At 59.1% G+C, this 55,675-nt stretch carries 58 protein-coding genes (2 of these 58 cut by a window edge); 29 read left to right on the top strand and 29 right to left on the bottom strand.

All coding sequences use genetic code 11. The annotated features are described in order from the left end of the window. From RUM8411_RS11005 to RUM8411_RS10980, 6 genes are all read right to left on the bottom strand, one after another. Positions 1-999, bottom strand: the 5' portion of a protein-coding gene (locus RUM8411_RS11005) for a DNA recombination protein RmuC (RefSeq protein ID WP_085822730.1). 231 nt of this gene lie to the left of the window's left edge; 999 of the gene's 1,230 nt are visible here — the first part of the coding sequence; its start codon is at positions 997-999; its stop codon lies beyond the left edge, outside the window. A 52-nt stretch (positions 1,000-1,051) separates the two neighbouring features. Beyond that, entirely contained in the window at positions 1,052-2,917 is a 1,866-nt protein-coding gene (gene mutL, locus RUM8411_RS11000; RefSeq protein WP_085822729.1) for a DNA mismatch repair endonuclease MutL, read from the bottom strand. A 283-nt stretch (positions 2,918-3,200) separates the two neighbouring features. After that, positions 3,201-4,130 carry a metal ABC transporter permease gene (locus RUM8411_RS10995; RefSeq protein WP_085822728.1) on the bottom strand — a complete coding sequence of 310 codons (930 nt, stop codon included), beginning with the start codon at positions 4,128-4,130 and terminating at the stop codon, positions 3,201-3,203. Continuing rightward, positions 4,127-5,332 (bottom strand): metal ABC transporter permease, encoded by a 1,206-nt coding sequence (locus RUM8411_RS10990; RefSeq protein ID WP_085822727.1) that lies wholly within the window; start codon positions 5,330-5,332, stop codon positions 4,127-4,129. The genes RUM8411_RS10995 and RUM8411_RS10990 overlap by 4 nt, the downstream gene beginning before the upstream one ends. Positions 5,333-5,335: 3 nt before the next feature. After that, on the bottom strand, positions 5,336-6,142 hold the full coding sequence (locus tag RUM8411_RS10985) for a metal ABC transporter ATP-binding protein (protein WP_085822726.1): 807 nt from the start codon (positions 6,140-6,142) through the stop codon (positions 5,336-5,338). A 1-nt stretch (position 6,143) separates the two neighbouring features. Next, complete coding sequence (locus tag RUM8411_RS10980; protein ID WP_085822725.1) at positions 6,144-7,097, bottom strand: metal ABC transporter solute-binding protein, Zn/Mn family; 954 nt, start codon at positions 7,095-7,097, stop codon at positions 6,144-6,146. A gap of 199 nt (positions 7,098-7,296) precedes the next feature. On the opposite strand from RUM8411_RS10980, the gene deoC reads away from it, so the two are divergent. From deoC to RUM8411_RS10960, 4 genes are all read left to right on the top strand, one after another. Further along, positions 7,297-8,295, top strand: a complete 999-nt coding sequence (gene deoC, locus RUM8411_RS10975; protein ID WP_085822724.1) for a deoxyribose-phosphate aldolase — start codon at positions 7,297-7,299, stop codon at positions 8,293-8,295. A 4-nt stretch (positions 8,296-8,299) separates the two neighbouring features. Then, complete coding sequence (locus tag RUM8411_RS10970; protein ID WP_143534878.1) at positions 8,300-8,650, top strand: hypothetical protein; 351 nt, start codon at positions 8,300-8,302, stop codon at positions 8,648-8,650. After that, on the top strand, positions 8,647-10,980 hold the full coding sequence (locus RUM8411_RS10965) for an aldehyde dehydrogenase family protein (protein WP_085822722.1): 2,334 nt from the start codon (positions 8,647-8,649) through the stop codon (positions 10,978-10,980). The genes RUM8411_RS10970 and RUM8411_RS10965 overlap by 4 nt, the downstream gene beginning before the upstream one ends. Before the next feature lie 128 nt (positions 10,981-11,108). Further along, on the top strand, positions 11,109-11,840 hold the full coding sequence (locus RUM8411_RS10960; RefSeq protein WP_143534877.1) for a cyclic nucleotide-binding domain-containing protein: 732 nt from the start codon (positions 11,109-11,111) through the stop codon (positions 11,838-11,840). A gap of 3 nt (positions 11,841-11,843) precedes the next feature. Here the strand turns inward: RUM8411_RS10960 and RUM8411_RS10955 are convergent, their stop codons facing one another. From RUM8411_RS10955 to RUM8411_RS10925, 7 genes are all read right to left on the bottom strand, one after another. Continuing rightward, positions 11,844-13,148, bottom strand: coding sequence for a M16 family metallopeptidase (locus tag RUM8411_RS10955; protein ID WP_085822720.1), 1,305 nt, complete (start codon positions 13,146-13,148; stop codon positions 11,844-11,846). Next, entirely contained in the window at positions 13,145-14,485 is a 1,341-nt protein-coding gene (locus RUM8411_RS10950) for a M16 family metallopeptidase (protein WP_085822719.1), read from the bottom strand. Before RUM8411_RS10950 ends, RUM8411_RS10955 begins: the two co-directional genes overlap by 4 nt. 81 nt (positions 14,486-14,566) lie before the next feature. Continuing rightward, positions 14,567-15,085, bottom strand: a complete 519-nt coding sequence (locus tag RUM8411_RS10945) for a DUF3035 domain-containing protein (protein ID WP_085822718.1) — start codon at positions 15,083-15,085, stop codon at positions 14,567-14,569. 50 nt (positions 15,086-15,135) lie between these two features. Then, a complete protein-coding gene (gene lspA / locus RUM8411_RS10940; protein ID WP_085822717.1) occupies positions 15,136-15,606 on the bottom strand; it encodes a signal peptidase II in 471 nt (156 codons plus the stop codon). Then, on the bottom strand, positions 15,606-17,195 hold the full coding sequence (purH, locus tag RUM8411_RS10935; RefSeq protein ID WP_085822716.1) for a bifunctional phosphoribosylaminoimidazolecarboxamide formyltransferase/IMP cyclohydrolase: 1,590 nt from the start codon (positions 17,193-17,195) through the stop codon (positions 15,606-15,608). Before purH ends, lspA begins: the two co-directional genes overlap by 1 nt. A gap of 22 nt (positions 17,196-17,217) precedes the next feature. Further along, positions 17,218-18,957, bottom strand: a complete 1,740-nt coding sequence (locus tag RUM8411_RS10930) for a heparinase II/III family protein (RefSeq protein WP_085822715.1) — start codon at positions 18,955-18,957, stop codon at positions 17,218-17,220. Between the two features lie 88 nt (positions 18,958-19,045). Further along, entirely contained in the window at positions 19,046-20,302 is a 1,257-nt protein-coding gene (locus tag RUM8411_RS10925) for an RsmB/NOP family class I SAM-dependent RNA methyltransferase (protein WP_085822714.1), read from the bottom strand. Between the two features lie 89 nt (positions 20,303-20,391). Between RUM8411_RS10925 and RUM8411_RS10920 the strand changes: the two genes are divergently transcribed. Further along, a complete protein-coding gene (locus RUM8411_RS10920) occupies positions 20,392-20,574 on the top strand; it encodes a DUF1674 domain-containing protein (RefSeq protein WP_085822713.1) in 183 nt (60 codons plus the stop codon). 5 nt (positions 20,575-20,579) lie between these two features. Here RUM8411_RS10920 and RUM8411_RS10915 read toward each other — a convergent pair whose 3' ends face one another. Beyond that, positions 20,580-21,434 (bottom strand): LysR family transcriptional regulator, encoded by an 855-nt coding sequence (locus RUM8411_RS10915; protein WP_085822712.1) that lies wholly within the window; start codon positions 21,432-21,434, stop codon positions 20,580-20,582. A gap of 98 nt (positions 21,435-21,532) precedes the next feature. On the opposite strand from RUM8411_RS10915, the gene tmpA reads away from it, so the two are divergent. The 4 genes from tmpA to RUM8411_RS10895 all read left to right on the top strand — a co-directional run bounded on the left by tmpA (position 21,533) and on the right by RUM8411_RS10895 (position 24,887). Further along, entirely contained in the window at positions 21,533-22,669 is a 1,137-nt protein-coding gene (gene tmpA, locus RUM8411_RS10910; protein ID WP_085822711.1) for a 2-trimethylaminoethylphosphonate dioxygenase, read from the top strand. Further along, positions 22,666-23,256 carry a (R)-1-hydroxy-2-trimethylaminoethylphosphonate oxygenase gene (gene tmpB, locus RUM8411_RS10905; RefSeq protein WP_085822710.1) on the top strand — a complete coding sequence of 197 codons (591 nt, stop codon included), beginning with the start codon at positions 22,666-22,668 and terminating at the stop codon, positions 23,254-23,256. The genes tmpA and tmpB overlap by 4 nt, the downstream gene beginning before the upstream one ends. Next, the gene (locus RUM8411_RS10900; RefSeq protein WP_085822709.1) at positions 23,253-23,921 is read left to right on the top strand and encodes an ureidoglycolate lyase; all 669 of its coding nucleotides are present in this window, start codon (positions 23,253-23,255) and stop codon (positions 23,919-23,921) included. The genes tmpB and RUM8411_RS10900 overlap by 4 nt, the downstream gene beginning before the upstream one ends. 105 nt (positions 23,922-24,026) lie before the next feature. Further along, positions 24,027-24,887: a hypothetical protein gene (locus RUM8411_RS10895; RefSeq protein WP_085822708.1), complete on the top strand. Its 861-nt coding sequence runs from the start codon at positions 24,027-24,029 to the stop codon at positions 24,885-24,887. Between the two features lie 6 nt (positions 24,888-24,893). Here RUM8411_RS10895 and dapB read toward each other — a convergent pair whose 3' ends face one another. After that, positions 24,894-25,703: a 4-hydroxy-tetrahydrodipicolinate reductase gene (gene dapB / locus RUM8411_RS10890; RefSeq protein WP_085822707.1), complete on the bottom strand. Its 810-nt coding sequence runs from the start codon at positions 25,701-25,703 to the stop codon at positions 24,894-24,896. Positions 25,704-25,795: 92 nt separating this feature from the next. On the opposite strand from dapB, the gene rbfA reads away from it, so the two are divergent. The 6 genes from rbfA (at position 25,796) to rpsO (ending at position 29,941) form a co-directional block, all read left to right on the top strand. Next, complete coding sequence (gene rbfA / locus RUM8411_RS10885; RefSeq protein WP_085822706.1) at positions 25,796-26,191, top strand: 30S ribosome-binding factor RbfA; 396 nt, start codon at positions 25,796-25,798, stop codon at positions 26,189-26,191. Beyond that, positions 26,188-26,925: a phosphodiester glycosidase family protein gene (locus RUM8411_RS10880; RefSeq protein ID WP_085822705.1), complete on the top strand. Its 738-nt coding sequence runs from the start codon at positions 26,188-26,190 to the stop codon at positions 26,923-26,925. Before rbfA ends, RUM8411_RS10880 begins: the two co-directional genes overlap by 4 nt. Before the next feature lie 60 nt (positions 26,926-26,985). Then, a complete protein-coding gene (gene truB, locus RUM8411_RS10875; RefSeq protein ID WP_085822704.1) occupies positions 26,986-27,891 on the top strand; it encodes a tRNA pseudouridine(55) synthase TruB in 906 nt (301 codons plus the stop codon). A 21-nt stretch (positions 27,892-27,912) separates the two neighbouring features. Next, on the top strand, positions 27,913-28,416 hold the full coding sequence (locus RUM8411_RS10870) for a DUF1643 domain-containing protein (protein ID WP_085822703.1): 504 nt from the start codon (positions 27,913-27,915) through the stop codon (positions 28,414-28,416). A 94-nt stretch (positions 28,417-28,510) separates the two neighbouring features. Then, complete coding sequence (locus RUM8411_RS10865; RefSeq protein WP_085822702.1) at positions 28,511-29,527, top strand: calcium-binding protein; 1,017 nt, start codon at positions 28,511-28,513, stop codon at positions 29,525-29,527. Between the two features lie 144 nt (positions 29,528-29,671). Then, complete coding sequence (gene rpsO / locus RUM8411_RS10860; protein WP_085822701.1) at positions 29,672-29,941, top strand: 30S ribosomal protein S15; 270 nt, start codon at positions 29,672-29,674, stop codon at positions 29,939-29,941. A 121-nt stretch (positions 29,942-30,062) separates the two neighbouring features. Here rpsO and RUM8411_RS10855 read toward each other — a convergent pair whose 3' ends face one another. From RUM8411_RS10855 to RUM8411_RS10835, 6 genes are all read right to left on the bottom strand, one after another. Continuing rightward, a complete protein-coding gene (locus RUM8411_RS10855; RefSeq protein WP_085822700.1) occupies positions 30,063-30,353 on the bottom strand; it encodes a hypothetical protein in 291 nt (96 codons plus the stop codon). Further along, positions 30,353-30,577: a hypothetical protein gene (locus RUM8411_RS22505; protein ID WP_143534876.1), complete on the bottom strand. Its 225-nt coding sequence runs from the start codon at positions 30,575-30,577 to the stop codon at positions 30,353-30,355. Before RUM8411_RS22505 ends, RUM8411_RS10855 begins: the two co-directional genes overlap by 1 nt. Before the next feature lie 118 nt (positions 30,578-30,695). Beyond that, positions 30,696-31,058, bottom strand: a complete 363-nt coding sequence (locus tag RUM8411_RS10845) for a hypothetical protein (RefSeq protein ID WP_143534875.1) — start codon at positions 31,056-31,058, stop codon at positions 30,696-30,698. A 199-nt stretch (positions 31,059-31,257) separates the two neighbouring features. Then, the gene (locus tag RUM8411_RS23235; RefSeq protein WP_143534874.1) at positions 31,258-31,371 is read right to left on the bottom strand and encodes a BCCT family transporter; all 114 of its coding nucleotides are present in this window, start codon (positions 31,369-31,371) and stop codon (positions 31,258-31,260) included. Between the two features lie 143 nt (positions 31,372-31,514). Further along, positions 31,515-31,931, bottom strand: a complete 417-nt coding sequence (locus RUM8411_RS10840) for a BCCT family transporter (protein ID WP_234995194.1) — start codon at positions 31,929-31,931, stop codon at positions 31,515-31,517. Positions 31,932-32,287: 356 nt separating this feature from the next. Then, positions 32,288-33,856 (bottom strand): arylsulfatase, encoded by a 1,569-nt coding sequence (locus RUM8411_RS10835; protein WP_200818564.1) that lies wholly within the window; start codon positions 33,854-33,856, stop codon positions 32,288-32,290. A gap of 144 nt (positions 33,857-34,000) precedes the next feature. On the opposite strand from RUM8411_RS10835, the gene RUM8411_RS10830 reads away from it, so the two are divergent. From RUM8411_RS10830 to RUM8411_RS10810, 5 genes are all read left to right on the top strand, one after another. Further along, positions 34,001-34,903, top strand: coding sequence for a LysR family transcriptional regulator (locus tag RUM8411_RS10830; RefSeq protein WP_085822696.1), 903 nt, complete (start codon positions 34,001-34,003; stop codon positions 34,901-34,903). A gap of 195 nt (positions 34,904-35,098) precedes the next feature. Further along, a complete protein-coding gene (gene pnp, locus RUM8411_RS10825) occupies positions 35,099-37,249 on the top strand; it encodes a polyribonucleotide nucleotidyltransferase (RefSeq protein WP_085822695.1) in 2,151 nt (716 codons plus the stop codon). Between the two features lie 170 nt (positions 37,250-37,419). After that, on the top strand, positions 37,420-38,406 hold the full coding sequence (locus RUM8411_RS10820; protein ID WP_085822694.1) for a Hint domain-containing protein: 987 nt from the start codon (positions 37,420-37,422) through the stop codon (positions 38,404-38,406). 145 nt (positions 38,407-38,551) lie between these two features. Then, entirely contained in the window at positions 38,552-39,241 is a 690-nt protein-coding gene (locus RUM8411_RS10815) for an outer membrane protein (protein ID WP_159453883.1), read from the top strand. Positions 39,242-39,312: 71 nt separating this feature from the next. Further along, a complete protein-coding gene (locus RUM8411_RS10810; protein WP_085822692.1) occupies positions 39,313-40,044 on the top strand; it encodes a glycosyltransferase family 25 protein in 732 nt (243 codons plus the stop codon). A gap of 69 nt (positions 40,045-40,113) precedes the next feature. On the opposite strand, the gene RUM8411_RS10805 is transcribed toward RUM8411_RS10810, so the two are convergent. After that, positions 40,114-40,764 (bottom strand): peroxiredoxin, encoded by a 651-nt coding sequence (locus RUM8411_RS10805; RefSeq protein WP_085822691.1) that lies wholly within the window; start codon positions 40,762-40,764, stop codon positions 40,114-40,116. Between the two features lie 212 nt (positions 40,765-40,976). Between RUM8411_RS10805 and RUM8411_RS10800 the strand changes: the two genes are divergently transcribed. After that, the gene (locus tag RUM8411_RS10800) at positions 40,977-42,416 is read left to right on the top strand and encodes an aldehyde dehydrogenase family protein (RefSeq protein ID WP_085822690.1); all 1,440 of its coding nucleotides are present in this window, start codon (positions 40,977-40,979) and stop codon (positions 42,414-42,416) included. Between the two features lie 58 nt (positions 42,417-42,474). Here the strand turns inward: RUM8411_RS10800 and RUM8411_RS10795 are convergent, their stop codons facing one another. Both RUM8411_RS10795 and RUM8411_RS10790 read right to left on the bottom strand, forming a co-directional pair. Continuing rightward, the gene (locus RUM8411_RS10795; protein WP_085822689.1) at positions 42,475-42,909 is read right to left on the bottom strand and encodes a glyoxalase superfamily protein; all 435 of its coding nucleotides are present in this window, start codon (positions 42,907-42,909) and stop codon (positions 42,475-42,477) included. A gap of 177 nt (positions 42,910-43,086) precedes the next feature. Further along, the gene (locus tag RUM8411_RS10790) at positions 43,087-43,938 is read right to left on the bottom strand and encodes a bifunctional helix-turn-helix domain-containing protein/methylated-DNA--[protein]-cysteine S-methyltransferase (RefSeq protein WP_085822688.1); all 852 of its coding nucleotides are present in this window, start codon (positions 43,936-43,938) and stop codon (positions 43,087-43,089) included. Between the two features lie 116 nt (positions 43,939-44,054). Between RUM8411_RS10790 and nth the strand changes: the two genes are divergently transcribed. Together nth and RUM8411_RS10780 are read left to right on the top strand one after the other, a co-directional pair. Continuing rightward, positions 44,055-44,699 (top strand): endonuclease III, encoded by a 645-nt coding sequence (nth, locus tag RUM8411_RS10785; protein WP_085822782.1) that lies wholly within the window; start codon positions 44,055-44,057, stop codon positions 44,697-44,699. Further along, positions 44,696-45,685 (top strand): adenosine kinase, encoded by a 990-nt coding sequence (locus RUM8411_RS10780; RefSeq protein WP_085822687.1) that lies wholly within the window; start codon positions 44,696-44,698, stop codon positions 45,683-45,685. Before nth ends, RUM8411_RS10780 begins: the two co-directional genes overlap by 4 nt. A 57-nt stretch (positions 45,686-45,742) precedes the next feature. Here the strand turns inward: RUM8411_RS10780 and trhA are convergent, their stop codons facing one another. Continuing rightward, positions 45,743-46,390 carry a PAQR family membrane homeostasis protein TrhA gene (trhA, locus tag RUM8411_RS10775; protein ID WP_085822686.1) on the bottom strand — a complete coding sequence of 216 codons (648 nt, stop codon included), beginning with the start codon at positions 46,388-46,390 and terminating at the stop codon, positions 45,743-45,745. Between the two features lie 96 nt (positions 46,391-46,486). After that, positions 46,487-46,972, bottom strand: a complete 486-nt coding sequence (locus RUM8411_RS10770; protein WP_085822781.1) for an RNA pyrophosphohydrolase — start codon at positions 46,970-46,972, stop codon at positions 46,487-46,489. Positions 46,973-47,107: 135 nt separating this feature from the next. Here RUM8411_RS10770 and RUM8411_RS10765 point away from each other — a divergent pair, with 135 nt between their 5' ends. From RUM8411_RS10765 to RUM8411_RS10750, 4 genes are all read left to right on the top strand, one after another. Beyond that, positions 47,108-49,135, top strand: coding sequence for an NADPH-dependent 2,4-dienoyl-CoA reductase (locus RUM8411_RS10765; RefSeq protein ID WP_085822685.1), 2,028 nt, complete (start codon positions 47,108-47,110; stop codon positions 49,133-49,135). Positions 49,136-49,237: 102 nt separating this feature from the next. Then, the gene (locus RUM8411_RS10760) at positions 49,238-49,489 is read left to right on the top strand and encodes a hypothetical protein (protein WP_085822684.1); all 252 of its coding nucleotides are present in this window, start codon (positions 49,238-49,240) and stop codon (positions 49,487-49,489) included. Further along, complete coding sequence (locus tag RUM8411_RS10755; protein ID WP_085822683.1) at positions 49,486-49,875, top strand: hypothetical protein; 390 nt, start codon at positions 49,486-49,488, stop codon at positions 49,873-49,875. Before RUM8411_RS10760 ends, RUM8411_RS10755 begins: the two co-directional genes overlap by 4 nt. A gap of 91 nt (positions 49,876-49,966) precedes the next feature. After that, positions 49,967-51,250 carry an MFS transporter gene (locus RUM8411_RS10750; RefSeq protein WP_085822682.1) on the top strand — a complete coding sequence of 428 codons (1,284 nt, stop codon included), beginning with the start codon at positions 49,967-49,969 and terminating at the stop codon, positions 51,248-51,250. An 11-nt stretch (positions 51,251-51,261) separates the two neighbouring features. Here the strand turns inward: RUM8411_RS10750 and RUM8411_RS10745 are convergent, their stop codons facing one another. Then, positions 51,262-51,702: a DUF4399 domain-containing protein gene (locus RUM8411_RS10745; protein WP_085822681.1), complete on the bottom strand. Its 441-nt coding sequence runs from the start codon at positions 51,700-51,702 to the stop codon at positions 51,262-51,264. Positions 51,703-51,930: 228 nt separating this feature from the next. On the opposite strand from RUM8411_RS10745, the gene RUM8411_RS10740 reads away from it, so the two are divergent. Both RUM8411_RS10740 and RUM8411_RS10735 read left to right on the top strand, forming a co-directional pair. Beyond that, on the top strand, positions 51,931-52,842 hold the full coding sequence (locus RUM8411_RS10740; protein WP_085822680.1) for a LysR family transcriptional regulator: 912 nt from the start codon (positions 51,931-51,933) through the stop codon (positions 52,840-52,842). Between the two features lie 127 nt (positions 52,843-52,969). Next, on the top strand, positions 52,970-54,274 hold the full coding sequence (locus RUM8411_RS10735) for a methyltransferase family protein (RefSeq protein WP_085822679.1): 1,305 nt from the start codon (positions 52,970-52,972) through the stop codon (positions 54,272-54,274). Between the two features lie 170 nt (positions 54,275-54,444). On the opposite strand, the gene RUM8411_RS10730 is transcribed toward RUM8411_RS10735, so the two are convergent. Further along, a complete protein-coding gene (locus RUM8411_RS10730) occupies positions 54,445-55,347 on the bottom strand; it encodes an OmpA family protein (protein WP_085822678.1) in 903 nt (300 codons plus the stop codon). Beyond that, positions 55,344-55,675 carry the 3' portion of a peroxidase-related enzyme gene (locus RUM8411_RS10725; protein ID WP_085822677.1) on the bottom strand. 241 nt of this gene lie beyond the right edge of the window, so the window shows 332 of its 573 coding nt (coding positions 242-573); the start codon falls outside the window, past its right edge — the gene reads right to left on this strand; it ends in the stop codon at positions 55,344-55,346. The genes RUM8411_RS10730 and RUM8411_RS10725 overlap by 4 nt, the downstream gene beginning before the upstream one ends.

Raw genomic sequence — 55,675 nt, 5'->3', positions numbered from 1 at the left:
CGTCTGTTCGCGCATCCGCGCATCCTTCAGGATCGCCCGCATCGTATTCAACGTCGCCATGCAGGTGGTGGGCGAGACGATCCAGACACGTTTGTTGAAACTCTCCTGCACCAGCTCCGGGAACTTGGCGTGCAGTTCGGCATAGACCGCCTCGGACGGTAGGAACATCAGCGCGCCATCAGCGGTTTCACCATCGAGAATGTATTTCTCGGAGATGTCGTTGATATGCTTGCGCACCGTGGTCCGGAACATCTGCACGGCTGCTTTCAGCTCCATGTCGTTGGACGAGCCGATCAGCGCCTCATAGGCCTCCAGCGGGAATTTGCTGTCGATCACAATCGGCCCCGGGGGGTTCGGCAGATGGATCAGACAATCCGCCCGACGCCCGTTCGACAGCGTCGCCTGCAGCTTGAAACTGTCCGCGGGCAGCGCCTTGGAGACGATATCGTTCAGCTGAATTTCACCAAAGGCGCCGCGTGTCTGCTTGTTCGACAGGATATCCTGCAGTGACAACACGTCGCCGGACAGTTTGGTGATATTGTCCTGCGCCTTGTCGATGGCGGCCAGCCGTTCCTGCAGTTGCGTCAACGAGGTCGCAGTCTGTTTCGAGGACCCATGCAGCGATTCCTTCATCCGTTCCTGCATCTCGGCCAACGCCCGCGCGGATTTCATCGCATTATCCGCCAGCCGGTCATTCATCTGCTGCTGCACTGAGGACAGGCGCGATTCGACCGTCTGGATCACCTGCACCTGCGCATTGGCCTGCGTGTCAGAGACATGCTGCAACCCGCCGCGCATCTGCTCTTGCCCCTGTCCCAGCTGTTGCACATGCTGACCTAAATGCGCCATCTGCCGCGCCAGCGGTTCCGCCATCCGCGCAGACCGGTTGGCAGCGCGCAGCGACAGGAACAACAACAGCAGGATCAGGGCCACCAGCCCGCCGCCGATCAGGATCACCGGGTCGTTCAATGCATATTGGGTGCCTGAAATCTCAATCATGTCGCCTCGGATGTTCTTGTTTTATTCTTCATAGCCCGGCAAGGGCGCAGGATCAACTGCGTCCGAACAGACGTTCGATATCGGCCAGCTTCAGTTCCACATAAGTCGGCCGCCCATGGTTGCACTGGCCGGAATGGGGCGTCGCCTCCATCTCTCGCAGCAGGGCGTTCATTTCCTCAGCCCGCATCCGGCGGCCCGAGCGGATCGAGCCATGGCAGGCCACCCGGCTCAGGATCGCCTCGATCCGTGCCTGCACCATCTGGCTTTCGCCCTGATCGGCCAGCTCATCCAGGATATCCAGGATCATCGCGCGGGCATCGACCTCACCCAGTATGGCGGGCGTTTCACGTACCGCGACCGCGCCACCGCCAAAGCGCTCAATGGTCAGGCCAAAGCGCGTAAGATCCTCGGCGACGGCCATCAGGCGCGTGCATTCGCCTTCGGACAGCTCAACAATCTCGGGGATCAGCAGCGCTTGCGCGGCGACGCCGTTCTCGGTCATCTGAGTCTTGAGCTTCTCATAAACCAGCCGCTCATGCGCTGCGTGCTGGTCGACGATTACCATCCCGTCCGCAGTCTGGGCGATGATGTAGTTCTCATGCACCTGCCCGCGCGCAGCACCCAGGGGCAAGTCCTGTGCGGGTGGCTCCGTCGCCAGGGCCTCGGGCATCGTGACAGGTGTGGGGTCAACAAAATTACCGCTGTAATCCTTGGCCAGCTCGGCAAAACCGGGCGCTTGCGCGCGATAGGCAGCCTGCCGCGCCGCAGGTGAGGGGCGGTCCATCTGATACACGCGCGCCGGGGTCGATTGCGCGGGCTCGGGCCGCATCGCCCCCAGCGTTGCATTGGCCACAGTCGAGGAGGCCCGGTGCCCGGCCTCGGCCAGCGCATGGCGCAAGGCCGAGACGATCAGCCCGCGCGCCACTCCGGGATCGCGGAACCGGACCTCGGATTTCGCGGGATGCACGTTGACGTCCACCAGAGTCGGATCGCAGTCGATAAACAACGCCGCCGCCGGATGGCGGTCGCGGCTGAGGAAATCGAAATAAGCCGCCCGCAACGCCCCGGTCAACATCTTGTCCCGGACAGGCCGTCCGTTGACAAACAGATACTGCGCTACAGCCGCCCCTCGGGAATAGGTCGGTAGGGCCGCATAACCATACAGCCGGATCCCATCGCGGGTGGCGTCGATTTGCAGGGCGTTCTCAGCGAACTCGCGCCCGATCACCCGCGCCAGTCGGGCATGTAGCGCGTCAAACAGATCACCATTCTCGCGGTCGGCACGGAAGGTCACGCGCCCCTCACCCCCGCCCGAGACATCGCGCAGCGTGAAGGTGATCGATGGTTCGGCCATGGCCAGACGTTTGACTGTATCGTTGATTGCCTGCGCTTCGGCCCGGTCGGTGCGCATGAATTTCAACCGCGCTGGCGTCGCAAAGAACAGATCGCGCAGCTCGACCACTGTGCCCGCGCGCAGGGCGGCGGGTTTAACCGCCTCGACCGACCCACCGGACACGTGGATCGCAGCCCCTTCGCCACCCGGAACGCGACTGGTGATAGTCAACCGCCCAACCGCACCCAGCGAGGGCAGCGCCTCACCGCGAAAGCCGAAGGTGTGAATATTCAGCAAATCCGAGCCGTCTATCTTGGACGTCGCGTGACGGGACAGCGCCAAGGGCAAATCATCGGCAGAAATTCCGCAGCCATCGTCGGTCACGCGAATCAATGTCTTGCCGCCGTCAGCGATGTCGATCGCAATCCGGTTCGCCCCGGCATCGATGGCATTTTCCACCAACTCCTTCACAGCCGAGGCCGGTCGCTCCACCACTTCACCGGCGGCAATGCGGTTGATGGCAGCGTCGTCAAGCTGTCGGATTACCGGTCGGTTTTCGCTGATATTGGGGTTTGCCTGCACCATACCACCAGACCTAGCACAAGCTTGCGCGATTCTGCCACTGGTTTGAAGGCTCTAATTTGAACGAGAGGGGGCGTTCGAACAATCGCGCCGCGCCGGTGGTATCAGACGACGATCAAGGTCACGATTGCTCGAACGATCGGAAGTGAGTGGTGGTCATTTAACTGTCAGTGATTGGTGAACTAACATGAAAAATGGCATGAGGTTCATTAACTCTGACTGCCTTATTCATCTGGGCAAAGATCAGCCGACAGGCCGCAGGGTGGGGTGGCAGGAACATGCCGTGTCAAGCCGTACCCGGGGCGCCTGCACGGTTTCGGCACGGCCCCCAAACCGCGGCGCAGGCCAGAATCAGACCAGACATCGTAGCAATCATACCTGCAGCGCTGACGGCGTCTGTGCTGCCCAGCCACAAAGGGCCGTATCCGGCCAGAACATAGCCAGAGACGGCGGACAGGACGGCAAAGCCCACGCTCCAGGCGATCTGGGTTTCAAGCCGATTTGTCATCATCCGTGCCGCGGCTGGCGGGCAGATGAACATGGCAATCACGATGATCGAACCGACTGCGTCAAAGGCGGCCACAGCGGCAATCGCCGCAATGATGACCAGCGCCATGCCCAGTGCGCCGGTACGAATACCGATCGTGCGGGCAAACCCTTCGTCAAAGGTCGAGATCTTCAGGGGGCGCCAGAACAGCCAGATAAACAGGATTACCCCGATCAGGGTCAGCGCGATCCGGGGTAGTTCGGGCGGCAAACCGGCCAGCGCCTCAGTGTCCCATAGCGACGACCAGCCAACGGCATCCAGCCAGATCAGGCTTTCCAGATTTCCGTACAACGCATGTTCCACGTCCAGATGCACGGTTGAGGTATCGGTCTGCTCCAGCAACAGAACGCCACCAGCGAACATGGTAGTAAAGACAACACCCATCGCTGCGCCCGGTTCGATCTGGCCCAACCGGCGGATCGCCTCGATCATCACCACTGCCACCACGGCCGCGCCCGCCGCGCCAAGCATCATCGGCCAGGTCGAGATCGCGCCGGTCAGCAGAAAGGCCACTACGATACCGGGCAAAACCACATGGCTGATTGCATCCCCGATCAGGGCCTGTTTGCGCAATACCAGAAAGTTGCCGGGCAACGCGCAGGCGATGGCCGCGAAGGTGCCGATCAGCAAAGGTGTCAACGACAGGGGGACAAATTCCTCACCGCTCATGAGGGCACCCCCTGCGGGCCGCCAATCAGGCGGTCGATCTCGGTGATCTGGTCCTGGGTTAGAACCGTTTCGATGTCACGCAGCCCATCATACAACGCGGCTGTGGCCTCATGCGCCTGATCGGCGCGCACCACCTCCCACCGCTTTTCGTCGCGCAGGGCCTTGGCGGCGCGCGCTTTGCCTGCTTCGGTGGCGACACCGTCAGCACGAGCCAGACCGGCCCGCTTCAACAGGCGCAGGGTCAGCGGTTCATAAATTTTCTGGTCTTGCGCCAGTGCCAGCAGACCCTGACGGATATGCACCCGGCGCTGGAATTTCAAATGCTGTAGAACTGCGGCCAGAACACCACGCACAGGAGCCAGCAACAGGGACAGCGCGAAGAAGGCAAAGCTGACCAGAACAATGATCGGGCCAGTTGGCAAGTTCGGAGCCGAGGCCGACAGCGCCGCGCCCAGATATCCGGCCAAACCACCTGCCAGACCCGCCAGAAGCACCACGCGGTCCGACCGATCAGTCCAGAACCGCGCCGTGACCGGCGGGATGATCAGCAAGGCCACAATCAGGATCAGCCCTACGATCTTCAGGCCAACAACCGTGACCGCCATCACCAGCCCCATCATCGCCAGATCGATCCGATGCACCGGCAAACCTCGGGCTGCGGCATATTCTGGGTCAAACGCCACCATGGTCATCGGACGCCGGATGATCATCACCAGAACCAGCGTCGCCGCGCCACCAATCGCGATGATCAGCGCATCCGCCCAGAGCATCCCCGCGGTTGAGCCCAGCAAAAACCCCTCGAGCCCCGCCTGTCGACCAACGCCCATGGTCTGGATCACGGTCAGCAAAACGATGCCAAAGCCGAAGAACACCGACAGGATCGCGCCAATGGCTGCGTCCTCGGCCAGGCGCGTGCGGCGGGTCAGCCAGTTCATGCATAACAGGCCGATCCAGGCGGAAATCGCCGACCCGGCCAGCAGCCCAATCAGGTTGCGCCCATCCCCACCAAACGCGACCAGCACCATGAAGGCCAGGCACACGCCCGGCAGGGTCGCATGGCTGATCGCATCGCTGACCAGCGCACGTTTGCGCAGAAACAGAAAGGTCCCGGTCACTCCGGCCGACACCCCCAGCAAAGTCGCGCCAACGGCGACCAGTGTGGCGTTATAGCCCAACTGCAGAGTCAGCGCGTCCCAAAGCATGTGTTATCCCAGCGCGCGCGAGATCTGGTCGATCTGAGCGGTGGCCAGACGACCGCCATAAGCGGATTGCAGGGTCTCGGCGGTAAAGGCTTGGGCCACGGGCCCTTCGACCACTTTGCGAGTGTTGATCAGGAACACATGGTCAAAATAATCGGTGACGGTGGCCAGATCGTGATGCACGACCACGACAGTCTTGCCGCCCTCTCTCAGCGATTTCAGTACTTCGATGATGGCCTTTTCGGTGGCCGCATCAACCCCGGCGAACGGTTCATCCAGCAGGTAGAGGTCCGCATCCTGCGCCAGCGCGCGGGCCAGAAAGACCCTCTGTTGTTGTCCGCCCGAAAGCTGACCGATCTGACGATCCGCAAAATCACGCATGCCCACCCGGCGCAGGCAATCCATTGCAGAGGCCATATGCCGTGCGCGTACCCGGCCCAACAGACCCAACTGGCGTGACAGGCCCATCAAAACCACATCGATCACACGGGTGGGGAAGTCCCAATCCACGCTGGCGCGCTGCGGCACATAGGCGATACGCGCGCGTTGATCTGCCAGTGGCTTGCCATAGACGGTAACCTGTCCCGACAGTGGTGATACAATCCCCAGAGCCGCCTTGAGCAGGGTGGATTTACCCGCACCATTCGGCCCGATGATCGCTGTCATTGCACCCGGTTGCACCGTCATATCCACAGAAAACACAGCCGGTTTCTGTCCGTAGGAAACGGTCAGACCCCGAATGGCAAGCGGGCTGTCCTCAACGCTGCGTTCTGCGACGGAAACACCCTGATCTGCGGCCAGCTCCAGCGTCATCTCAAAACCCCGCCGACAATTTGCCGTTCATACCGCGGCCGGGAACATCCGCGCCCAGCGCACCGGCAATGACCGTGATATTATGGTCCAGCATCCCGATATACGTACCCTCATAGGTGCCCGGCTCGCCCATGGCATCGGAATAAAGCTCTCCGCCCACACCAACGTCATGGCTTTTTGCAGCCGCCCCTTCGATCAGCGCCCGCATCGACCGATCGGATACCGAGCTTTCCACGAACACCGCCGTCAATTGCTTGTTCACCAGCGTATCGACCAGTTCGCCGATCCGGTTCAGACCAGCCTCGGACTGGGTCGAGATGCCCTGAATGCCCAGCACCTCATAGCCGTATTCGGCGCCGAAATACCCAAAGGCATCATGCGCTGTGACCAGCACGCGGTTGTCTTCGGGCACAGCGGCCAGTGCCCGCGCACCGTAGGCTTCCAACTGATCCATCTCGGCAAGAAAGGTCTGCGTATTGGCAGCAAAGACTTCAGCGGCTTCGGGGCGGGCCTCGGTCAGCGCTTTTTGTACTTCGACCACCACATCGCGCCACAGAACCGGGCTCATCCAGACATGCGGGTCGTATTTGTCGGCATAATCATCATGCGCGCGCAGCTTTGCGGGATCGACTCCTTCGGCCACGGCCACCACGTTGCGTTTGCGGCCCAGATCGTGGAAAAAATCTTCCATCTGTGCTTCCAGATACAACCCATGCCACAGGATCAGATCTGCACGCGTCATGGCCACGATATCAGTGCGCGTCTGGCGATAGGCGTGCGGATCGACGCCGGGGCCCATCAAGCCCTTCACCTCAACCTGATCGCCGCCGACCTGACGCGCCGCATCAGCGATCATGCCGGTTGTGGCGACCACTTTCAGGGGCGCTTCGGCCCAGGCCGTCAATGGCAATGCAGCGGCAAATGCCAATGCTGCAATAAAGCTGCGACGAATCATGTCAAACCCCGATTTAAGTGTCTCTTGAGAATGAATATGCGAACCATTCGCAATTAAGTCAACGCTATTGCGAATTATTCGCAAGAAAGTGTTGATTTTTGTCCGTTTGGTCAAAAAATTTGCGCACGTTTCCCGGCTATGCCTTCCATTTATGCGCGACCCGTGCGATTTTGGCGCAAACCTCCCAAAGGACGTGAGTATGGAAACGCAGAGCTCAGAAAGCCCCGTGCGCACCGCGCATCTGCCGCAAGTGACCGAGCCCAGAAACCCCGGTATGGACCTTGATCTGGACTGGGTGCGCGCGGTGCAAGCCAACACCTCGGCGATTGAGCGCCGCGCCGCCACCCTGCCCGGTCGCCGGTCGGTCAAAAAGGACTATCAGGCCGCCTGGCTGCTGAAGGCTGTCACCATGATCGACCTGACCACATTGTCAGGGGATGATACGGTGGGTCGGGTGCGCAGGCTTTGCTCCAAAGCGCGCCAGCCCGTGGCACCCGCCACGTTGCAGGCGCTGGACATGCCGCCGATTACGACAGGTGCGGTTTGCGTGTACCACGATATGATCGAAGCCGCGGTCGAGGCTTTGAAAGGCACTGGCATTCCGGTGGCCGCCGTGTCCACCGGATTTCCTGCGGGTCTGTCGCCCTTTCATTTGCGCGTGGCCGAGATTGAAGAAAGCGTCAAAGCGGGCGCCGAAGAGATCGACATCGTCATCTCGCGCCGCCACGTCCTGTCCGGGGATTGGCAGGCCTTGTATGATGAGATGAAGGCCTTTCGCACAGCCTGCGGGGACGCACATGTAAAGGCCATCCTCGCCACCGGAGAGCTGGGTAGCCTGCGCAACGTCGCCCGCGCCTCACTGGTGTGCATGATGGCCGGGGCGGATTTCATCAAAACCTCAACCGGCAAGGAGAGCGTCAACGCGACGCTGCCAGTTAGCCTCGTGATGATCCGTGCCATCCGCGATTATTATGATCGCACCGGCTACCGTGTCGGCTACAAACCCGCGGGCGGCATTTCGAAGGCAAAAGACGCGTTGGTTTACCTGTCGCTAATCAAAGACGAACTGGGCGACCGCTGGCTCGAGCCGGACCTGTTCCGCTTTGGTGCGTCGTCCCTGCTGGGCGATATCGAGCGGCAGTTGGAACACTATGTAACGGGCGCGTATTCCGCCGGTTACCGTCACTCCATGGGGTAGTTCGATGGCGAATTCTGACTACATGCAAGGTACTTGGAAGTTAGTGGCCAATGGCATTGATGGAGTGCCGCTGAGAGCCTCTGAAGGGGATTTCGTTGGTGCGATTAAAGAAATAGACGACATCTGTGATGGCGCGCTTGAAGTTGAGGAGCGCGCTGACCTCCGAAACGAAGTTGAATGCCGACGACTAGAAGCACGAGTCGAAGTTTCCATGATGGCTAGGGATTTAAGACTATTTGCTGAATGTCTGCAAGAGATCGGAAAGTCGCGACGCTTTTCGAAGGAACGGCTCCACGAGAACATAGAGTTTTTTGGTGCTTCGATGAAACACATGCTTGAGAAACTTGAACAATGACTGTGAAAGAAATCTTCGAAACCATGGACTATGGCCCCGCCCCTGAAAGCGCCGCCGAGGCGCTGGCCTGGCTGGTCGATCAGGGCGATAAGTTTGGTCACTATATCGACGGCGCCTTCACCAAGCCCGGCAAGGGGTTCGACAGCCGCAATCCCGCGACCGGCGAAGTTCTGGCCAAGCTGACACAAGCCAAACAAGCGGATGTGGACGCAGCCGTAGCCGCCGCGCGCAAGGCGCAGCCGAAGTGGGAGAAACTGGGAGGCGCCGGCCGGGCACGGTGTCTTTACGCCATTGCCCGCCTGTTGCAAAAGCACTCGCGCCTGTTCGCGGTTCTGGAAAGCCTGGACAACGGCAAACCGATCCGTGAATCGCGCGATATCGATATCCCTCTGGTCCAGCGTCATTTCTACTATCACGCCGGCATGGCGCAGCTGATGGAAAGCGAACTGCCAGACGCGCAGGCGCTGGGGGTTTGCGGTCAGATCATCCCGTGGAACTTTCCGCTGCTGATGCTGGCCTGGAAAGTGGCGCCCGCACTGGCGATGGGCAATACGGTGGTTCTGAAACCGGCTGAGTATACCTCTCTGACTGCATTGCTGTTTGCCGATATCTGCACGCAGGCCGGACTGCCCAAGGGCGTCGTCAACATCGTCACAGGCGATGGTGCGGTGGGTGAGATGATTGTGGCCTCGGACGTGGACAAGATCGCCTTTACCGGATCAACCGCCGTGGGTCGCCGTATTCGTGAGGCGACGGCGGGTTCGGGCAAGGAACTGACATTGGAACTGGGTGGCAAGTCCGCTTACATAGTCTTTGACGACGCCGATATCGATTCAGCCATCGAAGGTCTGGTCGATGCGATCTGGTTCAATCAGGGTCAGGTCTGCTGCGCGGGGTCGCGCCTGCTGGTGCAGGAGGGCATCGCCGACCGCTTCCACAACAAGCTGCGCGCCCGGATGGATACCCTGCGCATCGGCGATCCACTGGATAAATGTATCGATGTGGGTGCAGTTGTAGACCCGGTCCAGTTGCAAACCATCAAGGGTATGGTCGACAGCAACACCGCCGGGCATATGCACCAGGCCGCGTGCGATCTGCCCGAGAACGGGTGTTTCTACCCGCCGACACTGATCTCGGGGTTGGAAACCTCGGACCCGCTGATGCAGGAAGAGATTTTTGGCCCGGTGCTGGTGTCCTCGACCTTCCGAACCCCGTCCGAGGCGGTCGAGCTGGCCAATAACACGCGCTATGGGCTGGCCGCGACGGTCTGGACCGAGAATGTGAACCTGGCGCTGGACATCGCGCCCAAGCTGGTTGCGGGCGTGGTCTGGGTGAATGCCACCAACCTCTTTGACGCCGCCGCCGGGTTTGGCGGCGTGCGGGAAAGCGGCTTTGGTCGTGAAGGCGGCTGGGAGGGGCTGACGGCCTATACCAAGCCCAAGGGCAAGGCCAAACCGCTGACCAAGATCGAGGCGGCCACAGGCGAGGGCGCACCGGTCGATCCGATTGACCGCACCGCCAAAATGTATGTCGGCGGCAAGCAGGCGCGGCCTGATAGCGGCTATTCGAAACCGGTCTGGGGCAAGTCCGGCTTGCTGGGTCACGTGGGCCTTGCCAATCGCAAGGATGTTCGCAACGCGGTTGAGGCCGCTGCTGGTGCCACGGGCTGGTCCAAAACCACCGGCCACCTGCGCGCTCAGATCCTGTACTACATTGGTGAAAACCTTTCGGCCCGCGCGAATGAATTTGCCACCCGTATCGACGCCATGACCGGCCGGAAAGATGGCGCGAAAGAAGTCGAGGCTTCGATCCAGCGCCTGTTTACCGCCGCTGCCTGGGCCGACAAGTATGACGGTCAGGTGCATGGCGTCCCGATCCGGGGTGTGGCCATTGCGATGAAGGAACCAACCGGTGTCATCGGCGCGCTCTGCGCCGATGAGGCGCCGCTGCTGGGGCTGATCTCGGCCATGGCGCCGGCGATTGCGATGGGCAACCGGCTGGTGCTGGCGGCATCCGAGCCTTACCCGCTGGCGGCAACGGATTTCTATCAGATCCTGGAGACCTCGGACGTGCCTGCGGGCGTGGTCAACATCCTAACCGGCAGCCACGCGGAACTGGCGAAACCGCTGGCCTCGCATCTGAACGTGGATGCGGTCTGGAGCTTTTCGTCCAGCGACCTGTCGGCAGAGATCGAGAAAGCGTCTGCCGGAAACCTGAAACGCGTATGGGTCAATAACGGCATGGCCACCGACTGGCACACAGATCATTCGCGCCGGTTTCTGCAGGCCGCCACAGAAGTCAAAAATGTCTGGGTGCCCTACGGCGAGTAGGGCCCCGGTATCAGCGGCGCAGGTTAAAGCGCATTCATAAATGTCCATAACTTGTGAAGCTGTTCATATACAGCTTCACCCAGCTGCCCCAGCGTAAGGCCCATTCAAAGTATTGAGTGGGTCTGGTTATGTTGAGTTTTCCGTTTGAAATCCCTGAAGTTGTTCAGGTGGCCACGATGGTCGGCGTATTTGGCGCGGGTCTGTACATCCTGGGCTACTTCATGTTGCAGATGGGGTTCATCCGCGGGAATGGAACCCTGTACCCAATTCTGGTGATAACCGCCGCTGGTTGTGTTCTGTTCAGCATGTCGGAAGAGTTCAATCTGGCCGGTTCAATCATTCAGCTGGCCTATATCTCGATCTCGATCCTGGGCCTGCTGCGTGGATTTCTGTCCAGACATCTGGTGCGGTTTTCCGATGACGAGCGCCAGTTCATCGCCCTGCACCTGGAATCGCTGAAACCCCATCAGGCCCGGAAATTACTGAACACCGCCACGACCAAGACCTATGACAACGGCGACATCCTGATCGAGGAAGGCAAGACAACCGACTTTCTGGGCTTTGTCCTGAGCGGTCGGACCACGATTCTGAAAAACGGCCGGGTCATCAATCAATGCGGGGAGGATGAGATTTTGGGTGAACTGACATTTGGCCTCGGCCTACCTGCCACGGCCACGGTCATCGCCACGGAACCCACAAAATGCCTGGTGTTCGACAATATCCGCCTGACCCGCCTGCTGCGGCGCAACCGTCATATCGACGACGCGTTGAAGGCCGCGCATTTCCGGCATACGCGGCAAAAACTGCTCAGCAGTAACAAGCACACGCTGCGGGCGCAGAGACGCCCCGCAGCCGCTTAAAACTCAGCCGTCCAGCCCTTCGGGCTTGCCGACGATGGTAAAGTGCAGCCCGTCGGGATCCAGCAATTCCGATGCGACCCGGTTCACGTCTTCCAGAGTGACCGCGTTCACCTTGTCGTTGCGGGTGATGATATAGTCGATGGGCAGGTCATCCATCTGCATCCCGACCATGATTCCCGCGATCTGTCCGTTGCCGTCAAACCGCAACGGATAAGCGCCGGTCAGATAGGTCTTGGCATCGTCCAGCTCTTTCTGGGTCACGCCCTCGGATGCGGCACGCGCCCATTCGTTGCGGATCACCTCGACCGCTTCGGCGATGCGATCATTGGCCGAGGACACGGACCCCAGATAGACCGAGGCCAAATCCTTGGGCACCAGATAGGTCGCGACGCCGTAGGTCAGGCCACGTTTTTCGCGCACTTCCTGCATCAGGCGGCTTTCGAAGCCACCGCCCCCAAGAATGTGGTTCAGAACAAAGGCCGCAAAGAAATCGGGATCGTCCCGGTCAATACCCGCATGCCCAAACAGGGCCACGGATTGCGGGGTGTCGAAGTCGACAACGCTGACACCGCCGGAAATGGTCACATCTGCCCGGTCCGGAATGGCTTTGCCGGTATCAGGCAAGTCCGCCAAAAGCGTGTCCAGCAGCGCGCCCAGCTCTTCCGGGGTAATATCGCCAACCGCACCGACATAGAGCCGATCCTTGGCAAGCACATTGTCATACGCGGTGACCACATCTTCGCGGGTCAGGGCGCTGACGCTGTCAATCGTGCCCTTGCCTTCCGAGCCGTAAGGGTGATCGCCATAGGCCATCTGCGCAAAGCTGCGCCCGGCAATATCATTTGGGTCAGTTTGATCCGAGCGCAGGCCAGACAGAACCTGCGCCTTCACACGGTCCACTGCATCCTGGTCAAAACGTGGCTCGTGAATCGTGGTGCGGAGCAGTTCAATGACTTGGTCGCGGTTTTCAGTCAGGAATTGCGCGGAAATAGACACCGAGTCATCGGACGCATTGTACCCGAAGGACGCCGCCAGCGATTCCAGCTCGCGCGCATAGGTGCGGGCGTCCATATCACCTGCGCCCTCTTCGATCAGGCCGCTCATCAGATAGACGGCACCGCGTTTGCCCGGTTCATCCAATGAGGTGCCGCCCCGAAAGCGCATATCCAGCGCAGTGAAGGGAATCGAGTGATCCTCGACCAGCCAGGCTGTTATGCCACCGGGCGAGGTGACCTGTTTAATGTCAATCTCGGCCCAGGCGGGCAGCGCGATGACAAAGGCGATCAGGGTTGCGAAGATCCGTTTCATTGCGTCACCTCATCGTCGCGCATCAGCCAGCCAGTGACTGACGTTTCGGGTTGCAGCACTTCGCGCGCGGCGGCCAGGATTTCGTCGCTGGTCACGGCCTGCAGGACATCGGGCCAAGCCTGCACGTCCTCGACCGTCAGGCCACTGGTCAGGGCACGGCCATAACGATTGCCGATCCCGTCCACATTGTCGCGCGCATAGGTCTGCGCGGCGCGCAGCTGCATCTTGATCCGCTCAAGATCGTCTTCGTTCACACCCTCGGCGATAAACGAGACCACGGCTTGATCCATGGCATCTTCGGCCTCTTGCAGCGACACGCCCTGCGCCGGGACGATCAGCAGATCAAAGGTCGTATCATCCAACGACACACCCCGATAGAAGGCACCGGTATAGACGGCCATCTGCTGTTCGAACTGCAGCTTTTCGTTCAGGTAAGACGTGGTGCTGCCGCCCAGCAACTCGGCCAGCAAGAACAAGGCGGCGGCCTTTTCCTGCGCTCCGGCATCGCGTTCCGGCGCAAGATAGCTGCGCTGCACATAAGGCTGCGACACACGCGCATCTTTGTAGGTTAGGCGGCGTTCGGCCGTTTGCGGCGGTTCTTGTGACCGCACACGCTCGGGCAGGTCCGGATTGGCCGGGATGACGCCGTAATACTGCTCGGCCAGGGATTTGACATCGTCGGGTTCTACATCCCCGGTCACCACCAGAATGGCGTTATTGGGCGCGTAATGGGTCTGATAGAAGGACAACGCGTCCTCCATATCCAGTTCTTCCATCTCGTGCATCCAGCCGATGATCGGCACGCCATAGCGGTGGTTCAGGTACTGCGCTGCACTCATCTGCTCACCAAACAGGGCACGGGGGTTGTTTTCGGTGCGCTGGTTGCGTTCCTCAAGGATCACGTCTCGTTCGGTCAGGATGTCCTCTTCAGACAGGCGAATGTTGCGCATCCGGTCCGCCTCCATCCGCATCATCAGCTCCAGCCGGTCGGCGGCGACGCGCTGGAAATAGGCGGTATAGTCGTATGAGGTAAACGCGTTGTCATTGCCGCCATTGGCGGCGACGGTGGCAGAAAACTCACCCGGAGCCAGCGTATCGGTGCCCTTGAACAGCAGATGTTCCAGGAAATGCGCCACGCCAGAGGACCCGATCGGCTCGTCCGCCGATCCGGCGCGATACCAGACCATGTGTTGCACGACCGGCGCGCGGTGATCTTCGATCACAACAACGTCCATGCCGTTGTCCAGCGTGAAGGTGGTGACCGCTTCGTGACCATCCGCAGCAAAAACCGGGGTGGCGGCGATCAAGGCGGCAGACAATGCCAGAGCCCGAACCATGGGGCGTCCTCCGTTTCGTTTATGGGTTTCAAACTACGGTGGAGCCGCGCAGGTTCAAGGCTGATGACAAAAAGTTAAGGATTATTCATCAGCCGGAGGCGCAGAGGGCGTCTCGATCCCGGCGCGCCGTGCAGCCTGAGTTTGCTTACTGGCATCCAGCGCCTGACGGCGATAGACCTGTGAATAGCGATCCACCTTGAACAGGCGCAGCTGTGTCAGTCGACCCTGACGGCGACGGAATTCGGCATCCTCAGTATCGACAACTTGCCGCGTATTCGCCGTAACGCCATAGCGGCTGGACGCGGAAACAAGTGCCGAATCCGAGGACGGAATCGCATTGCCCGGCGTCAGCGCCGCAGCATTGCCACCCAGTGCGACAACCGCGTCGGCCTTGGGATTGGGATCCGTCAGGTTCGCCCCACCCGGCGAGGGGGCAGGCAAAAAGCCATAGTCCTGCGGCTGCGTCAGCGGCTTGACCGGCATCACCGCAAACTCATCGGGGCCCGGCCCCGGCGCCTCAAGGTGGCGCAGGCCGATGTTAGAACACCCAGCGGCCGCAAAGGCCAATGTCACAGCAAATATTGAACGCGGCAACCGCATCAGAGTCTCCAGCCTGTTTCAGGCGCTTTTATCGCATTTCCCAAGGCACGTCACGAGGGCTTTTTGCCCTCGAACAACACAAGTCCGATGGCACCGCCAAAGATGAACACATCCGCAAGATTGAACACAAAAGGGTTGTTGATGCCACAGCACGACATGTTGAGGAAATCCAGCACATAGCCGTATAGCAGCCGATCGACGACATTGCCGATTGCGCCACCGATCAGCAGCCCGCCGGATATCATCATCAGTTTCGACGGCGTCGATCGCATCAGCCAGATCAGAACCCCGACCGAGATGGCCACCGAGATACCGATCAGCACCCAGCGGGCAGCTTCGGTATTGCCCTGGAACAGACCAAAGTTGATGCCGCGATTCTCGCCGTATTTGAACACCAGCAGCGGTGGCAGAACATCGATATCGCCTGCCGCCACCCGCATTACATGAACGACCAGATACTTGCTGATCTGGTCGATCAAAGTGGCAGCCAGAGCAGCCCAGATTAAGGGACGGTATCGCATCAGTGACGGAAATGGCGCATGCCGGTGAAGACCATGGCCAGCCCGACCTCGTCTGCGGCCGCGATCACCTCGTCATCGCGCATCGACCCGCCGGGCTGGATCACACATGTGGCTCCGGCCTCGGCGGCTTCCATCAAGCCGTCGGGAAAGGGGAAGAACGCATCGGACGCCACTGCAGACCCGATGGTCAACGGCTGCGGCAGGCCCAGCGCCTCGGCCATGCGTTCAGCTTTTTTGGCGGCGATCAGGGCGGAATCGATGCGGCTCATCTGGCCGGCGCCCACGCCCACGGTCGCCCCACCCTTGACGTAGACGATGGCGTTGGATTTGACATGTTTCGCCACTTTCCAGGCAAACAGCAGATCGCGCATCTGGTCTTCAGACGGGGCCTTTTTGGTGACGACCTTCAAGTCATCCATGCCGACAAAGCCGTTATCCTTGTCCTGCACCAGCAGGCCACCGGCCACCTGACGCACGGTCTTGCCGCCAGCAGACACATCCGGCAGTGCATCGGTTGTCAACAGACGCAGATTCTTTTTGGCCGCAAAGATCGCCCTGGCCTCATCCGAGGCACCGGGGGCAATCACCACTTCGGTAAAGATACCGGTGATTTCCTGCGCGGTTGCGGCGTCCAGCGGCTGGTTCAGCGCTACAATACCACCAAAGGCCGAGGTGCGGTCGCAGTCAAATGCGGCCTTGTAAGCATCCAGCAGCGTGGTCCCTGTCGCCACTCCACAGGGGTTGGCGTGTTTGATGATGGCACAGGCGGCCCCATTGGTCGGATCAAACTCGGCGACCAATTCGAATGCTGCATCTGTGTCGTTGATGTTGTTATAGCTCAGTTCTTTGCCCTGATGTTGCACGGCAGTGGCCACACCCGGACGGTCGGTGCCATCGGTATAGAACGCAGCCGTCTGGTGGCTGTTCTCGCCATAGCGCAGGGTCTGTTTCATCTCACCGGCAAAGGCGCGGCGGCGTGGCGCTTCTAGATCCAGCGCATCCGCCATCCAGTTCGACACAGCCGCGTCATAGGCCGCCGTGCGCGCATAAGCGGTTTGCGCCAGCCGCTGCCGGAAGGCGTAAGAGGTCTGGCCGTCATTTGCCGCTAGTTCCGCCAGCAGCGCATCATAATCCTGAACGTCCACAACCACATTGACGAAACTATGGTTCTTGGACGCGGCGCGGATCATTGCCGGGCCACCGATATCGATATTTTCAATGCATTCGTCATAGCCCGCGCCTTTGGCCACGGTGGCCTCAAACGGATAGAGGTTCACGACCAGCAGATCGATGGCACCGATGCCGTGTTCCTCCATCGCAGCCACATGGGTGTCGTTGTCGCGCAGCGCCAGCAACCCGCCATGAACCATCGGGTGCAGGGTCTTGACCCGGCCATCCATCATCTCGGGGAAGCCGGTAAGCTCGCTCACATCTTTGACCGCAAGCCCGGCATCCCGCAGCGCCCGCGCCGTGCCGCCGGTCGACAGCAGTTCGACCCCGCGCTCTGCCAGCGCCTTACCCAGCTCGATTAGTCCGGTCTTGTCGGAAACGGAAAGCAACGCGCGGCGCACGGGGTGAAGATCGGTCATGGGTCCAAAGGTCCTTTTGGCGTCAGTCAAACTCGGGCTCGTCCCGGTGCAGATCGCGCACGGCATAGGCAGTGTCCTGCGCCTTGCTCAATGTCCACCGGATGCGCGTCGCATACTCCATTGCGCGCCCGGATAGAACGATCTGTTTTGTCGCGCGTGGCTTTAGCCGACCCTTTTCAAGGTAAACGCTTGGCTCGACTGACAATTTTCCCACACCGTCATGGCGAAAAACCCAGATCTCTCCGCTCTTGAGCGCCATCGACACCGCTGCACCGCCCAAATCAATGGCCGCGTCCACGTCCGGATGCAGGTGAAAATGGATATCAAAGCCGATGCCTTTCATCCCCGAGGCATCCAGCGCCTTGTCAAACTGCCTCTTGGACTTATCGGTGGCGGTCAGCAAAATATCCTCACCGGTCAGTTCGCGGCCGTCAAAACGCAGCTCGAACGTGCGGGCGTGGGTCAAACCAAAAACCTTGGCATAGCCATCATGCCCCACCATAAAGCGCGTCCCCTCAAACGCCTCTTCGAAATCGACCGGCACGTCCTGTGGCGCGTCGACCAAAGCCTCGTTTTCGGTGCCGGGGGCCGGGGGTGCCAGCCGGGCACTGGAATAACCGTCCAGACACAGGGTCGAATGAGACGGCGTGGCACGTCCAGCGCGGCGCCATTCCGAGCCAAAGCTACCACCAGCCCCGCAATTCACGATCAGGGGACGTCGCCCCGAGGTCAGCTCAAATGCCAGGGTCGACGCATGAGCGTTGAACGACGCGGCCCCTTTCGGCGGCGTGGCTGCATCGACGATTACACTGGTACGTGCGGCATAGAGACGGGCAAATCCCATCGCCAGACCGGTTGCATGGTTCGGTCTGACCCCACTTTGAGCCAAAGCCTGATCCAACCGCCCTTCAACCCCGCGGCCACCGCCGTGAAAACGCGCCAGCCCACCGTCGGAATGCCGCAGGCTGCGCAGGGTCGGGGCCATGCGTTTGATCGCATTGGATTGCGCACCGGGCGTGCCCCGCCCCAGATCGCTAAGCGCAGCCGAGGTCCAGGCCAGCAGCGTGAACACATCCAGCAATTCCTGCGGGTTGCGAGTCGAAATGCCGCCCTTCTGATCGATCTGCTTTTCGCATTCCCGCGCCAGGGCGCGCAAAGCGGGGTCTGCCATCTGCTCCAGACCTTCAAGCGCAAGCCCCGCCTGTACCAGCCCGGCCAGCGACTCGAACCGGGGCAGGCCGGGTGTTGCTGCAGACCAGCGTTTTGAAAGGAACCATGTTTGCTGTGCCAAAGCGCGAAAGAACAGTTCCTGTTGCGTTTCATTTCTGCCGCGCAGCAAAAACACCGCGTGGTTGATCCAGCGTATCACGCGCCGTCCGGTCAGGTCCGGGGCCCAACCGGGGCCGTGACCGCGGCCATGCGCCTCAATCCAGCCCCAAACCCACCGCTGGGCTTTTTCCCGCGCCCGCATATCGCCGACGGCTGCCAGATCATCCAGCCAGGCAAATCCGTGGCGTTCGTCATCGAACCCTTTGCTGGGCGCGACGACATCCCACAGGTTGGTGTCCTGTGCTTCGACCAGATACCCTGCAAATAAAAGATTTCCTGCCACCAATTGCCGCCCACGGGCAAAAGAGCCGACAGTGCGCGGTTCTGGCTCTCCCACAAAACCGGTGACCGCCTTGCGCCGCTGACTGAGGCGTGCGTAGAGACGGTTCTGAAACCGTGTCCACCGATTGGTCATGGTATCTGAGTTTGACATGACGCTCGTTACTCTGCCCCTTGCGCTCTGCTGGCGCCTGAACCAACGATAGACCGGGGCGATCGTCAAGTCATCGAAAAGCGTGCCCTTAGGGCGTTTTGTTCAGGCAGGCCACGTAAAAGCCGTCCATACCGCCCAGATCCGCCCAATAATCAGGGCGCAGGCGCAGACCGCCTTCTACGGTAATCCAGCCCGCATCCACACCCGGGACATTGAGCGCGTCCCGGTCGATGCGCATATCCGGATACTGCGCCAGCGCCTCTTCAATCTGCACTTCGCCTTCATCCGGCAGCAGGGAACATGTGCAATACACCAGCCGCCCACCAGGCTTCAGCAGGGTCCAGGCATGGGCAAGCATGTGCGCTTGCAACTCGATCAACCCGCCGAACTCTGATCCATCCTTGGCAAAGGGCAGATCCGCGTGCCGCCGGATCGTTCCCGTGGCCGAACAGGGTGCGTCCAGCAGGATGGCGTCGTACTGGCCCTGATGTTCCAGCGCGTCGCCTGCGATGATCGTGGCGGTCAGACCTGTGCGCGCAAGGTTTTCACGCACCCGTTCAAGACGCGCCTCTGAAATATCAAGCGCGGTGACCTCAGCCCCGGCAGCGGCCAGTTGCAGCGTCTTGCCACCCGGCGCCGCGCAAAGGTCCAGAACAGCCTCACCTTCTTTGGGGGCCAGAATCTGTACAGGCACAGCAGCAGCGGCGTCCTGTACCCACCAATCACCTGCATCAAAACCCGGAAGGGTCGAGACCTGCCCCGCATCCCTAACGCGCATCGAACCGGTTGGCAGGGCATCACCGGGACCCTGAGTGCCCGGTTTCAGCGAAATATCCAGCGGGGCACCGGCGAAATGCGCCCGTTCCATACCCGCGACAGCCTCGGCCCCCCAGGCCATAATCAGCGGATCGCGCAGCCAGTCCGGCAGGCGCGGCACCCGCATCCTGGGCCAGGCCTCGGGCCCTTCGGCCGCCACTTTGCGCAGCACCGCATTCACCAACCCCTTGAGTCGTCCGTGTTTGCGTGAACGCCCGACGATCTCGACCATGGAATTGACCACGCCATGCGCCGCCTCGCCGTGGCACAGTTCGACCGCACCAAGGCGCAGCGCGTTATGGACCGTCAGATCGGGGGTACGGTTCAGGTGATTGTCCAGCAGTCGGTCGGCACGTTCCAGCCCGCGCAGGGTTTCCAGCGTCAGGCGTTGCGCCCGCGCGCGATCTTCCGGCCCCAGCCGGTCCAGTGCGCCTGCGGCCAAACATTCGGGCAACAGCCGGCCCTCACCCAATATCTGATCCAGCAGATAGATCGCGCTACGCCGCGCCGCTGTTGCGTTGTCGGACATGGAACCGCCTTTGATGTGACTCTCGCCCGCATTGCCATTGGCGGACGGGGGCGTATATCAAGCCCGTGCACGGAAAGGAACCCGATGTCATGAGCGACGACCGCAAAGACCTGCCCCCAGCCGCCCAGCGCGCTTTGGCCGAGGCCGAAGACCGCCGCCGCAAGGCTGAAGCCGAGGCCAAAGAGAGGCCAAAGGAATTGGGCGGGCGCGACGGCCCCGACCCCGCCCGGTATGGCGATTGGGAGAAAAAGGGCATCGCGATCGATTTCTGATCGTTTTAGCCGCGCAATGCCGTCAGGAAGTCGTCGATCAACGCGCGCTGCTTTTTCGACCGCACCCGATCCTCGGGCCATGTCAGCCAATAACCTTCGCGCGTTTCCAGCGCTGGAAGGTCCAGGCTGCTCAGCTGACCCGCTCGGGTGTTGCCCGCCGCAAGTGGCACAGACCCCAGCACAACCCCCATCCCCTGACGTGCAGCCGCAATGGAGTGGCCCATCGAATCGAAGCTGACATGGGCAGGTGGCAGGTCCTCAACACCGGCGCTGCGCGCCCAGTCCCTCCACCCCGGTCGCTCGCCGCGTTGATCAATCAGCGGGGCACCCCATGCGATGTCCGGCGCAGCCATCGGCACAAGCACCTCTTTTGCGATCAATGCTGCTTCGCGCCCGGGCCAGGCCCCGCGCCCATAGCGAATCTGCAACCAGGTCTTTTCCTCATCCAGTGACGAACGGCGAGCCACCGAATCCGTCATCAGCCGCACCTTGGGCTGCAGCGTTAGAAACCGCGGGATGCCCGGCAATACCAGCGCATAGATATGCGAGGACAGACCGGCCACGCGCAATTCACGCGGCGAGGTTCCGAACAAGTCCTCGGTATTGTGCTCTAGTGCCCGCAGGCTGTCCTGCACCAACGGCAGATAGCTTTCGCCTTCGATCGTCAGCGACACACCGCGTGCCTCGCGCACAAACAGGGTGCGGCCCAGCCAGGCCTCAAGGTTGCCGATCCGCTGGCTGACAGCCGCCTGCGTCAGGCCAAATTCGCGCGCGGCGGCAGAAAACCCACCCAGCCGCCCGGCGGCCTCGAACACGCGCAGCCAGTCCAGCGGGGGCAGGCCGATCTTTTTCCTAGCCATTAGTTTTTCCAAGCCTCAGCAGAAAGAAGGATTAATTGTAGTAATGTCATGAGGCGCGTATTTCCTCAAGCAAAGCCCGCGCGAACAGGAGAGACCCCATGCTGCGCTCTGCCACCCACACGCCTACGGTTGTTACCGTTGAATTCGACACCGGTACCCAAGCCCGGTTTCACGCCATCTGGCTGCGCGACAATGCGCTGGACCCTGAGACCCGCTCGCCGGGTAACGGGCAGCGCCTGATCACCGTCGGGGACATTCCCACCGACATCAGGATCGACGCGGCTGAGGTTGTCGATGGGGATCTGCGCGTCACGTTCCAGCCCGAAGATAAATCGGTGACCTTCCCCTCTGATTGGCTGGCCACCCACATCTATGACCACGATCAGGACGCGGATTTCGGGCGCACAGCCCCCGGCATCACCACATGGCAGCGTGGTATCGACGCGCCCGTCGCGCACTGGGCCGAAGTGCACGCCACCCCCGCCGTGAAACGCAACTGGCTGGCGGCTGTCGCCGAATATGGATTTGCCAAGCTGACCGGCGGCCCGACCGAACCTGAAGCCCTGCTGAAGGTCGCTGACCTGTTCGGTTATGTGCGCGAGACCAACTATGGCCCCTATTTCGAAGTGCGGACCGAGGTGAACCCGACCAACCTCGCCTATACCGGGCTGGGGCTGCAGGCCCATACCGACAACCCCTATCGCGATCCGGTGCCGACGCTGCAGATCCTTTATTGCCTGGAAAACAGTGCCGAGGGCGGCGAGTCCATCGTTGTCGACGGCTTCCGCGCCGCCGAGAAACTGCGCGATCAGAACCCTGACGGCTTTGCCCTCCTGGCCGGTTACCCGGCGCGGTTCGAATACAAAGGCTCGGACGGGGTCTGCCTGCGCTCGCGCCGCCCGATGATCGAACTGTCGCCGGATGGTGAACTGGTTGGCATCCGCTTTAACAACCGCTCCTCCGCGCCCTTCGTGGATGTGCCGTTTGACAAGATGGAGGCCTATTACGCCGCCTATCGCCAGTTGGGTGAAATCATCGACGACCCGGCCATGGGCGTGTCGTTCAAACTGGAACCGGGCGAGAGCTTTATCGTCGACAACACCCGCGTGCTGCACGCGCGGCTGGGCTATTCCGGCGCGGGCTCGCGCTGGTTGCAGGGGTGTTACGCCGACAAGGACGGGTTGCTGTCCACCCTAGCCGCGATGCAGATGGCAACGCCGGAGGCGGCGGAATGAAACCCGATTTTTCGACCCTAAGTCGCGACAATATCGTGGCCTTCATCGGTGACATCTTCGACCGTCGCGGCGGTGAGGAATATTTGGGCGAGCCGGTCACCATGGCGGAACATATGCTGCAAGGCGCCACCATCGCCGAACAGAATGGCCAGTCTGAAGAGATCATCGTCGGGGCGTTGCTGCATGACATCGGCCATTTCACATCCGAGTTCGGTACTTATCATCCAGACGACACCGAAGACCGCCATCACGAGGACGCGGGGGCCGAGGTGCTGGAGCAGTTCTTCCCCTCGGTCATCACCGATTGCTGCCGCTATCACGTTGCGGCCAAACGCTATCTCTGCGCCACCAAGCCCGAATATTTCAACCGCCTGTCTGCTGCCTCGGTCCACACGCTGGAGTTGCAGGGCGGCCCGATGAGTGCCGATGAGGTCACCGCGTTCGAAGCCAACCCGAACCTGAAAGAGATCATTCAGGTCCGGTATCTGGATGAGGCCGGCAAACGCGCCGATATGGACACACCCGATTATGCACATTTCGCACCGATGGTGCAGCGCATGGTCGACAAACACTTGGGGGCCACATGAACGCACCGGAATATATCTTCGAAGCCAGCAGCAAGCCCTCGCTGCCCTGGCACGAGGTGCCCCTGATCCGGGCCACTGATGCGTCGGTCAAGGGCTACGGCTGTCTAGTTGATGATCCCGAGGGGTTCGAGATCGAAATCGCCCGCTGGCCGCAACAGGGCTGGCGGCCCATTGACGAAGGCACCGGCGACGAAGGCGGCTGGGTCGAAGGCACGTTTCACGGCGAATGGAAGGGCGATGTGCTGTATGGCAAGAACGAAGCGGTCAACGGCCACTACGTCCTCGGTTGGTCGACCGATCCGCAGCGGGCACAGATGGCACAGCGAACGGCGCCGCGCGATCAGGTCTTACTGTGGCATATGAACTATCACCCGGATGGCGGGCAGATGTTCTGGCCACTGGACAACAAGCCTTTCATCATCCCCGCAGCCCTGCCCGGCGACAACCTGACGCCGGAAAAGGTGGTGGCGTTCTGGTGCGACGGGACGCAGGGGCTCTATATCCATCCCGGCATCTGGCACGAGGGGATCTTTCCTGTCGAAGACGACCAGCGGTTTCTCGACCGGCAAGGTGCGGTTCACGCGCGGGTCAGCGCCGATATCGGCAAAGAGTTCGGCGTTTATCTGGCTTGCCCGTTGCGGGCGGACAAGATCAGGGAGCTGTGACCAGCGGGACTATGGGGGGCGCAAAGTTTCAGAAACCTTTAACCTTTGCGCCCAACATCTGTGATACTCTCGACACACACCGCCATATTGTACGGGAGGCATCGCATGGGCCTGAGCAGGCGCAGAATTGTTCAACTTGGCACCGCCGCAACGGTCGGTACGATACTGCCGCTGCGGGCCATCGCCGCCGCAGATCAGAATGACGGTTTCGAACAGGATTTCGGCGACACGGTGACACGCCTGAAGATGGCGTTTGCCCAGCTGGGGTTCACCGAGACGCAACCGCTGCCGCTTGCCACCGGACTCGACGACTATAACGGCGGGCTGCGCCACGATTTCGATCAATCCGCACTGCCCTCCAATGCGTTTGTGATCCAGCCTCTGGCCCGGCTGGGCGATGTTGATGAGAAATCCCGCACAGATATCCTGCCGCTGTTTCATGAGGTCGGCTGCCATCCGGCCGCAAGCGCTGATGGTCAAACCGCAACCCGGCTGATGATGCGCCTTCTAAGAGAAGAATTTGATCTCGACCCCGCGCGGATTGCCTTTGTCAGCGTTCCGCAATCAGGCGACATGCGCCCGGTGCTGGATCAGATTGACCTGCCCTTTGCCGATAAGGTTCTGCTGCGGGATGAGGTCGAAGCGCTGGCCGCCCGCGATGCCTCGGGCTTTTTCTTTCCCGATCCGTTTGGCGATGCCTACATTGTAACCATGGGCGTTTACTATCGCGTTGGCGGTACAAATGAGCCCGCGCCGAAGGTTTATCCACCCTCGGACAACTGGACCGAGATCGGCGAGATCATGATCGGGGGCGAGGCCGCTCCGGTAGGGATATCCATCGGGGCTGAACGTCTTACCTATGCCCGGACCGGGAAGTTCCCGACATGGGACCAGCGGTTGGGCGCGTTGTTTGCTCAGGTTGAACAGGACGGCACAGAACCGCCCGGGCTGGCCACATTCCGGTGAAGGGGCCTACAGCCCCAGCACATCAACCATGTCATATTGGCCGGGGGATTTGCCCTGCCCCCACAGTGCCGCCTTCAGCGCCCCACGGGCAAAGATCGCCCGGTCGGTGGCCAGATGGCGCAGCACGATGCGCTCTCCGGGGGCTGCAAACAGCACGTCATGTTCGCCCACAATGTCGCCTCCACGAATGGCATGAAAGCCAATGTCACCGCGTTTGCGCGCCCCGGTAATACCATCGCGGCCCCGGTCGGACACTTCGGCCAGATCGATCCCGCGCCCCTCAGCTGCGGCCTCACCCAGCATCAGCGCGGTGCCCGAGGGCGCGTCGACCTTGTGGTGGTGATGGCCTTCGATCACTTCGATGTCGAAATCCTCATCCAGCGCGGCGGCGACCTTTTTGGTCAGTTGCACCAGCAGATTGACCCCAAGGCTCATGTTGCCCGCCCGCACGATCACCGCGTGGCGCGACGCGGGCTCCAGTGCGGCGATCTGTTCGTCGCTCATCCCGGTGGTGCCGATCACATGCACACAGCGCGCCTGCGCGGCCAGAGCGGCAAATTCCAGCGTCGCCTCGGGTGCGGTGAAGTCGATCACCGCCTGTGCCTGTGCGAACGCTTCCAGCGGGTCATCTGTCACCGTCACGCCCAGCGCAGCACCGCCCATGGCCACACCCACATCCTGGCCAATCCAATCGTGGCCCGAACGCTCGACCACACCAACCAGACGCGCCTGATCGCTGTCGGTCACGGTCTTGATCAGCATCTGCCCCATACGGCCCGAAGCCCCTGTGATGACGATCCCCGGAATATGGGTCATTGCGCTGGTCCTTTTGCTAAAGTCGGCTCAAAGCCTCCTACCCGGTTCGCGCCCGCTTGGCAAAGCCCCGCTTTGCACTTAGATCGGGGTTTATGGCAAAGAACAAATTCCACGATGGCCCCGGCCCCTCTCAACGACAGCTGCGTGTTGGCGAACTGATCCGCCGCACCCTGTCCGAAGTTCTGGCGCGCGGAGATGTCCACGACCCCGACCTGAACCGCATGTCAATCACCGTGGGCGAGGTCCGCACCTCACCCGATCTCAAGATCGCCACCGCCTATGTGCTGCCGTTGGGCGGCAAAGGTCAGGAAGACGTGATCGAGCTGCTGGCCCGCAACAAACACGAGCTGCGCCGCATGGTTGGCAAAAAGGTCGGGCTGAAATTCTCACCCGATCTGCGGTTCCGTTTGGATGACACGTTTGATCGTCTGGACGACACCCGCCGCATGTTCGATCAGGACGCGGTGCGCCGCGATCTGGACGAGTGATCCGCAGCGCTGTCACATTGGGCGCAGTCCTTTGGGCGGCGCAAGCAGGCGCAGTCACCTGTGAAAAGCTGGCCCATGAGGACAAGCGGTTCACCATTTGCGAGGTGGATGCCGCCAACGAAGACCTGCGCCTGTTTCTCAATGACGAAAACGGGGATCTGCTGGGGCATTTCTCATCCGTGAACGAGGCGCTAGCCCCCGACGGTGAGCGTCTGGCTTTTGCGATGAACGCGGGCATGTATCACGATGACCGTGCGCCCGTTGGCCATTATGTCGAAAACGGAGAGGAGGTCATGCGTGTGATCTCGAACCCCGGTCCCGGCAATTTCGGCCTGTTGCCCAACGGGGTGTTCTGCATTCGCGAGGGCCGCGCCGATGTGTTCGAGACGCTGGATTTCGTCGATCAAGCCCCCGACTGCCGGTTCGCCAGCCAATCCGGCCCGATGCTGGTGATCGATGGTCAACTACACCCTCGCTTCCTGCCCGATTCGACTTCGCGCTATGTGCGCAACGGGGTCGGCACCAGCGCGGATGGCACGCGGGCGGTTTTTGCGATTTCCGAAGATTACGTCACCTTCCACGAGTTTGGCAGCCTGTTCCGCGACGTGCTGGACACGCCGAATGCGCTGTTCTTCGACGGCAATATCTCACGCATGTATGACCGAGCGAACAATCGGTCCGACGTCGGATTTTCGCTGGGGCCGATCGTGGGTGTGGTCGAAGATACACCCTGAAATTGACAGGGGTGATGTGATCCGCTAGGTCGCGCGCCTCGGTTATGAACAAGGTGCAAGATGGGACGCAAACGCAAAGGCCGCGACATTTCCGGTTGGCTGGTGGTGGACAAGCCCGCAGGCATGACCTCGACCGCTGTGGTCAACAAGGTGCGCTGGGCGATGGACGCGAAAAAGGCGGGCCATGCCGGCACGCTGGACCCCGAGGCCACCGGCGTGCTGGCCGTGGCACTGGGCGAGGCGACCAAAACCATTCCCTATATCACCGACGCGCTCAAGGCCTATACGTTCACTGTGCGCCTGGGGCAGGCTACCAACACCGATGATGCCGAAGGCGAAGTGATTGCGACCAGCGATGCGCGTCCGACGGATGATGAGATCAAGGAAGCGCTCGCGCCCTTTATCGGTGAAACCCTGCAAGTACCGCCCAAATTCTCGGCTGTGAAGATCGATGGTCAGCGTGCCTATAAGCTGGCCCGCGATGGCGAGGATGTGGAACTGGCAGCCCGCCCGTTATGGGTCGAGGAGCTGGTTCTGGTTGATCGCCCCGACGCCGATCACGTCACGCTGGAAATGACTTGTGGTAAAGGCGGCTATGTCCGGTCCGTCGCCCGCGACTTGGGTGCGGCACTGGGGTGCCACGGCCATGTCCGCGAGCTGCGCCGCATCTGGTCCGGCCCGTTCGAGGCCAAGGACGGTCTGAGCATCGAACAGATCGACGAGATGGCCAAATCCGCCGCGCTGGACGACCACCTGCATCCGCTGGAAACCGGCCTGACAGACCTGCCCGAACTGAAATGCACACCCGAAGGCGCCACCCGTCTGCGTAATGGCAATCCAGGCATGGTTCTGGCGGCAAACGTGGAATACGGCGATGAGGCCTGGGCCTCATTGGAGGGTCAGGCCGTGGCCGTCGGCATCTACAAATCCGGTGAATTGCATCCCAGCCGGGTGTTCGTCACCTGATCTGCATGCTAGTCGACACCCATGATCACCCGCACACACACCAAGGGCGACGCGCCCTCAACCGCTGTTTATTCTGACTGCGAGAAGTATCGCTATAGCCTGACCCGCATCTGGGATCCGGCCGGCCGCAAAGCGCTGTTTGTGATGCTGAACCCGTCAACCGCGACCGAGGTGCAGAACGACCCCACAGTCGAGCGTTGCGAACGCCGCGCGCGGGCGCTGGGGTTTGGCGCATTCCAGGTCACCAACATCTTTGCCTGGCGCGACACTGATCCACGCAAAATGCGCGCCGCAGCCGATCCGGTCGGGCCGGAAAATGATGCCACCATTCTGGACGGGGTCACCTGGGCTGATCAGGTCATCGCTGCCTGGGGCACCCACGGCGCGCATCTGGATCGCGGCCCGGCTGTCGAACACCTGCTGCGCGGCACCGGGCAGCCTCTGTTCCATTTGGGGCTTACCAAGGGCGGCCATCCCAAGCACCCGCTGTACATCGCCTACACCCAGCAACCCGAAGCGTGGTGACAAAGGGTTAACCACGGACTCCGCTAGGCTTTGACCAACCGGTTGACCTCATGGGATATTTCATCCTCGGAGCAGTCGTTCACGGAGGGTTCCCATGTTTCTGATCGGATTGCTGAGCCTTGCGGCCGTCGGTGGCGCTGCCTACGCCGTCAGCGACGCCTTTGATGCCGAAGGCGATCCCGAAGACGACAACATCACCGATGAGAATGTCGACGATATCTCTGACGGCAAATTCCTTGAGATTGATGACACCGTCGAAGAGCCCCCTGCGCCGGGGTCTCCCTCGACCGGGACAATCATATCTGAACACGAAGGCGATCTGGTCATTGCCGGAACTGACAGCCCGGATGTGCTGACGGGGCAAGAGGGCGACGATCAGATCAAAGGGTACGGGGCAGACGACACCATAGACGGAGGCGCAGGTGACGATGTGCTATTCGGGGCCGAGGGCATGGACACGCTGCAGGGCGGGGAAGGCGATGACATTCTGCATGGTGAAGACGGCGCAGACCTGCTGTCAGGGGATGAGGGCGAAGATGCGCTGTACGGCCATTCCGGCGACGACACTCTTGCGGGGGGCGACGGCGACGATACGCTCTTTGGTGGGCAGGACGACGACACGCTATCCGGCGATGAAGGCGACGACGCGTTGCTTGGCGGCTATGGAGATGACACGCTGCAGGGCGGCGCAGGTACGGGCACACTGTTCGGCGGCGACGGCGATGATACACTGACAGGCGACGACGCTGAAAATGAACCTGCAACCGACTTTTTGAACGGCGGTGCCGGGAATGACACGATCCTGGCCGGCAGCGGCGACATCGTAACCGGCGGCGACGGCGCGGATGAGGTTGTTCTGGACCCGGACGCCGAAGACGACGCCGTGACCGTGATGGATTTCCAACCCGGACAGGACAAGCTGCTGATCTCATGGGAAGGGCAGGAAGACCCCGACATCCAGATCGAGGCTGACACCGAAAACGAAGACCTGACCCATGTCTTGGTCGACGGGCAGGACGTCGCCCAGCTGTTAGGGGCCGAGGGGTTGACGGCCGACGATATCCAGCTGATCACCCAGGCGGAATTGGCGCAGCTCAGCAGCTTTGGCTGAACTTGCAGAAACCTTTTGCCATTTGCTGAAAATCCGCATATATGCGCGCATCCGTATCGGAATCGATGCGGTTCTCTCCATGGGCCTGTGCTGGACGACATCCCGGCCTGCGCCATTCACTCTAACCTTTTAAAGGAGACCCCGATGTCGATTACTGCTGTTGAAAAAGCACGCGTTATGAAAGAATTCGGCACCAAGGACGGCGACACCGGTTCGCCAGAAGTCCAGGTTGCCATCCTGACCTCGCGCATCACCACCCTGACCGAGCACTTCAAGACCCACAAAAAAGACAACCACGGTCGTCGTGGTCTGCTGAAGATGGTCGCCCAGCGCCGTAAGCTGCTGGACTACCTGAAAGGCAAAGAAGAAGCGCGTTACCAGGACCTGATCAAAAAGCTGGGCATCCGCCGCTAATCGCGTTTGCACGGGCCTTGCGCCCTGGCTATCTGATTATTACGCCCGCCATTTTGGCGGGCGTATGCATTTCAGGAAGACAGCTTCGACAGTCTGCACTTGGGCTTACGGTCGGCGTCCCTTAGCCCAGCGGGTAGAACAACCGAATTATGGCACTGCCCAGCAGGCAGACATATCCGATCCACAGGCATCTCTCGTCGATTGGTCGCCAGTCGGCGACATCCTGATCGCGTTTTGTCACCAGAATGGATTTGACTTTGTCTTTGAAGGCCTTTGGCTCTTGCGGAAGGGCGTCGCGCACTTCTTGCAGCTTTTTCTTTCGGTTATTCAACGACCACACCGGAAAAGCCAATATGGCAATGCCGATCATCGTGGCCAGATTCAGCCACCAGTGGATGTCAGCGTTCGACATCAAACAGCTAGTGCCGCTACCAATTCACTGTTGCTGGCCTCTGGATCAACATAATCCATCTCATCCAGCTTGTGCGCCGAAAAGCCGACAAGCATATGACCATTGCACGCCTCGATATACCGAACGATTGTATCCCAGTTCGGCAACGCACCAATCGGCGCCTCCAGCCTGGAAATTACCGGCTGGGTCAGCGTTGAGTTCCGCTCGATATCTTTTTGGGTCATGCGCTTCTCTTTGCGGAGGGCGCGCAGTGCCAAAGCGAGCTTTCTTTTGACCTGATTGTGTTTTGTTTCCTGGGCGATATCCGGTCGTATTTTGTGAAGTTCAGCCCTGAAAGTCCTCTTAGTCATTTGCTGGCTCCCAACTTGGGTCGATTAAATTGAAGTGTATCGTGGCCAATTGACGGCCGGTCTCACACGGTCTGCCACGTCGCGAAATCAGGCCATGCAGGGTACATGGCCACGGCCGTTTTTTGGATGTATCCAGAGACACAATCAAAACGTTACCCCGGCACTCTGGCACCGAAAGCGCATAAACTTCGTAGCGGTTATCAAGCAGCCCGCATCTTTCATTCAGGTCCGGGTCCTGCTCTTCAAGTTCTTCAATGAGGAAGTCGGCACCCGCAACGCATTTTGATGTTGGCTTTTTAAAGCTCTCCAGAACTTCGTCATGAAACTCTGGCACAGGCTCTACTTCTCGCGACAATCCACATGTCTCCACTTTGCCTTCGGACCCTCAATATAATCTTTGTGGTATATAACTTCAAGGGTATATTTCTGGACATCCCTCGCCCGGTGCCTGCGGAACTTCGGACAAAATAGGCGCTTGCGTATTGGGTCGCCTACCCTTGCCACGAAAAACGCCCGCCTTTCGGCGGGCGTTTCAGTGCTTGGTTTTTAGGGTGTTACATCTTCGACCGTTCCGATTTCAGCGCCAACCACAGGCAGTAGCACATCACCAGAACGACCAGCGTGAACGGGCTACCAGTCGATACCGCCGCGCCTTGCAGGGCTGCCAATCCTCCGCCCTACAGCAATGCAATGGCCACCAACCCCAAACGCGCGCTCCCAGGATAGGGTAGAACGCTTACCGCAGGGTTGGCGGCAGGCCCAGGTTGTAGCTGAAGATCGCCAGGGCCAGACCAACTGCGGCATATACCGCCTAGCCTTCTAGGCCCCAATGGTGAATGGTGCCAACGACGCCAGCGTATTCATTGCCCGGAACCGCTTTATCGATGCCCAGTGGAACAGCGTTCCCGCCCTCGGCAAAGTTGAAATAGACCGGCTCCATAACACCGAAGAACAACAGCCCGATACCGATACCCGCGGCAAACATCATCGCGATCCAGTCCGCATAGGAATAGTCGGGGGTGGCGTCTGGACCACCGATCCGAACCTTGCAAACCGGCAGTAGGATCAACGCCAGACAGAACAGGGTAATCGCGTCGACGGACAAGACCAGAAACCAGTCAAACGTACTGGTCAGCCAGGGCCTGAGCCTGCCAAAGAGCGTGGCCGCGGCCTTTTGGTTGGCCAATGCGATCAGGACGAACGCAAAGATCAGGATGCTTGAGATCAAAAGACCGGATTATGAATGTCCAAACCGAAAGGGCGGACGTTATCCTGTCCGAGTTCGTATTCGGTCTCAAAGTCATAGACCCGTGGAACCGTATCCAGCATTTTCTTCGTTTGAGCCCTTCGACTGCCCCTCCGTTCGTTGGGTGCAAACGCCAATGTATTCGGTCGGCTGAGGGGTTTGAATAGTCTACCCCCCTTGGCGCGTATCCGTCCATTTGACCGCGGACTTAGTGTTAAAAGCCTTTACGATCATCATATTTTCACAAAACATATACAGCGTGAATTATGTTAGAGAATAACAAAAAAGCGCCCACACAATGATGGGCGCTTTCAGTGTCGGAACAGGTGTTGAGGGCGTTACTGGGACATGCCGCCTTCGCTGCTGACTTGTTCTTCGACATGAGTTTCGTTTCCAACCGACGCACCACGAGGCGGGAATTCGGCGAAACTGGCCAGATGCGCCTGAACCAGCCGGGCCGCCGGACCAAAGGCCCACATCTTGTTGCCCATCCAGCGGGTGTACATGCCGGACTCTTCTGCCGCTTTCTCGTAGGGATCGCGACGCAGATTGAACAACAGGGGCGCGTTCAACTCATCTTTGGGCCCCGCCCATCCGTTTTCCTGAATGGTGAAATGGGCTTTCCAGTCATTGTAACGCACGGCCTGAAGATCTGTTCCTTCGTAATAGACGATCTCCTTGCGGTTGCTGGGGGTCTCACCTGTCAGATAGGACAGCTGATTATACCCGTCCAAATGCACCTGATACCCCTCAAACCCCTGCAACAGATCCGACGGTAGATCCTTTGAGCCTCCGGCGGCAGCAACCAGCGTAGGCATCCAGTCCATACCGTCAAAGATGCCATTCAGTACCTGACCTTCGGCAATCTCACCGGGCCAGCGAATGATCGCAGGAACGCGAAAGCCGCCCTCCCAAGTGGTGCCCTTTTCACCGTGGAAAGGTGTTGTTCCGCCATCTGGCCAGGTCATCGTTTCGGGACCATTGTCCGAAGTGAAGATGACGATGGTATTGTCCGTGATCCCCAGTTCCTCAAGATGTGCGGTGACCTTGCCGACGTTGTTGTCGAGCTCTTTCATCACAACGTCCTGCAATCCGCGCCCATCGCCCAGCATGGCTTCGTATTCCGGGCTCAGATGGGTCCAGACATGCGCCCGCGCCGGGGCCATCCAGACAAAGAACGGTGTGTCGCTTTCGACCGCACGGTCGATGAAGTCGATCGTATGGGCAGTCACCTCGTCATCCAGCGTTTTCTGACGCTCTGCTGGGGCGGGGCCGTCGTCGACGATACGCTGCTTACCAACTACGCCCCAACGGGGATCAACAGTTTCGTCAACCGTATCGGTCGCATAGGAATGGATAATGTTACGCGGACCAAACTGGGCCGCAAATGCCGGATCATCAGGCCAGTCCGGGTCGGATGTGTATTCCATCGCGTTCAGGTGATACAGCCAGCCCCAATATTCATCGAACCCTTTGACAGTGGGCAGAAACTTGTTCAGATCACCCAGGTGGTTCTTGCCAAACTGGCCAGTGGCATAGCCCATGGTTTTCAGGATGTTGGCGAGCGTCGGATCCTCATCGCTGAGCCCGACGGGATCGCCGGGCAGGCCAACCGTGTGCATGCCGGTGCGCACCGGGAACTGGCCAGTGATAAAGGCCGAACGCCCTGCGGTGCAACTGGGTTGAGCGTAGTAATCCGTAAGGCGTGCGCCTTCAGCGGCCAGTTGATCCAAATTTGGGGTCTGGATGCTTTTTACGCCTTGATGATAGCTGCCAAGACTGGCCCAGCCCACATCATCGGCCATGATGACCAGAATATTGGGCGGCTGGGTTTCTGCGGCCGACAGTGTCGCCACAGCGCTGAATGCAGCCGCGAGGCCAATAGTTAAGGATTTGATCTGAAACAAGGTTTTTGCTCTCCTGAATGCCGGAATGGGCCACATCTTTATCTACCATGTCCTAGCGGGTGCCCCGGCCAGATCGCAACTTGGGTTTACATTTTTGCAGAATGTGAAACGTAAAGGTTCGAAACTGAAATTTGAGGTCACACAATGCTGGGCGAAAACCCCCTTTCCGCAGTCCTGATTCTGGCGGAAACCGGAAATTTCCAGGACGCGGCCCGGCGGATGGGCGTCTCGAACGCCTCACTGTCGCGTTATGTGGCCATGGCCGAGGCGCAGGTTGGGTTTACCCTGTTTCACCGCAAACGCGGCAACAGCGGCCTGACACGTAAGGGCGCAGAATTCCTGCCGGTGGCCCGCAAACTGCAGACCGAGATGCACGCCTGCGACCGACAGATTGCCCATATCCGCGAAAACAACAGGCAGATCGTGCATATCGGATGCGGGCCGCTGACCCCGCGCACGCTGATCAAACCTGCTCTGCGCAAGGCGCTGCAGATTTCACCTGAGCTGCGCTTTCGCATTGCGGTCGACGCCCGGCAAGCCCCGATTGAAATGCTGGAAAGCAACGAGATCGATATCTATGTCGGAGACCTGACTCACACACCCGAGGCCGAGAACATCGAACTGATGATGTTCGAAAAGCGTGCTGTGGTTTTTGCCGCCCATGTCTCGCACCCATTGCACAAGGCAGGCGGTGTGACTTTGAACGAAGTGTTTTCACACCCGTTTGCCTCTCCTCACTTGCACAAACATTGGCGCGCGGCGGTGACGCAGGCACTGGGTGGAACCGAAGAGGCCGCAGAAAGGGTCAGGGTTTTGCCACAGGTCGAAAGCGACGATTACGCCTTTCTGACTTCTTTGTTGGAAGATGACAGGCTTGTTGTTGGCGGTATGCCGGAAACCTTTGCCGAACTTGTTGCGGCGGGATCCGTTAAGCTGATCGAAACCCGACCACAGATCACATGGAACATCTGTGCTGCCCGCAAAGCCGGACAGGAACACCAGGCCATTGATCTGGTGTGGCAGCAGTTGCGCAGCCTCACAGAATAGGGGCGACAGCTGATTTTCCGACCCGCTCAGTTCCCCTTTTCTTTCTGCCCGTTCTCATGTATGCGCGCAGCATCTGAGACGTTGTGCCATGACCCCGGCACTTCAACGGAAGATAAAATGGGGTCGGCGGCAATGGGGCCGCCACGCAAACGGGAGACCCGCAGGGGCGGGAGTGCTCCCTTCTAGGATACGCATATGTTTGATGTAACAAAGAAATCTATCCAGTGGGGCGAAGAGACGCTGACACTGGAAACAGGCAAGGTTGCCCGTCAGGCCGACGGCAGTGTGATTGCCACGCTGGGCGAAACCAGCGTCATGGCGAACGTGACCTTTGCCCGCGCCCAAAAGCCCGGTCAGGACTTTTTCCCGCTGACCGTCCACTATCAGGAAAAATACTATGCTGCCGGTAAAGTTCCGGGCGGCTTTTTCAAGCGCGAGGCGCGCCCGACCGAAAAAGAGACGCTGACCGCGCGTCTGATCGACCGTCCGATCCGCCCGCTGTTTGTTGACGGCTTCAAGAACGAAGTTCTGGTGATGTGCACCGTGCTGTCCCACGATCTGGTCAACGACCCTGACATGGTTGCGATGATCGCGGCATCCGCCGCGCTGACCCTGTCTGGTGCGCCGTTCATGGGCCCGATCGCTGGTTGCCGCGTTGGTTTTGAGGATGGCGATTACGTCCTGAACCCAACCGTTGATGACATGCAGGACCTGCGCCTGAACCCCGAACAGCGCCTGGATCTGGTTGTTGCCGGGACCAAAGACGCCGTGATGATGGTTGAATCCGAAGCCTATGAACTGTCCGAGGCCGAAATGCTGGGCGCAGTCAAATTCGCCCACGAGCAGATTCAGCCGGTGATCGACCTGATCATTGATCTGGCCGAAGTCGCCGCGAAAGAGCCGTTTGATTTCCAGGCGCCTGACTATTCCGAGCTGTCCGCGGCCGTCAAAGCCGCCGGTGAAGAGCAGATGCGCGCCGCATTCGCGATCACTGACAAGCAAGAGCGCACCGCCGCTGTTGCCGCAGCCCGTGTTGCGATCAAAGAAGCCCTGAGCGAAGAACAGCTGGAAGACGGCAACCTCGGTTCAGCCATGAAAAAGCTGGAAGCTGGCATTCTGCGCGGTGACGTCGTCAAAGGCGGCAAGCGGATCGACGGTCGTTCGACCACCGATATTCGCGGGATCGTTGCGGAAACCTCGATGCTGCCACGCACACATGGTTCGGCCCTGTTCACCCGTGGTGAAACGCAGGCGCTGGCTGTAACCACGCTGGGCACCGGTGACGATGAACAGTTCATCGACGCGCTGCATGGCAACTTCAAATCGAACTTCCTGCTGCACTATAACTTCCCTCCCTACTCGGTTGGTGAAGTTGGCCGGGTCATGGGCCCTGGTCGTCGTGAAATCGGCCACGGCAAGTTGGCATGGCGCGCGTTGCAGGCGGTTCTGCCTGCGGCCACCGATTTCCCCTATACGATCCGTATCGTATCCGAGATCACTGAATCCAACGGATCGTCCTCGATGGCGTCTGTCTGCGGCGGCTCGCTGTCGATGATGGATGCAGGCGTGCCGCTGAAAGCGGCGGTTGCCGGTGTGGCCATGGGTCTGATCCTGGAAGATGACGGCGATTATGCCATCCTGTCCGACATTCTGGGTGACGAAGACCACCTGGGCGACATGGACTTCAAGGTCGCGGGTACCGAAAACGGCATCACCTCGCTGCAGATGGACATCAAGGTTGCGGGCATCACACCCGAGATCATGGAAAAAGCCCTGGCGCAAGCCAAGGACGGCCGGATGCACATCCTGGCTGAGATGGGCAAAGCCCTGTCCGAGACCAACGAATTCTCGGTCCACGCGCCACGCATCGAGACCATGAACATCCCCACCGACAAGATCCGTGAAGTGATCGGCTCGGGCGGTAAGGTGATCCGTGAGATCGTTGAAGTATCCGGTGCCAAGGTCGACATCAACGACGACGGTGTGATCAAGATCGCCTCGCCCGATGGTGAATCGATCCAGAAGGCCTATGACATGATCCACTCGATCGTGGCTGAGCCGGAAGAAGGTCAGGTTTACACCGGTAAGGTCGTCAAAATCGTTGATTTCGGCGCCTTCGTGAACTTTTTCGGCAAGCGCGACGGTCTGGTCCACGTATCCCAGATCGAAAACCGCCGCCTGAACCATCCCTCAGACGTTCTGAAAGAAGGTCAGGAAGTAAAGGTCAAGCTGTTGGGCTTTGACGACCGCGGCAAGGTTCGCCTGTCGATGAAGGTTGTCGATCAGGAAACCGGCGAAGAGGTCGTTCCTGAGAAGAAAGAAAAGAAAGAGGAAGGCGCAGAGTAATCTGCCCCATCCCTTCGAACAGAAAACCCCGGTTTCGACCGGGGTTTTTTTATGGGTGCGGGATAAGGTTGAGTTTCTTCTTTAAATCTATTTTCTTGGCTACTTTCGCCTATAACGTGTACCATTTCCTGAAGAATTTCTACATGAGTTCCTAAGGGCGGCATTATGCAATGAAGTTCATTACGGTCTATGAAATAAACGTCGACCCCCTAAGCAGTACTAATGTTACCGTTCTGAATGCCTATCAGGTAGCAATCACCGACGATGACAACTTCCTGGAAGATCCGGACGCGGATGGAAGCCAACAATTTGATGTCAGCTCAATCCCCGGCTTGGGTAACTCTGCCAATTTTCAGACCTTCGAGACCTATAGTGGAGATGTGAACGGACAGCCGGTTACGTTTACCTTGCTTCAATTCTCGAACCCTCAATACATTGTCGTGACCCAGGGTACGGTCGGCGTTAACGATACGATCGCAAACACCAACAACACGATCGTCACCGCAAACCCTTCTCAATACGATACTCTTCCAACGTTTGTTTGTTTCACTGCAGGCTCGCTGATCCTTACACCCTCAGGGCGGCGGAAGATCGAGACACTTGAACAGGGTGACAAGGTGGTCACCGGCGACGGCAGCAGTAAGCCTGTTCAATGGATCGGTCGTCGCAGGCTTTCAGCGGCAGAGCTGAAACGAGCCCCCCACCTGTGCCCAGTACGTATTCGGGCCGGGACCTTTTCCAATGACCGTCCCAAACGCGACCTGTTGATTTCTCCGCAGCATCGCATTGTGATCGCTTCCGCGCTGTTAGAGCTGTGGCATTCGCACCATATGATGCTTGCTCCAGCCAAAGGGCTGGTTAACCATCGCAGTATCACGCAGGATTCCCCTGAAGTGGGTGCAGACTACATCCACATTCTTTTTGACAGGCATGAATTGGTGAATGTCGAAGGCATATGGTCCGAGTCGTTCTTTCCCGGCGACACAAGCATGGGTGCCATGTCCGGTGACACCAAACGTGAACTTTTTGAACTGTTCCCTGAGCTGGCATCGGATATGTCCGAGTATGGCGATACCGCCCTTCCTGTGCTGAAGGCGTTCGAAGCCCACATGCTGCAACAGGATCTGAGTGTACCGAAAGGACGTAGGATTTCCTGATTGTCCTTTTGCTGTGCTTCCTCCTCGATTTATTCATTCACGCAGGCCTAAATACCCGTGATTCAAAGTGAAGGCCCCACGCCTTCCCTTCGCAGTCTGACAGCCCACATGTGCGTCATACCAACACGGAACAAAGGACATGGGTATGGTTACGCGTCTTATTCTCGCCTCGGCGGCCCTGACGGTCAGCGCATCGGCATTGGCCGCACAAAGCCTGTCAGAGGGTCTGTATATTCAGGGCTTTGCTGGATACAGCCAGCTGCAGAGCAGCGACTTTAGCGGAACAGTCAACGGATCGTCCCAATCCGTGGATACCGATTTTGACGCAGGCTTTGGCTTGGGCGTCGCAATCGGAACCGAAATCCCGCAATGGTCGAACGAGCGCTTTGGCACAAGGGTCGAGTTGGAGTTGTCCTATCGCGACAGCGACGTCGACAGCGTCAATTTCTCGGGTAATGGCCCGGCGGGCGAGGCGAATGTGTCTGGCGACATCACACAGACTTCGCTGTTTGCCAACGTGCTTGTCGACTTCAAACAGACCGGCGCATTCACCCCTTATGTTGGGCTGGGCGTAGGGGCCACCTACTCGGATCTGGATTTTGCCTACGGTCCGGGCGTGGCGCTGGATGACAGCGACACCACATTTGCGGCGCAGATCATCGCCGGTGTCGCCTATGAGATCGACCCAAACCTGGCCCTGACACTGGACACCCGCTATGCCCGCGCCTTCGACGTCTCCTCCCAGCGCCTGGCCCCGAACGGCACGTCCACTGGCACTGTGGAAGACGATATCGACGCGTTCAGCGTCAATGTCGGCCTGCGCTACGGTTTCTGATTCCAAATGGGGGAAGCGTTTCTTTCCGGTTTCTCTTCCCCCGCATGTTCCCGTGTTCTATGCACGGGGACATGCGTTCCTTTGTCATCCACATGTCCTCAAGTACGGCCCGCAGGCCCAATGCCGACCAGCTTTGCGCTGGCCTGCCCAATGCCGAATTGTTTGAGGCCGTAAATGGCCGCGACCCGGACCAGATCGCCGGAGTCGAGCTGCACCCAGGCAACCTGCACCGACCGCATTATCCGTTTGCCCTGCGCCCCGCTGAAATTGGCGTCTTTGAAAGCCACCGCCGGATCTGGCGCAAGCTGGTCGATGACGACATTGACCTGGCCATCATCACCGAAGACGACCTGCGCACCGACCCCGCCCGTATGTCCCAAGCACTGGATCTGTTGGCTCCGATCGCGACGCCCGATCACTATATCCGAATCCCCGTCAAACAACGCGAAGCGCCCGCCCAAACGCTGGCCGAGGAAAACGGCCTGCGCCTGATCCTGCCCAAGGTGATCGGCCTGCAATGCGTCTGCCAGATGGTCGGACGCCGCGCCGCCGAACGGCTTCTGGCCGCGACCGACCAAATCGACCGGCCCGTCGACACGTTTCTGCAAATGCACTGGATCACAGGCCAGCCCATCCACGCCCTGCAAGGCAGCGGCAATCAGGAAGTGGCGGGTGAAATCGGCGGCTCGACCATTCAGACCAAACCGCCGCTATCAGACAAACTGACCCGCGAGATCAAACGCGGTATCTACAGGGCACAGCTGCACCTGCACCCACAACGCCCGCCTGCTTCATCTGGCTGAAAATATCCTCAGGGGGAATCGCGCCAAAAGGCGCGATGGGGGGCGGACAGCCCCCCGACCTGGCCCGCCTTAGGACGGCGCCTTGGTCTTGCGCAAATAGGGAAAGATCGTCTCAAACTCGCCGAATTTCGCCTTGGCATCTTCGTTCGACACGGCCGGCGGAATGATCACATCTTCACCCGGCACCCAGTTGGCCGGCGTGGCCACCCCTTTGGACGACATCTGCAACCCATCCAGCGCCCGTAGGATCTCGGCAAAGTTCCGGCCTACGGTCATTGGGTAAGTCATCGACAGTTTCAGCTGCTTATCTGGTCCAATGATAAAGACAGAACGCACGGTGGCACTGTCCGCCGGGGTGCGGCCATCAGGCAGATACGCCTCGGCGGGCAACATGTCGAACGCTTTGGAAACCGCCAGCCCGTCATCCGCTATGATTGGAAAACCGGGATTGGCATTGCCATAGGCTTCGATGTCTTTCTTCCATTTCTTATGATCTTCGACACCGTCGACGGAAACCCCAAGCACCTTGGTGTTGCGGGCTGCCCATTCGTCGCTCAACTGGGCGACGGCCGAAAACTCGGTCGTGCAGACGGGGGTAAAATCCTTGGGGTGCGAAAACAGGATCGCCCAGCTGTCGCCGATCCAGTCGTGGAACTGGATGGTTCCATGATCTGTTTCAGCGGTGAAATTCGGGACCGTATCGTTGATGCGTAAACCCATGGTGCATCTCCTCTGCTTCTGAAAATCCGAGTCGCGTGCAGTGAACCTAACCACTTTGCGCAATAGTTAAACACTCGGCAATTCACATGATGATTTTTTCTGAACGCCCGGCAGGTGAGAATTTGATCATATCCCCCCTTGCCGTGCCCAGGGCCGAGTGACAGAGTGGCCCCGATAACCAGTTTCGGACACCATGGTCGGGAGGATACGCCATGATCGAAAAGCGCAGTTTCTACATTGACGGCCAATGGGTTGACCCTTTGACCACCAGTGACTTCGAAGTGATCAACCCATCCACAGAAGACCCCTGTGCGATCATCTCACTTGGGGCTCAGGCGGATACGGATGCCGCTGTTGCCGCAGCCAAGGCTGCGCTGCCCGGTTGGATGGCCACCCCTGTCGAAGACCGCATCGCACGGGTGGAAAAGCTGGTCGACATCTACAAGACCCGGTCCGAGGATCTGGCGCAGGCCATGTCGATGGAAATGGGCGCCCCGATTGACATGGCGCGCAGCCAGCAGTCGGGCGCTGGTGATTACCACCTGAAGAATTTCATCCGCGCGGCCAAGGCGTTTCCGTTCGAGCGCCCGCTGGGCGATCACGCCCCCAATGACCGCATCATCCATGAGGCCGTCGGCGTTGCTGCCCTGATCACCCCGTGGAACTGGCCGATGAATCAGATCACGCTCAAGGTTGGTGCTGCGGCGATTGCGGGCTGCACCATGGTTCTGAAGCCGTCCGAACAAAGCCCTCTGAACGCGATGATCTTTGCCGAGATGATGGATGAGGCAGGTTTCCCACCCGGTGTGTTCAATCTGGTGAATGGCGACGGTGTGGGCGTGGGCTCGCAACTGTCGGCGCATCCTGACGTGGATATGGTTAGCTTCACCGGCTCGACCCGCGCCGGCACGGCGATTTCCAAGGCGGCGGCGGATACGCTGAAGAAGGTCCATCTGGAGCTGGGCGGAAAAGGTGCCAATGTGGTCTTTGCCGATGCTGACGAAAAGGCCGTCAAACGTGGCGTTCTTCATATGATGAACAACACCGGCCAAAGTTGTAACGCGCCCAGCCGGATGCTGGTACAGCGCCCGATTTATGACCAAGCCGTCGAAACCGCCGCAGAGGTCGCCAACAAGGTCTCAGTTGGTTCGGCCATGGAAGAAGGGCGCCATATCGGTCCGGTTGTAAACGAATTGCAGTGGACCAAGATTCAGGGCCTGATCCAGAAGGGTATCGACGAAGGTGCGCGGCTGGTTGCCGGAGGCACTGGGCGGCCGGACGGTCTGAACAAAGGCTATTACGTACGGCCTACGGTTTTTGCTGATGCCAACAACCAGATGACCGTCGCGCGCGAGGAAATCTTTGGCCCGGTTTTGACCATGATCCCGTTTGATACCGAAGAAGAGGCGGTCGAGATCGCCAATGACACGCCCTATGGCCTAACCAACTACGTCCAGACGCAGGATGGTGATCGCGCCAACCGTATGGCGCGCGTGTTGCGGTCGGGCATGGTTGAAATGAACGGCCAATCCCGCAGCGCCGGCTCGCCCTTTGGCGGTATGAAACAGTCCGGCAACGGGCGCGAAGGCGGCGTTTGGGGCCTGGAGGACTTTTTGGAAGTCAAAGCCGTCGGCGGTTGGACTGCTGAGTAGCATTTCCTCCGGACGAAATGGTGAAGGGCGAAGCGCGGAATTGCGCCTCGCCCTTTTCTTATGCGGGCCGCACCACCAATTGCGGCTGCCCATCCGAGGTGTACCGCGTGGATCGACCATCCCAACCAATCTCACCCGTGACACGCTGCCGAAAGGCTGAAAAGCTGTCGAACTGAACCACGTCGACGGGGTCGTCGAATTGCAGGGTGACACGGCGAAGCGCACCGTCACCTAACATGGTCAGGCCGCGGATCTCGGCGCTAAAGGGTTGGCCCAGATAGCGCCCCTCGACGCGGTCACCCACACGCAGGAGCATCCGGTTGCCCGCCAGCGCGCGCAGCGTGTTCCAGTCTTTGGCTCCGTGCTGATGGGCCACCAGTTCCAGCGCCTCGCTATGGGACAGCGACACGTCTGCCGCCCGCAGTTTTTCGCGCAATCGTTTTGCCTGCGCCTTCAGCTCCTCGATCGGAGCAATATTTTCGAGATATGTCATGCCTTGCCTCGTTTCCTTGAACGGGCGCGAAATCAGGACGGTGTTCGCATTGCCATCCGCGCGCCTGGAAAGGGCAACAGATGTTCACAAACCGGGTTTCACCAAAGCCTGAGGGCCGCGAACGGCAGGTAACCCGAACCTGAGGGCGCTTTTGGCACCCAATGCGCGGCCTGTCAATCAGGCGTCCGCTTGCGCGGCCTCATAGGCCAGCATCGCGCGTTTGACCGGCAGACCCCAATGGTAACCACCAAGACCCCCGGATTTCCGCAACGCCCGGTGGCACGGAATCAACCAGCTGACAGGATTGCGCCCCACGGCCGTTCCCACGGCCCGCACGGCCTGAGGTGATCCAACCCGCTGCGCAATCTCGGAATAGGTGGTGACCTGGCCCGAAGGGATATGCATCAGCGCCTCCCACACTTTGATCTGCAAGGGTGAGCCTATCAAGTAGATCGGCGTTGGTTTCAGCCGGTCACTGACGGCCCCAAAAGCACTGAGCGCCCAGGGCCGCAGGCGCATTGGATCTTCGACAAACGCAGCCTGTGGCCAACGCGACAGCATATCCTCCATCGCTTCTTCCTCGCCGGTTTCCGCGCCGAAGGCCATTCCGCATATCCCGCGGTCCGTGCCCATCACCAGTGTCGGGCCAAAGGGGCTTTCGAACCACCCCCAATAGATGGTCAGGCCGGCGCCTTTGCGGGCGTATTCACCGGGGCTCATGGATTCCCACTTTAGAAACAGGTCGTGCAGACGGCCGCTGCCGGACAGACCCACATTATGCGCAGTCTCAAGCGTCGTGAACCGATCATGCAGCAGGGCCTTGGCATGGCCCAATGTCAGGTATTGCTGATACCGTTTTGGCGACACCCCGGTCCAGCGCGAAAACAGGCGCTGGAAATGGGCCGGGCTCATATCCATCTGACGGGCCAGATCGTCAAGGCTCAGGCCTTCACCGCTTTGATCAATCAACGCGATCGCGCGGCGCATGACGTTATAATGATATCCGCTTTCGGGGGTCTGGACGTTCATGTTGCACCTCATTGTCTGACCAAAACCATAGCGCGCCGGTCACGCCCCTGCGACCCGGAACTTGCGCAATGGCTTTGGGCTTGTGTCACGGCCCCTCGGGCGGCATTAAGGCGCGGATGGCAAAGCAACTCGATTACCATACGATCCGCGAGATCTTTACGCGTTTTCAGGCCGCCGATCCGGATCCCAAGGGCGAGCTGGATCACGTCAACGTCTACACTTTGGTGGTAGCCGTGGCGCTGTCAGCGCAAGCCACAGATGTGGGCGTCAATAAAGCCACCCGCGCATTGTTTCAGATCGTCGACACGCCACAAAAGATGTTGGATCTGGGCGAAGAAGGTCTGGTCGAACATATCAAGACCATCGGCCTGTTCCGGCAAAAAGCCAAAAACGTCATCAAACTCAGCCGCATTCTGGTCGAAGAGTATGATGGCGAAGTGCCCAATTCCCGTGCCGCGCTGCAATCGCTGCCGGGCGTCGGGCGCAAGACGGCCAATGTGGTGCTGAACATGTGGTGGCACTACCCCGCGCAGGCGGTGGACACCCATATCTTTCGCGTTGGCAATCGCACCGGCATTTGCCCCGGCAAACATGTGGACGCGGTCGAACGCGCCGTCGAAGACAACATTCCAACCGATTTTCAGCTGCACGCCCATCATTGGCTGATCCTGCACGGTCGATATCACTGTAAAGCGCGCAAACCGATGTGCGGAACCTGCATCATCCGCGATCTGTGCCAATTCGAGGACAAGAATCTATGAAAACTTACCAGCTTGTCGGCATCGGAAATGCCGTTGTTGATGTGATCTCGCAAGCCGATGACAGCTTCCTGGAACTGATGGGCATCGAAAAAGGCATTATGCAGTTGATCGAAAAAGATCGAGGTGAGGTTCTGTATGGTGCCATGGAAGGCCGGGTGCAAACACCGGGCGGCTCGGTTGCCAACACCATTGCCGGGGCGGGTGCGCTGGGGCTGGAATCGGCCTTTATCGGACGCGTGCATGACGATGCGTTGGGTCGGTTCTATGCCGATGCGATGAATGAGGACGGCGTTGATTTCGTCAATCCGCCGGTACCGGGCGGAGAGCTGCCGACCTCACGCTCGATGATCTTTGTCTCGCCCGATGGCGAACGGTCGATGAATACCTATCTGGGGATTTCATCGGAACTTTCATCTAAGGACGTGGCCAGCGACGTGGCCGGCAGCAGCCAGATCATGTTTCTTGAGGGCTATCTGTTCGACAAGGAAAAGGGCAAAGCCGCCTTTCTTGAGGCTGCGCGCGATTGCCACAAGGGTGGCGGCAAGACCGGCATCGCCATTTCCGACCCGTTCTGTGTCGAACGTCACCGGACAGATTTCCTTTTGCTGATCGAGAATGAGCTGGATTTCGTGATCGGCAACGAGGCCGAGATCAAATCCCTGTTCGAAACCGACGATCTTGAGGCCGCTCTGGCCAAAACGGCTGAGATTTGTCCTCTGGTTGTGTGTACCCGCTCGGGCGACGGGGTGACGGTTCTGCACGATGGCCAGCGCACCGACGTGCCGGTGGAAAAAGTGGTGCCGGTGGACGCCACCGGCGCAGGCGATCAGTTTGCCGCCGGGTTCCTTTATGGCATGGCCACCGGTCGGGACTATGAGACCTGCGCCCGCATCGGCAATGTCTGCGCCCGCGAAGTCATCAGCCACATCGGCCCGCGCCCGGAGGCAAACATGATCGAGTTGCTCACGGTCGAAGGACTGCTGTGATCCCCGATCAGGGGTAAGCTTCGGTGTATTGGGGAGGGTTGCGAACCCTCTCTTGTTCTAGCCCGTTCCGAACAGGGCGATCCAGATGCCTGCAAACATGAAAATCCCGCCGAAATTCACAAAACTGTGCCAAATGGCATATCTGAACGGCATTCCTTTTCGGGCGTAAAAAACAGTTCCCGCGACATAGCTTGCGGCGCCGGCCAGGATGAACCACAGGACGTTGACGGGCACGTTGGTAAGATCAGGTATGGCACTTAGCCCCAGTGCCCCCAGCCCAAGATAGGATGCCGTCGACCAGCGCGACTTGACCGTGGGGTTTACGATTTTGTTCCAGACGGCTACGGCGGTCAGGCCCCAGCAGACCCACAGCAGGATCATGGTCCACGTGGTCCCCGCAAACATGAAGAACGGCGTGAACGTACCGCAGATGCTGGGATAGATCGCCGCGTGGTCAATGCGGCGCAGCAAGGTGCGACGCTTATGCCAGGGGGAAAAGTGGTAAAAGCAGGAGGCCAGATTTGAGGCCAGCGCGCAGCACACATAAATCAGAACCGCATAGAACATTCCGCCCTCAAGGGTGAGGTACGACTTGTAGAGTAACACACCGCCTGCAATCAGGATCAGAATCAACCCGATGGCATGGACGACCATATCAGCGTGGCGGTGGTGTGGATCAGGGCTTGGGTATGTTGTCGGGATCATAGTGCGCTTGGGAAAGAAGGGAGCCTGGTCCAGCTGACACCCAAGGTGCAGGGTGTCGCGCGTGACACCGCGGCGATGGGTTTCACTGGGTCTTGATCAGCCCAAATGCAAGGCAAACGCCGCAACGACCTGTTCATAAACCGCCCGTTTGAAGGGGACGATTTCATGCACCAGCCGATCAGGTGCTTGCCATTTCCAACGGGTGAATTCCGGATGGTCGGTGGCGATATTGATCTGATCGTCACGACCGGTAAAACGCAGCAGATACCATTTCTGCTCCTGCCCGCGATAACGGCCTTTCCAGATCTTCGGGACAATATCATGGGGCAGGTCATAGGGCAGCCAGCCGGGCGTTTCGGCGATAATCTCGACCAGACCGGCAGTCACTCCGGTTTCTTCCCACAGTTCGCGCAGGGCGGCATCGCGGGGGTCTTCACCGTTTTCCACGCCGCCCTGGGGCATCTGCCAAGCGTCCTTGTGGCGATCATTGCGCTGACCCACAAAAATCTTGCCTTCGGCATTCAACAGCATCAGCCCGACACAAGGGCGATAGGGCAGTTTGGCGATCTCTTCAGGGTTCATGCGTGACATCATCCTTTTTGACAGCCTTTCTGTACCAAGCCCCAATCCGACAGCAAAGGGTGTGACGTACGGTTTCGCGTGACATCGCAACGTCCAGCAGTGATTTTGTGCACAAATTTTAGGGAGAGTTCCGTAATGACCGCGTACCCAAACATGCTGACCCCTCTGGATCTGGGCTTTACCACCTTGAAAAACCGCGTCCTGATGGGCTCGATGCATACCGGTCTGGAAGAAACCGGCGACTGGAATCGGGTGGCCGAGTTTTATGCGGATCGTGCCCGTGGGGGCGTCTCACTGATGGTCACCGGCGGCATTGGCCCGAACCTGGAAGGCTCGGTCCTGCCCGGCGCGTCGATGATGACCAATGACGACGAAGTCGCCAAACATTCCATCGTGACCGACCGCGTACATGAGGCAGGCGGTAAGATTGCCATGCAGATTTTGCATGCAGGCCGGTACGCCTATGGTCCGAAATGCGTGGCACCCAGCCCGGTGAAATCGCCGATCTCGCCCTTCCCGCCGACCGAACTTGACGAGGACGGAATCGAGAAGCAGATCAGCGATATCGTCAACGCTGCCGTTTTGGCCCAGAAAGCGGGTTATGACGGGGTAGAGATTATGGGATCGGAAGGGTATTTCCTCAACCAGTTTCTGGTAACGCACACCAACAAGCGCACCGACCGCTGGGGTGGGTCCTATGAGAACCGGATGCGCCTGCCAATCGAAGTTGTGCGCCGCACGCGTGAGGCGGTCGGCACTGATTTCATCATCATCTATCGTTTGTCGATGATCGACCTTGTCCCCAACGGCTCGACCCATGACGAAGTTGTGCAACTGGCGCAAGAGATCGAAAAGGCCGGGGCCACGATCCTGAACACGGGTATCGGCTGGCACGAGGCGCGCATCCCCACCATCGCCACCAGCGTTCCGCGCGCGGCTTTTGCCTGGGTGACCAAAAAGCTGATGGGCAAGGTTTCGATCCCGGTGATCACCTCGAACCGGATCAATACGCCGGAAGTGGCCGAAGAGGTCCTGTCGACCGGCTGCGCCGACATGGTGTCGCTGGCCCGCCCGATGCTGGCGGATGCGGATTTCGTCAAAAAGGCGATTGAGGGCGAGGCCGACAAGATCGCGCCATGTATCGCCTGCAATCAGGCCTGTCTGGATCACACCTTCCAGGGCAAACTGACATCCTGTCTGGTTAACCCGCGCGCCTGTCATGAAACCGAACTGGTGATCAAACCGGCGGCAAGCGTCAAGAAGGTCGCCGTTGTCGGCGCGGGCCCGGCGGGTCTTTCCACCGCAATGACGGCTGCCCAGCGTGGTCATGATGTAACCCTGTTTGACCGCGCGGACGAGATTGGCGGACAGTTGAACATGGCGAAACAGGTGCCCGGCAAGGAAGAGTTCTGGGGCCTCGTCGACTGGTTCCGTACCATGGTTGCCGATGCGGGGGTCAAAGTTGAATTGGGCCGCGAAGTTGGGGCCGACGATCTGACCGATTTTGACGAGGTGGTGATCGCCACCGGCGTCATCCCGCGTGATCCGAAAATCCCGGGTCAGGATCGGGATAACGTCATCGACTACATCGACGTGCTGCGCCACAAGGCCGAGGTCGGCAAATCGGTCGCCGTGATAGGCGCCGGTGGCATCGGTTTTGACGTCTCAGAGTTTCTGCTGGAAGAAGGTCACAGCATCACCACCGACCTGCCTGCATGGATGAAGGAATGGGGTGTGACCGACCCGGCCGAGCATCGCGCAGGCCTGGCGCCCGAGGGCCCGCAGCCCGCGGCGCCTGCGCGCGACGTGACCCTGCTGCAGCGCAAGGCGCAGGCGCATGGCAAGGGCTTGGGCAAGACCACCGGCTGGATTCACCGCGCCACGCTGAAGATGAAGAACGTCAATTTCGTCGGCGGCGTGAACTATGAGCGGATCGACGATGACGGCCTGCATGTCAGCTTTGGCGAAGAGCGCGCGGATCCCACGGTGATTGAGGCCGATACCATCGTGCTGTGTTCTGGCCAGCTGTCCGAGCGCAGCCTGGCGGACACGTTGATCGAACGGGGCGTGACCCCGCATGTGATTGGTGGCGCTGATCTGGCTGCGGAACTGGACGCCAAACGCGCGATCAATCAGGGCACACGGCTGGCAGCCACATTCTGATCTCTGATCCGTATTTCAAAACCTGTAAAAGCCGCTTCGAAAGAGGCGGCTTTTTTCTTTCACCTGTTGACCACTCACAAATCTAGGTACATATGTACCAACATGTCGAAAAAGATAGAACGCGCCCAAACGGGTATTCGCATTGAAAAACGCCTGCTCAAAGTCCTGAAGGGTCTGGCCGAGTCGCTGGATATCTCCGTCGGTGACCTGATCGAAGGCATCGCTCTGCACAGCTTTGAGAACAAGCCACCCTTCTCGGAAGAGACACTGGCGAAAATCAAACAGCTCAAAAGTGTTTACGATCTGGAATGGACTGCCGAGGACAGCCACACATTCAAGGAGGATCAGGAATGAACGCGCCACAGGTCTCCAGGCTCACCCAAACGTTTGAAACCCATGCGATTGACAACACAATGTTTGGTCACCGCGAACATGTGCAAGTGGCATATGATCTGTTGCTCAAATATGACTTTATCGATGCCGCCGCTGTATATGCCAAAGGCATTCGCGCACTGGCGGAGAATGCAGGCGCGCCGGACAAGTTCAACCTGACGATCACATATGCCTTCATGAGTTTGATTGCTGAACGACTGGCACGGACTCCGGCAGAGAGCTTTGATCGCTTTGTATCGGACAATCCCGACGTGATGCGCAAAACCGTCCTCGAACAATGGTATTCACAAGATCGGCTGCATTCGACCATGGCGCGTGGCATTTTCCTTTTGCCCAGCGCCGCATAAGGCGCTCGCCGGGCGCCGGTTATCGCTGCTCGCCTGTTCTTGCCGCATCCGAACCCTTGCCAAATCTCTGCTCCTGACGTGAACTCAGGCGATGGAGGAACACCCGCGTCAATCTGATCACCGCAACGTTCCGCTGATGACTGGGCAAGGCGCATTGTCGGTCATGGCCTGGTCAATGGCCAGCCCGCCCATCGCGCTGACGTTCCTGGCTGTGTCGATGGAACTGCCGATCTTTTTGGCGGGGATGCTTGTGTCAATCCGCCATGCTGCAGGTACGCTGGCCGACCTGTTCGCCCCCGGAGCCATCGCCAGACTACCCCGCAAAAAAACAGCTTTGGCGCAGCTGGATCTGATGATGGCCACCTGTTTCATCGCGGTGGTCCTGGTGGTTCTGTATGGCGGCAAATCGACAATCGTGTTGGCGTTTGTCGTGGGAATCTTTGTGATCGGTATACTGGAAGAGATCAAAAGCCTGATGATTCTGGAGTTTCTGGGCGACAATCTACCCTCCCAAGACCGCATGCGTGTGAGTTACTGGCAAAAGGCCATCGGTGGGGCGGCAACCATCGCGGTTGTTCTGCTCTTGCATCAGCTGTCACAGGACGCCCCCGCCCTGACCCGCCACAGTCTGGTCGTGGGGTTTGGCGCCGTCTGCTTTGTCCTGTCGGCCTTGGTCGTGATTTCCCTGCACGAAAATACCAAAGGGACTAACGCAGCAGGCAAGCTCGCCCCGGTCCGTTCAACACCTGAGTTCTGGCGCAATGCCGCAACTCTTTTGTCCGAGGCATGGTTTCGCAAATACATCCTTGTCCGGCTGGCCTTTGTCCTGGCCGGGCTGTCCGTGCCATTTTTCGCCCTGATCGCGGCTGAGGCGCATCACAGTTCGACCAGCGGTCTGACCGCTTTGGTCGCATCATCTGCAGCAGCGCTGTTGGTGGCGGCTCCGATGTGGCGCGCCCTGAATGAGGTTTCCACCCGGCGCGTTATGATTGCAAGCTCGGCGATGGTGGCAATATCGGGCCTGTGCCTGATCATTCTGCACGCAAAAGGACTGGACCATACTATTCACCTGCACGCTGCATCGCTATTTGTTGCGACGATCGCTGTCACCGGGTTGGGCAGCGCGCGAACGCTGTATTTCATGGACATCGCCCCGCCCGCCCAGCGAATCACGGCCCAAGCTGTTTCCAAAACCATAGCGCGCCTGGCGATCATCGTATTTTCGATTGGGTTGGCGGCGCTTGCTCATACCAACAGCGCCACCTGGGCCGTGATTGTTATCGCGTTGGGCAGTTTTTTGGCAATCTTCGTGATCCTGACACTGGTGGACACACCCGGCAAACCGGACGCGCTGGACCAAAAGACCTCAACCTGATGAGCTGCAGGTTACTCTACGGTGATGGTAATCACTTCGGACACGATCGGAGTGGCATGGGGCACATGCCCGGCATCACCCAGCACCAGCTGCAGCGTATGTTCACCAGAGGGCAACTCCAGCGTGACCTCGGTCTGGCCGCCACCAAAATGCATATGATTGTCGTCTGCGGGCAGGCCATATGCCAGCTCATCCGCGCCATCTTCACCCTGTCCAATCGGCGGGCGATCGATCAGCAAATGATGGTGACCGGTGTTTTCTTTTTCGGTCCCGGCAGGGGCCACACCCATACCACTGAGGCCAAATACCACGGTCACGGGCGATTGGACGGTATCCCCATCCGCGAGCTTTACAAAATAGACCTTCGCATCTGGGTTAGACAGCGTCTCACCCCCGGCCAGTGCAAGCGTTGCGCACAGGCATAAGGTGGCAATGGAAAATAAGGCTCTCATGATCTCCTCCGTGGTCACAAATTTGCCATTCTCCTTCTAGCATATCTGCGCCGGAAAGCCGAAATTCCCAACACAGCCGGGCTTGTGGCCAACTTGGAAACCATTGTTTCGGCGTTTCCCATCTGCAAACGATCCAATTCAAATCCCTGATATTATCCCATGTCCGCCCAGTTTCCGCCCAGATTGGTCGCCATAGTCAGGTTGAGATCAAATACCCGAGGTACGAGAATGGATCGACTGACCGAAATGGAAGCCTTTGCCAATGTGGTGGACCAGGGTGGCTTCACCGATGCGGCCAAGAAAATGGGCATCTCCAAATCGGCCGTGTCAAAGCACGTATCGAGCCTTGAGGCGCGGTTGGGTGCGCGGCTGCTTAACAGAACAACCCGGCGTGTTTCTCCAACCGAAATCGGTCTGGCTTACTACGACCGCGCGCGCCGTGTTCTGAATGACGCAGGCGAAGCCGATGCGCTGGTCACCTCGATGCAATCAGCACCTTCGGGTCTGCTGCGGATCAGCGTCGCAACGGATTTTGGCGTCAATCACCTGTCTCCGGTCCTGTCCGATTTCCTGGCGGCCTATCCGGATATCACTGTGAACATGGTGTTGAACAACCGCTATGTTGAGCTGATTTCCGAAGGGTTTGACGTTGCCGTGCGCATTGGTGAGCTGGAAGACAGCACCCTGCGCGCGCGCAAGTTGACCGATACAGTCAAACGGATGGTCGCCGCGCCTAGCTATATTGAGAAATTCGGGCGCCCGCAGAAGATCGACGATCTGAACGAACACAAGCTGCTGCATTACTCCAGCCAGTCGTCTGGCAATGTCTGGAAACTGACTGCGCCTTCTGGCGAAAAGCGTCAGGTCCGCACTGCTGGCTGGCTGAGCGTGAATGACGGGCAATCGCTGCTGAACGCGGCCACATCAGGTCTTGGGATCGCGTATCTGCCCAGCTACTTATACGCCGACGCCTTGAAAACAGGGCAGGTTGTGGATGCGATGCCGTCGCTGCCCGATGAGGTACAGGGCGTTTACGCTGTCTACCCGCCGGGCCGGTTTACGCAACCGAAGGTGAGGGCATTCATAGATTTCTTGGTCGAGTCCTTTGCAAATAAAGGTCTGATGGACTGGGCGAGTTAATAAGGTAAGAAAACCAGGGCAGCAAACTCAAAGGAATGCTGTTTAAACGAATAAAATCAATACTCAAGCAGCAGTGTATTTAAAGCCCTTGGCAGTATACCGCTTGATTGGTGATGAGGCAGGCAGAATGCGTACAGCGGTTCGAACCGACTACAATGCCGGACAATCCGAACTTGGCACTGATTCGGCGCCATCAACGCGCCCCGCGTCTGCCGTAAGCGAGGTGACCGGGCTAATTGGCGTAGTTGCACTATTCGGTGCAATTACCGCTGCCATCTATTTCGACACAACGCTGCCTCAGTCCATTTTTCTGCTAATGTCCGGGGCCGCAATCCCAATGATTGCATCGACAATACTGTTGGATAAAGCCCATTTGAGATCGTCCACCGGCTTGGATTACGGACTGAATCGCCAACGATCTGAAGTAGCTTCGATTACGATCACCAAAACTTTGGGCCTTGGGGCAACTCTTTTTGTCATCGCGCTAGCCTACCAGATTATCCCAACTTATGACACATCCAAGTATCAAATTGTCCGGGCTCTGACGGCACTTGTATTTCCTTTTCTATGGGTGTTTTCACCCGTGTACATCGCCTTCACAACCCGGCACATGATCGAGCCGCGTGACGAGCTTTGGCATTTTGGGAAGTTTGTTACTTTTCAGTTTTCTGCCGTGGATATGACATATGTTAAGGACCATTGCAGGGCGTGGCTGGTCAAAGGGTTCTTTCTCGCGTTTATGGTCTCGATCCTGCCGATGATTGTGCACTCAGTGGTCAATTCCAACTTGGATCGGGTATTTGGTGAGCCGGTTCTGATCATTCTGTATCTTGTCCAAGTTTCGTTTCTTGTGGATGTGTGTATCGGGACCATCGGGTATGTTTGCACATTCAAAGTTCTCGACTCGCACATCAGATCTGCAAACCCGTTTCTATCTGGTTGGGTTGCAGCTTTGATTTGCTACCCTCCATTCGTGATAATGCACTCCGGCGGACCGCTTGACTATCGCGGAGGGACACAAGAATGGGGGGTTTGGTTGGCCGATCAACCTACGGTTTTGATCCTGTGGGGTAGCGTTATCTTATTGCTGGCGGCAACCTACGCTTGGGCTACGGTTGCATTTGGAATCAGATTCTCGAACTTGACACATCGCGGGATCATCACGACCGGCCCGTTCCGCTATGTTAAGCACCCTGCCTATTTGTCCAAGAACCTCATGTGGTGGATGGTCTACATGCCATTTCTTTCAGTTATGGGCACTACTGCAGCGATACAGAGCTGTATTTTGTTGCTGGGCGTAAACGCTGTGTATTTCGCACGCGCCAAGACAGAAGAAAAACATTTGATGGCAGATGAAGACTACCGGAAATACGCAGAATGGATCAGAACTAACGGTTTGTTTGCGCGCCACTTAAGACGCCGTGACATCTAAATTGGCGTCGGAATGGCTGCGAACCAGTTAGCGTTTCCCACTGCAAATAAAAATATTCTCCCTCGGTGCTCCACAACGACCCGGGCCTATGTGCTGGTCTTTTTTGCCATTTACGATACCCATGGGTGCCAGGTCACTTCGAGTCGGCGTTAAGCGCCATTTCTCTGCGGTTAGTTAACCAACAAAACAGCTTCGACCCGACGGTTTTCGTCGCGTCCTTCAGGCGTCGCGTTTGAGGTCAGCGGAGCCAGATACCCGATGCCACGCGCCTCGACCCGAGCGGCGGCAACGCCGTATTTTTCGATCAGGCGCGCCCGCACGGCCTGCGCGCGTCCGGTGCTGACCGAGATATTGGCATCCAGCGCGCCGGTGTCGTCCGTATGTCCCACTAGCGCCAGACGAGTTCCCGGGTTGTCGGACAGAAACCCCGAAATCAGCGCCAAAGACGTAAACGGTCCCACGCCAAGCGTCATCTCACCGGTGCGAAAATGCAGATCGTCCAGAATGATATGCCCGTTCTGTTCAAGTACTGACAGCAGGTCACCTGGCTGACTGACGTTTTCTTCGATCACCAGCGGTGGCGGGGTTTCGCCATCAACCGGGGTGACCCGGACCATCTGCACATAGCCATCAGGTGCGTTGCGGCTGACAAGCAAGCTCAGAACCTCGTCCCCACGGGTGGCAGACAAAAAGCGATAGTCCTGAATGGCCACATACATATCGGGGGTCGGGACAACCTCAGTCCCGAAGCGGAAATCAAAGCCACCACAAACGCGGGCCTCGCATTCAAACAGAACGTCATATCCCTGCGCCGTGATCTGATCGCGCAGCGGTGCCAGCAATTGCAACGTCGTGCTGGACCCCGATTGCAACCGCCAGGTCAACTGCTCGACCCGCCCTTCGACCGAGCGCGCGGGCACTTGACCCTCGGCATACGGACCTGTTGGCAGATCATAACTGTCCAGCGGGCTGACACGATCACTGATCTGTCGTGCCCCAGATGGCAGCGTCAGGTCTTGCGCCACAACCGGGGTGGTCAGCAGGCACAGGCAGAGGGCAATCTGTCGGATCATCGGGCCTGCGTATGATATTCGTCGTTCGGAGCCATCGCCGTGGCACTGGCAACCCGGTTCGACATGTTGAAAAATCCGGCCACGTTGGCAATGTCCCAGATGTCGCGGTCCTTGAAACCTGCATCGCGCAGGCGCTGGCGGTCGTGCTCTTCGATCTCGGTACTGGCCGTGGTCATTTTGGCGGCGAAATCCAGCATCGCCCTCTGACGGCTGTCCAGCGGGGCAACCCGGTAATTCATCACCAACATCTCACCCAGCTGAGGATTTCCAGATAACTGCCGAACAGCGGCACCATGCGCCACAAGGCAATAAAAGCACTTGTTGATCG

It is taken from the genome of Ruegeria meonggei (assembly GCF_900172215.1).
Taxonomy (GTDB): Bacteria; Pseudomonadota; Alphaproteobacteria; order Rhodobacterales; family Rhodobacteraceae; genus Ruegeria; species Ruegeria meonggei.
This window is presented reverse-complemented; position numbering and strand designations above follow the sequence as displayed.

What these genes read in the sequence shown, in the direction of transcription:
- RUM8411_RS10815 (WP_159453883.1), top strand. Translation starts at nt 38,552, where the DNA reads ATGGTTACGCGTCTTATTCTCGCCTCGGCGGCCCTGACGGTCAGCGCA.
- RUM8411_RS10950 (WP_085822719.1), bottom strand. Translation starts at nt 14,485, where the DNA reads ATGGTTCGGGCTCTGGCATTGTCTGCCGCCTTGATCGCCGCCACCCCG.
- RUM8411_RS10985 (WP_085822726.1), bottom strand. Translation starts at nt 6,142, where the DNA reads ATGACGCTGGAGCTGGCCGCAGATCAGGGTGTTTCCGTCGCAGAACGC.
- deoC (WP_085822724.1), top strand. Translation starts at nt 7,297, where the DNA reads ATGGAAACGCAGAGCTCAGAAAGCCCCGTGCGCACCGCGCATCTGCCG.
- RUM8411_RS10955 (WP_085822720.1), bottom strand. Translation starts at nt 13,148, where the DNA reads ATGAAACGGATCTTCGCAACCCTGATCGCCTTTGTCATCGCGCTGCCC.
- RUM8411_RS10765 (WP_085822685.1), top strand. Translation starts at nt 47,108, where the DNA reads ATGACCGCGTACCCAAACATGCTGACCCCTCTGGATCTGGGCTTTACC.
- RUM8411_RS10980 (WP_085822725.1), bottom strand. Translation starts at nt 7,097, where the DNA reads ATGATTCGTCGCAGCTTTATTGCAGCATTGGCATTTGCCGCTGCATTG.
- RUM8411_RS10810 (WP_085822692.1), top strand. Translation starts at nt 39,313, where the DNA reads ATGCGTTCCTTTGTCATCCACATGTCCTCAAGTACGGCCCGCAGGCCC.
- RUM8411_RS10925 (WP_085822714.1), bottom strand. Translation starts at nt 20,302, where the DNA reads ATGTCCGACAACGCAACAGCGGCGCGGCGTAGCGCGATCTATCTGCTG.
- RUM8411_RS10900 (WP_085822709.1), top strand. Translation starts at nt 23,253, where the DNA reads ATGAACGCACCGGAATATATCTTCGAAGCCAGCAGCAAGCCCTCGCTG.
- RUM8411_RS10965 (WP_085822722.1), top strand. Translation starts at nt 8,647, where the DNA reads ATGACTGTGAAAGAAATCTTCGAAACCATGGACTATGGCCCCGCCCCT.
- RUM8411_RS10820 (WP_085822694.1), top strand. Translation starts at nt 37,420, where the DNA reads ATGAAGTTCATTACGGTCTATGAAATAAACGTCGACCCCCTAAGCAGT.
- RUM8411_RS10770 (WP_085822781.1), bottom strand. Translation starts at nt 46,972, where the DNA reads ATGAACCCTGAAGAGATCGCCAAACTGCCCTATCGCCCTTGTGTCGGG.
- RUM8411_RS10920 (WP_085822713.1), top strand. Translation starts at nt 20,392, where the DNA reads ATGAGCGACGACCGCAAAGACCTGCCCCCAGCCGCCCAGCGCGCTTTG.
- RUM8411_RS10800 (WP_085822690.1), top strand. Translation starts at nt 40,977, where the DNA reads ATGATCGAAAAGCGCAGTTTCTACATTGACGGCCAATGGGTTGACCCT.
- RUM8411_RS10895 (WP_085822708.1), top strand. Translation starts at nt 24,027, where the DNA reads ATGGGCCTGAGCAGGCGCAGAATTGTTCAACTTGGCACCGCCGCAACG.
- RUM8411_RS10945 (WP_085822718.1), bottom strand. Translation starts at nt 15,085, where the DNA reads ATGCGGTTGCCGCGTTCAATATTTGCTGTGACATTGGCCTTTGCGGCC.
- RUM8411_RS10790 (WP_085822688.1), bottom strand. Translation starts at nt 43,938, where the DNA reads ATGAACGTCCAGACCCCCGAAAGCGGATATCATTATAACGTCATGCGC.
- truB (WP_085822704.1), top strand. Translation starts at nt 26,986, where the DNA reads ATGGGACGCAAACGCAAAGGCCGCGACATTTCCGGTTGGCTGGTGGTG.
- RUM8411_RS10830 (WP_085822696.1), top strand. Translation starts at nt 34,001, where the DNA reads ATGCTGGGCGAAAACCCCCTTTCCGCAGTCCTGATTCTGGCGGAAACC.
- tmpA (WP_085822711.1), top strand. Translation starts at nt 21,533, where the DNA reads ATGCTGCGCTCTGCCACCCACACGCCTACGGTTGTTACCGTTGAATTC.
- RUM8411_RS10755 (WP_085822683.1), top strand. Translation starts at nt 49,486, where the DNA reads ATGAACGCGCCACAGGTCTCCAGGCTCACCCAAACGTTTGAAACCCAT.
- RUM8411_RS10730 (WP_085822678.1), bottom strand. Translation starts at nt 55,347, where the DNA reads ATGATCCGACAGATTGCCCTCTGCCTGTGCCTGCTGACCACCCCGGTT.
- RUM8411_RS10930 (WP_085822715.1), bottom strand. Translation starts at nt 18,957, where the DNA reads ATGTCAAACTCAGATACCATGACCAATCGGTGGACACGGTTTCAGAAC.
- RUM8411_RS10960 (WP_143534877.1), top strand. Translation starts at nt 11,109, where the DNA reads ATGTTGAGTTTTCCGTTTGAAATCCCTGAAGTTGTTCAGGTGGCCACG.
- RUM8411_RS10990 (WP_085822727.1), bottom strand. Translation starts at nt 5,332, where the DNA reads ATGCTTTGGGACGCGCTGACTCTGCAGTTGGGCTATAACGCCACACTG.
- rbfA (WP_085822706.1), top strand. Translation starts at nt 25,796, where the DNA reads ATGGCAAAGAACAAATTCCACGATGGCCCCGGCCCCTCTCAACGACAG.
- nth (WP_085822782.1), top strand. Translation starts at nt 44,055, where the DNA reads ATGGCAAAGCAACTCGATTACCATACGATCCGCGAGATCTTTACGCGT.
- dapB (WP_085822707.1), bottom strand. Translation starts at nt 25,703, where the DNA reads ATGACCCATATTCCGGGGATCGTCATCACAGGGGCTTCGGGCCGTATG.
- RUM8411_RS10970 (WP_143534878.1), top strand. Translation starts at nt 8,300, where the DNA reads ATGGCGAATTCTGACTACATGCAAGGTACTTGGAAGTTAGTGGCCAAT.
- pnp (WP_085822695.1), top strand. Translation starts at nt 35,099, where the DNA reads ATGTTTGATGTAACAAAGAAATCTATCCAGTGGGGCGAAGAGACGCTG.
- tmpB (WP_085822710.1), top strand. Translation starts at nt 22,666, where the DNA reads ATGAAACCCGATTTTTCGACCCTAAGTCGCGACAATATCGTGGCCTTC.
- mutL (WP_085822729.1), bottom strand. Translation starts at nt 2,917, where the DNA reads ATGGTGCAGGCAAACCCCAATATCAGCGAAAACCGACCGGTAATCCGA.
- RUM8411_RS10855 (WP_085822700.1), bottom strand. Translation starts at nt 30,353, where the DNA reads ATGTCGAACGCTGACATCCACTGGTGGCTGAATCTGGCCACGATGATC.
- trhA (WP_085822686.1), bottom strand. Translation starts at nt 46,390, where the DNA reads ATGATCCCGACAACATACCCAAGCCCTGATCCACACCACCGCCACGCT.
- RUM8411_RS10865 (WP_085822702.1), top strand. Translation starts at nt 28,511, where the DNA reads ATGTTTCTGATCGGATTGCTGAGCCTTGCGGCCGTCGGTGGCGCTGCC.
- RUM8411_RS10780 (WP_085822687.1), top strand. Translation starts at nt 44,696, where the DNA reads ATGAAAACTTACCAGCTTGTCGGCATCGGAAATGCCGTTGTTGATGTG.
- RUM8411_RS10870 (WP_085822703.1), top strand. Translation starts at nt 27,913, where the DNA reads ATGATCACCCGCACACACACCAAGGGCGACGCGCCCTCAACCGCTGTT.
- RUM8411_RS10745 (WP_085822681.1), bottom strand. Translation starts at nt 51,702, where the DNA reads ATGAGAGCCTTATTTTCCATTGCCACCTTATGCCTGTGCGCAACGCTT.
- RUM8411_RS10915 (WP_085822712.1), bottom strand. Translation starts at nt 21,434, where the DNA reads ATGGCTAGGAAAAAGATCGGCCTGCCCCCGCTGGACTGGCTGCGCGTG.
- rpsO (WP_085822701.1), top strand. Translation starts at nt 29,672, where the DNA reads ATGTCGATTACTGCTGTTGAAAAAGCACGCGTTATGAAAGAATTCGGC.
- lspA (WP_085822717.1), bottom strand. Translation starts at nt 15,606, where the DNA reads ATGCGATACCGTCCCTTAATCTGGGCTGCTCTGGCTGCCACTTTGATC.
- purH (WP_085822716.1), bottom strand. Translation starts at nt 17,195, where the DNA reads ATGACCGATCTTCACCCCGTGCGCCGCGCGTTGCTTTCCGTTTCCGAC.
- RUM8411_RS10740 (WP_085822680.1), top strand. Translation starts at nt 51,931, where the DNA reads ATGGATCGACTGACCGAAATGGAAGCCTTTGCCAATGTGGTGGACCAG.
- RUM8411_RS10795 (WP_085822689.1), bottom strand. Translation starts at nt 42,909, where the DNA reads ATGACATATCTCGAAAATATTGCTCCGATCGAGGAGCTGAAGGCGCAG.
- RUM8411_RS22505 (WP_143534876.1), bottom strand. Translation starts at nt 30,577, where the DNA reads ATGACCCAAAAAGATATCGAGCGGAACTCAACGCTGACCCAGCCGGTA.
- RUM8411_RS10995 (WP_085822728.1), bottom strand. Translation starts at nt 4,130, where the DNA reads ATGAGCGGTGAGGAATTTGTCCCCCTGTCGTTGACACCTTTGCTGATC.
- RUM8411_RS10750 (WP_085822682.1), top strand. Translation starts at nt 49,967, where the DNA reads ATGGAGGAACACCCGCGTCAATCTGATCACCGCAACGTTCCGCTGATG.
- RUM8411_RS10760 (WP_085822684.1), top strand. Translation starts at nt 49,238, where the DNA reads ATGTCGAAAAAGATAGAACGCGCCCAAACGGGTATTCGCATTGAAAAA.
- RUM8411_RS10805 (WP_085822691.1), bottom strand. Translation starts at nt 40,764, where the DNA reads ATGGGTTTACGCATCAACGATACGGTCCCGAATTTCACCGCTGAAACA.
- RUM8411_RS10735 (WP_085822679.1), top strand. Translation starts at nt 52,970, where the DNA reads ATGCGTACAGCGGTTCGAACCGACTACAATGCCGGACAATCCGAACTT.